We start from the raw sequence: 53,556 nt of genomic DNA on the forward strand, positions 1-53,556 counted from the left end.
GCACAACGGCGAGACCGTGGAGATCCTGACCTCCAAGGCGAGCGACGCCGGCCCCAGCCGCGACTGGCTGCAGCTCGTCAAGAGCGCCCGCGCGCGCAACAAGATCCGCCAGTGGTTCACCAAGGAGCGCCGCGAGCAGGCCATCGAGCAGGGCAAGGACGCCATCGCCCGGGTCATGCGCAAGCAGGAGCTGCCGATAAAGCGGCTGTTCAGCGGCGAGGCGCTGATCGCGCTCGCGCGCGACCTGCGCTACGGCGACGTCGACTCGCTCTACGCCGCCGTCGGCGAGGGGCGCATCGGCCCGCAGAACGTCGTGCAGAAGCTCGTCGAGTCCATGGGCGGCATCGAGAGCGCCGAGGAGGACATCGCCGAGTCCTCACTGCCCACGCGCTCGCGGCCGCGGTCGCGCCCCGCCGGCAACCCCGGCGTCGTGGTCGAGGGCGACTCCGACGTGTGGGTGCGGCTGTCCAAGTGCTGTACGCCGGTCCCGGGCGACAGCATCGTCGGGTTCGTGACCCGCGGAAACGGTGTGTCCGTGCACCGCAGCGACTGCGTCAACACGCGCGCGCTGGACCGCGACCGGATGGTCGACGTCGACTGGCAGCCCACCGAGGACTCCATGTTCCTGGTCGCGTTGCAGGTCGAGGCGCTGGACCGCTCCCGGCTGCTGTCCGACATCACCCGCGTGCTCTCCGACCAGCACGTCAACATCCTCTCGGCCACCGTGCAGACCAGCCGCGACCGGGTCGCACTGAGCCGCTTCACCTTCGAGATGGCCGACCCCACCCACCTCGGACACGTCCTCAAGGCCGTGCGCGGCGTCGACGGCGTCTACGACGTCTACCGGATGAAGAACTGACACCCCCGCCTGCGCGGCGCGCCGCCGGCACCGGGCATGCGCGGCGTTTTGCGGCGTGTGAGCCGCCGTCCAGCGGTCAGACTGCAGTCATGAACAAGTTGTCGCTGGACGCCCTGGCACGCAAGCACATGGAGACCGCCGCGGCGGCTTCAGCCGGCCGCAGCTCCGAGACCTTCTACGGCGGGCACGAGCAGACCCTGCGCCAGACCCTCATCGCGCTGACCAAGGGAAACGCCCTCTCCGAGCATCCCAATCCCGGCGAGGCGACGGTGCTGGTGCTGCGCGGACGCGTGCGGCTCAAGGCCGGCGGCGACACCTGGGAGGGCAGGGCCAACGACCTGCTGGTAATGCCGCGGGAGGAGGCCTCGCTGGAGGCGCTGGAGGACTCCGCGGTGGTGCTCACCGTCGCCAAGCACTGAGCGCGGCCGGCGGCCGCGCCGGGGCGAGCGCGGAGCCCGCCCGGGGCGGCCGCCGGGCGCCCCGGCTCAGCTCATCTCGTCCAGCGCCTTCTCGGCCTCGTCCAGCCAGGACCGGCGGGCGCTGAGCGCCTCCTCGACCTCGCGGATCCGGCGCTCGTTACCGCGCGCCCTGGCGTGCTCGAGGTCGTCCTCCAGCTGGGCGATCGAGTCGCGCAGCCGGCTGGCGGTGGACTCGGCGCGCGCACGCCCCTCGGGGTTGGTGCGCTGCCACTCGTGGTCCTCGGCCCGGCGCACCTCGTCCTCGAGCTTGCGGAAGGCGCCCTCCAGCCGGTCGCGCTGGTCGCGCGGCAGCGGGCCCGCCTCCTCCCAGGCCTCCTGGAAGCCGCGCAGCCGGGCGCGGGCGGCCCGCGGGTCGGAGATCTCGGCCAGCTCGCTGCGTGCGTCCTCCAGAATCCGCTCCTTGGCGTCGGCGTTGACGCGCAGTTCGGCGTCGCGCTCGGCGAAGGCGGCGTTGCGCGCCTGGAAGAACCGGTCCTGGGCCGCCTTGAACCGCCCCCACAGCTTGTCCTCGCTGGCGCGGTCGGCGCGGCCGCTGGCCTTCCACTGCTGCATCAGGTCGCGGTACCGCGCGGCCGTGCCGCCCCAGTCGGTCGAGTCGGCAAGCGACTCGGCCTCGGTGACGATGGCCTCCTTGTCCTGGCGGACCTGCTCGCGCTGCTGGTCCAGCCCGGCGAAGTAGGCCTTGCGGCGCTTGGAGAAGGAGTTGCGCGCGGCCGACATGCGCTTCCACAGCGCCTGCTCGGTGGGCCGGTCGGTGCGCGGCGCGGCCTTCCACTCGTCGATCAGCTGCCGCATCCGCTCGCCGCCGGACTTCCAGTGCGTGGTCTCGGCCGCCACGCGCTCGGCTTCGGCGACGATGCGCTCCTTGACCTCGCGGGCCTCGGTACGGGCCTGCTCCTGGGCCTGCTTCTGCTCGACCCTGCGCTCCTCGGCCTGCCCGGTCAGCGCGTCCAGGCGCCGCGAGAGCACGTCGAGGTCGCCGACGGCGTTCGCCTCGCGCACCGCGGTACGCAGCTTCTCCACGCTCGACAGCGCCTGCGAGGCCGACAGGTCGGTGGTGCGCAGCCGCTTCTCCAGCAGGTCGACCTCGGTCACCAGGGCGTCGTACTTGCGGCGGAAGAACGCGAGGGCCTCCTCGGGCGCGCCCGCCTGCCACGATCCGACGACGCGCTCGCCCTCGCTCGTGCGCACGTAGACCGTGCCGTCGTCGTCAACGCGGCCCCAGGGGTCCGTGGTCACCGTGTCCTCCAGCAGTCATGAGCCCGGCGCATCGCGCCAGGTCCGGGTGGTCCGGCGGCGGCTGGGTGAGAGCCGGTGTGAACCGCCGTGACTAAGCACGATATCCGCACACCCCGCCGGATATCGTCCGCCTCCTGTCAGCGTCGTCGCACATCAACGGCCCAAGCCGTATCGAGGCATGCCGTCCGGACACACCGGACGGGTGCGACGCGACCAATATGACACTGACGGGGCGTTTGGCAAAGAGTCGTGAGTCTGGCGGTGATCGAATGGTGATGTGACGGCGCTATACGTGCGGCGGGGCGGGCACGACCCGGTCGCCGCCGCGCCCGCGCCTCGGTAGGCTCGGTCGGGCGGGGCGCGGTTCGGCGGCCGCCCTCCGCGCCCGCCAGGCAGGACGTTCGAGAGGAAGTCAGCGCTCACCGTGTTCATCTCCGCTTTCCCAGCCGGGCCGCTCGCCGCGAACTGCTACGTGGTCGCCGCGGCCGCGGATCGGGGAGCGGAGTGCGTGGTCGTCGATCCCGGCCAGGACGCCGCCGGGCAGCTCTCCTCCCTTCTGGCCGAGCACGGGCTGGCCCCCGCTGCGGTGCTGCTGACCCACGGCCACTTCGACCACGTCTGGTCGGCGACCGAGGTCGCCCGCGACCAGGGCGTCCCCGTCTACGTGCACGCCGCCGACCGGCCGCTGCTGACCGACCCCGCCAAGGGGCTCGACCCCGCCCTGGCCGTCCAGCTGTCGGCACTGCTGGGCCAGGCCGCGCTGGAGGAGCCCGACGACCTGCGCGAGCTCACCGGAGGCGAGACCCTCGCGCTCGCCGGGCTGGAGCTGAAGGTCGAGCACGTACCCGGCCACACACCCGGATCGGTGTGCTACGGCCTGGCGCCCGACGGCGCGGAGCCCGTCCTGTTCACCGGCGACCTCCTCTTCGCCGGCTCCATCGGCCGCACCGACTTCCCCGGCGGCGACCACGGCGAGATCATGCGCAGCCTGGAGCGGGTCTGCCGCGACTGGGCCGACGGCACCGACGTGCGCCCCGGCCACGGGCCGCAGACCACCATCGCCCGCGAGCGCGCGACCAATCCGTTCCTCGGCGATATCCCGGGGCGCTGACCCTCCCCGCGACCGATGCGCGCCGCGCCGATGGCCCCGGCCTGCGCGCGGGATCAGCCGCCCCCAGCCGCGGGCCGCGAACCGGCGGGCACGCCGGCCACAGACCCCGCCTGCTCCGCACCGACCGCGGCACCGGCCGACCGCCCCGGCGGGCGCCGGCAGCGCCGGTCCCCGCACGGGAACGGACGGCACGCAGGTCAGGCAAGATGAGTAGGTACCTGAGAGACCTGAAGGAGAACTCCGTTGATCCGCACGCATGACGCCGGCGCCCTACGCGCCGAGCATGCAGACGCGACCGTCGTCCTTGCCGGGTGGGTCGCCCGCCGGCGCGACCACGGCGGCGTCGTCTTCCTCGACCTCCGCGAAGCCTCGGGCGTCGTCCAGGTGGTCGTCCGCGAGGACGACCTCGCCCACGACCTGCGCGCCGAGTACTGCATCAAGGTCACCGGCCGGGTCCGGGTGCGCCCCGACGGCAACGAGAACCCCGACATCGCCACCGGCGCGGTCGAGGTCGTCGCCGACGAGATCGAGGTCCTCAGCGAGTCCGCCCCGCTGCCCTTCCCGCTCGACGGCTCCCAGGATGTCTCCGAGGAGGCGCGCCTGCGCTACCGCTACCTGGACATGCGGCGGCCGGAGACGGCCTCGGCGCTGCGGGTGCGCTCGCACGCGGGCTACGTCGTGCACGACGTTATGCGCGACCACGGGTTCGTGAACGTCGAGACCCCCTACCTGACCCGTTCGACCCCCGAGGGCGCGCGCGACTTCCTCGTGCCGGTGCGCCTGCAGCCCGGTCACTGGTACGCGCTGCCGCAGTCGCCGCAGCTGTTCAAGCAGCTGCTGATGGTCGGCGGTATGGAGCGCTATTACCAGATCGCCCGGTGCTTTCGCGACGAGGATTTCCGGGCCGACCGCCAGCCGGAGTTCACCCAGATCGACCTGGAGATGAGCTTTGTCGACCAGGACGACGTCATCGGCGTCGCCGAGGACCTCGTCGTGCGCCTGTGGCGCGAGGTGCTGGGCTACGACGTCCCGACCCCGCTTCCGCGCATGCCCTTCTTCGAGGCGATGGCGCGCTTCGGCTCCGACAAGCCCGACCTGCGCTTCGGTCAGGAGCTGACGGAGCTCACCGCGTTCTTCGCCGATACCTCGTTCCGCGTGTTCCAGGCGCCCTACGTCGGCGCGGTGGTGATGCCGGGCGGCGCCTCGCAGACTCGCAAGGAGCTGGACGGCTGGCAGGACTGGGCCAAGGCCCGCGGCGCCAAGGGCCTGGCCTACGTGCTGATCCAGGAGGACGGGACGCTGGGCGGGCCGGTCGCCAAGAACCTCTCCGAGCAGGAGCGCGCCGGCCTGGCCGCGGCCGCGGGCGCGGGTCCGGGCGACGCCGTGTTCTTCGCCGCCGGCGCGCGGCGGCCGTCCCAGGAGCTGCTGGGCGCGGCCCGGTTGGAGATCGGCAACCGGCTGGGCCTGGTCGACACGTCGCAGTGGTCGTTCCTGTGGGTTGTGGACGCGCCCATGTTCGAGGAGGACGGCGAGGGCGGCTGGACTCCGGTGCACCACCCCTTCACCGCGCCGAAGCCGGAGTGGGCGGACTCCTTCGACCAGGACCCGGCCGGCGCCCTGGCCTACGCCTACGACATGGTCTGCAACGGCAGCGAGATCGGCGGCGGGTCGATCCGTATCCACCGCGGCGAGATGCAGCAGCGCGTGTTCGAGGCGCTGGGTATCAGTAAGGAATCGGCCGAGTCGAAGTTCGGATTCCTGCTGGACGCCTTCCAGTTCGGCCCGCCGCCGCACGGCGGCATCGCCTTCGGCTGGGACCGGATTATCGCGCACCTGACCAGCGCGGAGTCGATCCGCGAGGTCATCGCCTTCCCCAAGACCGCCTCCGGCGGCGACCCGCTCACCGGGGCGCCAACCCGGATCACGCCCGACCAGCGGGAAGAGGCGGGCGTCGACTTCGTCCCCGAGGACGACGGGGCCTGACCGGCGCCCGACTGCGAACAGCCGCCCGGGGAACCCCCGTGTCCCCGGGCGCTTCGCCTCGGGGCCGGGTACGGTTCCGCCGTGCGCATCCGGCTCCGTCGTTCCTGCGTCTTGGTGCCGGGTGGGGCCCTGCGGCGGGAGAGTTCGTTTGAGCGGGGCGCGCAGGGCTACCCGGGGGTGTGCGGGGTGCGCTATGGTGCGCGGCGGCGGGCTACTTCTTCGCGGCGCCGCAGCGCTGGCAGCAGATGTCCTCGCTGTCGGGGTTGCTGTAGGTGCAGAGGCGGCAGGTCCAGTTGCGGACGATGATCGCGTTCCCGAGGGCGGGTCCCGTTCGTGTAGTTGGTTCACACATGACCGAATTTTAGGCCGGTCTTTCCTCGCGCTCCCGTGACGCGATGCGCGGCGCGATCAGTGGTTTAGGCTGTACGCGGCCTTTGCGCAGATATGCGGCGATGGTCACGCGCGCGTAACGATTCCCCGAATGTCACGGGGTGGAACCGTGTGATTCGTTGGTATTCCTGGTGCTCGGGTTGTTTTTTGTATTCCTGTGTGCCGAATGGTGTGCGGTTTCGCAGGGAGTAAAGGGGCTGCGGGGCACGCCTCGGACAAGCCATCCTTCACCTGCACGGACAGGCGGTGATCTGGCTAGACTGAGCCGAATCGGATGTCCCCGGGAGGAGCGCGCAATTGCGCGAAAAGGACGTCTGTGACGATACAGGGATGATCTATTCGTGAACGGTGCAACCGGCTCTACCGACGGCTTCGCCGGTGCTTCGGCGATACCCGGGGGTGAACAGCTCCACCGGGCCGGCGCCGCTTTCGGCACGGCCCCGGCCGCCATGGTCGTGGCCGATCGCGCGGGCGGCGTCACGCTCGCGAACCACGCGTTCACCGAGTTCACCGGGCGGACGCAGGACGAGGTCCTCGGCCGCCCCTGGCCCGAGGTGTGCGACCGGGCCGACCCCGAGTCGGCGTGGAAGCTGCACCGGGCCGCACTCGGCGGCGCACCGGTCCACCAGCGCGCCCTCGTCTCGGCCGACTACGGCGGAGTGTCCCACCGCATCGTCGCCGAGGCCCGCGCCCTGCCCGGGACCGGGCCCGAGGGCAAGCCCGACGGCGTCGTCGTCGTCTTCCGTGAACCGCTGCGCGAGGAGGAGACCCTCCGCGTCATCAGCGAACTGCGCACCGAGAACGCCGACACCGCCCTGTGGACGCTCGACCTGCGCAGCGGCCGCCTGCAGGAACTGTTCGGCCCCTCGCCGCTGGGCCGGCTGCTCGCGGGCGACGCCCGCGGGCTGGACGAGCTTCTGGCCCGCGTCCACCGCGACGACATCGCCCGCGTCCGCGACGCCATCGAGGCCTCTCACCAGGGACGCGACTACGAGCAGCGCTTCCGCATGTTCGACCACGTCGGCGACGAGCGCTCACTGCACGCCCGCGCCCGCTACATCCATGGCGACCACCCCCGCCTCGTCGGCACCATCGACGACGTCACCGAGCACGTCCAGCTCATCCGCCGCCTGGCCGACCGCCGCCGCATCGAGGCCGCCCAGGGGCGCCAGGTCACCGACCTCGCCGCAAAGCTGGTCTCGGCGACCACCGTCGAAGAGGTCACCGGCCTGCTCACCGACGAGTTCGCGCCGATCTTCGGCGGAGCGGGCGCCGCGGTCATGCTCGTCGAGGAGGGCAGCCTGCGCCCGTCGCCCGCCCCGCCGGAGGAGGACGCGGGCCCCATGGGCCTGGCCGAGGAGCACGACGCCTCCGACATCGCCCACCCCGTCGGCGCCGTCGTCTCCGACCGCCAGCCCCGGTTCTTCGAGAGCCGCGGCGAGATCCTGGAGCGCTTCCCCGGAGTCGCCGAGTTCCTGCACCGCACCAGCGCCCAGTCGTGGGCGACCATCCCCATCTTCGGGGACCGCCGTGTGGCACTGGGCGTGTGGCAGGTCTCCTGGGGCGAGCCCCACCACGCCACCCCCGACGAGCGCGCCCTGATGCTCACCCTGGCCGGCCTGGCCGGCCAGGCCCTGCAGCGCGTGCGCCGCCAGCAGGAGGAGCTCCAGCTCGCCGACGCCATCCAGCGCCGCATGCTGCCGCCCCAGATCGCCCGGTTCGACGAGCTCAGCATCGCCGTGCGCTACCTGCCCGCCCGCGCCGGGTGGCGGGTGTGCGGCGACTTCTACGACGTCATCCGCCTGCCCGGGCGCCGCGTCGGCCTGGTCGTGGGCGACGTCCAGGGCCACGGTGTCGAGGCCGCGGCCGCCATGGGCCAGATCCGCGTCGCCTTCCGCGCCTACGCCAGCAATCAGGTCGATCCGGGCGCCGTGGTCGCCGAGACCAACCGACTGCTCTCCGAGACCGGCGAGATCGTCTTCGCCACCTGCGGCTACCTCGTGCTCGACCTCGACAACGGCGAGATGCAGGCCGCCTGGGCCGGCCAGCCGCCCGCCGTCATCGCCACCGCCGACTCCTACGACCTGTGGGAGCCCGAGACCGGCCCGCCGGTGGGCGTCGACTCCGACAGCAAGTACCCGGTGACCACCCGCCGGCTGCGGGCCGGCGACACGCTGCTGATGTGCTCCGACGGGCTCGTGGAGAGCTCGGGGATGCCCATGGACGAGGGGCTGCGCATCGTCGGCGAGAACCTGCGCGGCCGCGCCGAGGACGTCGAAGGCGCCGCGGCCTCCCTCATCGGCCTCACCCCGGCCGGGCGCGGCGACGACATCGCCCTGCTCATCGTGCGGATGAACGGCGGCGGCTGAGCACGTCGCCCCGTTCGCGCGCCGTGCGGCCGCCCGGGGCGCTCGCTTAGGCTGGGAGGCGTGTCCGAAACACTGTTCGACGACGCCGGCGCCGAAGCCCAGCGCGGCCAGGAACCGCTCGCCGTGCGCATGCGCCCGCGCACCCTGGACGAGGTCGCCGGCCAGGCCCACCTGCTGGGCGAGGGCAGCCCGCTGCGCCGCCTGGTCGAGGACGACGCGCCGATGTCGCTCTTCTTGTGGGGCCCGCCCGGAACCGGCAAGACCACCCTGGCCACCGTGGTCAGCCGGGTCACTCAGCGGCGGTTCGTGGAGCTCTCGGCCGTCAGCGCCGGGGTCAAGGACGTGCGCGCCGTCATCGACGACGCCCGCCGCCAGATGGGCATGCGCGGCACCCGCACGCTGCTGTTCGTCGACGAGGTCCACCGCTTCAGCAAGACCCAGCAGGACGCCCTGCTGCCCGCCGTGGAGAACCGCTGGGTCAGCTTCATCGGCGCCACCACCGAGAACCCGTTCTTCTCCGTGATCAGTCCGCTGCTCTCGCGTTCGCTGCTGCTGAGCCTGGAGTCGCTGACCGACGACGAGGTGCGCGGCGTCGTCGACGCCGCGCTGCGGGACGAGCGCGGGCTGGGCGGCCGCTACACGCTGGCCGGCGACGCCGCCGACCACCTCGTGCGCCTCGCCGGCGGTGACGCGCGCCGCTCGCTGACCTACCTGGAGGCCGCCGCGCTGGTCGCCGGCGGCCGCACCGAGATCGGCTCCGCCGACATCGAGCGCGCCGTCGACCGCCACGCCGTGCGCTACGACCGCACCGGCGACCAGCACTACGACGTCATCAGCGCCTTCATCAAGAGCATGCGCGGCAGCGACCCCGACGCCGCCCTGCACTACCTGGCCCGGATGATCGAGGCGGGCGAGGACCCCCGCTTCATCGCCCGCCGCATCGTGGTGCACGCCAGCGAGGACGTGGGCATGGCCGACCCCACGGCGCTGCAGGCCGCGGTCGCCGCCGCCCAGGCGGTCGAGCTCATCGGGCTGCCCGAGGCGCGGATCAACCTCGCCCAGGCGGTGGTGCACATCGCCCTGGCGCCCAAGTCCAACGCCGTGATCAGCGCGATCGACACCGCGATGGCCGACGTGCGCCAAGGGCGCGCCGGCCCCGTGCCCGCGCATCTGCGCGACGCCCACTACAAGGGCGCCCGCGAGCTCGGCCACGGCGTCGGCTACACGTCCGCCCACGACCATCCCGGAGGGGTGGCGGCCCAGCAGTACGCACCCGACGCGCTGGTGGGCCGCGAGTACTACACCCCCACCACTCACGGCGCCGAGCGCCGGTTCGGCGAGGTCCTAAAGCGCATCAGGGGCGTCCTGCGCGGCGAGCCCGGCGAGCCCGGCGAGCGCTGAGACCGGCCGCCGCGGTCAGTCCGGCGGTGTGGGATAGACCTCGACGATGCGGGTGAGCTCGCGCGGGCCGTCGCCGCCCTCGTCCTCGGGTTCGGCGAACTCCACCTCCGCGATCACCGGCTGACCCCAGGCGAGGTAGTCGATGAAGTCCTGGCCCTCCATCGGGAACGTACCGCGGTCGTCCTCGACGTAGCCCGGCCCGGGAACGCAGAACCGGGCGCAGAGCACCTCGGTCTCCTCGGTGATGAGCGCCTTCCGCTCGGCGTCCTCGCCCACCGGCTGCCACTGCTCGCTCCAGGCGTCCGGCGCCAGCGTGGCCGCGGGCGTGGCCGGCGCCGAAGGGCGGCGCTCCACTTGCGTATACACCCACGGCCCGTCGGCCGGGTTCTCCTGCTCGGCCGGATCGAACCGCACGATCGTCGGGCCCTCCGGGCCGCCGGCGGAGGCCGAGGGCGAAGGAGAGGGAGACGCCGTGGGCGCGGCCGGTCCGGGCAGGAGCCCGTTCGCCGCGGCGTAGGCCGCGAGCCCTCCGCCGCCGATCAGCGCCAGCGCCACCACCGAGCCGCCGGCGATCAGCAGGCCGCGCCCGGCGGTGCGGCCGCGGCCGGTGCCCAGCCGCACCAGCCGCGGCAGCCGGTCCGGCTCCACGACGCCCCGCCACTCCCGCAAGAGGACCTGGGTGACCGCCGTGCCCTGCACCGGTGCCGCGTCGGAGCCGCTGATGGCCTCCCACGCGGCGATGGTCGACCCCAGCACCTCGCGCACCGTGGGCCGGTCGCGGGGGTCCTCGGAGAGCGCGCGGCGCACGATCGGGCGCATCTCCGCCGGTACGCCCTCCAGCCACGGGCTCGCCGACGCGGGGGCGCCCTCCTCCGCGACCGGGGGCCTGCCCGTCGCCGCGAACACGGCGATCGCCGCCCAGGAGAAGATGTCGGCGGGCGAGGAGGGCTCGCCGCCCTCCAGCCGCTCGGGAGCGGTCCACGGGGCGGCGTTGCGGCGCAGCAGCTCGCCCTCGCCCGGCAGGGCGCAGTCCAGCACGCGCGGGCCGCGCCCGCTCAGCAGCACGTTGTCGGGCGTGAGGTCGCCGTGGGCGACCTGCTTGCTGTGCAGCGCCGAGAGGACCTCGCCGACAGCCGCTGCCAGCGCGATGAGCCGGCCCCGGCCCAGCGGCCCGTGGTCGTCCACGAAGCCGTCCAGCGGCAGGCCCGCGACATAGGGCATGACCAGCCACGGCTGCCGGGCCTGGACGTCGAACGCGACCGGCGGGACGTAGGTGCGCCCGTCCACGTCCGCCAGCGCCGCGAGGCGCGCCCGCAGGCGCGCGCGGTCGTCCGGCTCCTCGGCCGACCAGGGGTGCAGCACCTTCACGGCCATCAGGTCGCCGCTCGCCTCGTTGGCGTCGATCGCGGCGAAGACCGTTCCGGTGCCGCCGGCGCCGAGGCGGCCGATGAGCACATAGGGTCCGACCGAATCCGGGTCTCCGGGTGCGAGAGGGTCGAGATGCGGCGGTACCAGAACGGTGATCTCGCGCTCGGAAGGGCGGCTCATGGGCATCCTGTCTGCACGGGGGGTCAGGCCATCTCGCGCCGTCGGGCGGGCGTGGCGGGAATCGATGCCCTGATTCTGCGACATCTGCGGAATTTCGTCGACGCCGGGACGTCCGACGCGCACGCGCGCGTCGGACGCCACACACCGGCCGCACGCGGGCACACCGGCCCCGAACGCGGTAGGGTCGGCGTATTCGGATCTCCGCATTCCGTCGGCCCGGTGCCAACCGGAGGCGCCGATGCGGCCTCCGCCGCCGCGGCGGAGCGGGCAGACCCCCAATGCCGCCGATGGAGATTCCGCCACCCCGATTTCCCACGGAGTCCCGCATGCTGACCGCAGGAGACGTAGCAGCGCTCATCGCGGCGGTGGTCTGGACGGTGCTGGTCGCGTTCATGTGCGTGGCCCTCGTCAAGCTCACCCGTCTGCTGTCGGAGACCACCAAGGTCGTCGCGGAGCTCGGCGAGCGCGCCCGGCCCATGCTCGACGACGTCGCCGGCACCGTCGAACGCACGGGGGCGTCCCTCGACCGGGTCGAGGAGATCACCGCCAACGTGGCCACCGCCACCGAGGACGTCTCGACCGTGACCGCGCTGACCCGTTCGGTGGTCGCCGGCCCGCTGGTGAAGGCGGCGTCGTTCTCCTACGGGGTGCGGCGGGTGCTCGGCCAGCGCCGGGCCCTGGCGCTGGTGCGCGGCCGACGCAGGAGGGAGCGCCGATGATCCGCCGCCTGCTTTATCTTGTCGCAGGTGCCGCGCTCGGCGGGTATGTTGTGCACAAGCTCAACCGCACGGCCCGTGCGTGGAGCCCGGCGGGAATCGCCGGCCGCGTCGAGGACCAGGTCGCCGACTACCGCGCCGCCCTCCGCGAGTTCAACGAGGACGTCCACGACGCCGTGCGGCAGCGCGAGGCCGAGCTGCAGAGCCGCTACGACAGCGAACGCGGACGTCCTGCGCTGCCCGGCGCCCCTCCGGGCCGATCCACCCGACCCAGCGGCGCAATCGACGCCCCCGACATGAAGGACGGCACCTGATGGAGACGGCAGAGATCGCCCGCCGCTTCCTCTCTTTCTTCGAGGAGAACGGACACACCGCGGTGCCGTCGGCCAGCCTGGTCGCCGACGACCCCACACTGCTGTTCGTCGCGGCAGGAATGGTGCCGTTCAAGCCGTACTTCCTCGGCCAGCGCACGGCGCCCTACGACCGCGCGGCCAGCGTGCAGAAGTGCATCCGCACCATCGACATCGAAGAGGTCGGCAAGACCTCGCGGCACGCGACCTTCTTCCAGATGCTCGGCAACTTCTCCTTCGGCGACTACTTCAAGGAGAAGGCCATCCCGCTGGCCTGGGAGCTGATGACCAAGCCCGTCGCCGACGGCGGCTTCGGCATCGACCCCGGCCGGCTCTGGGTCACCGTCTACCTCGACGACGACGAGGCCGAGACGATCTGGCGCGAGAAGGTCGGCGTGGCCCCCGAGCGCATCCAGCGCTTCGGCGTCGAGGAGAACTACTGGTCCATGGGCGTTCCCGGCCCCTGCGGACCGTGCTCGGAGATCTTCTACGACCGCGGCCCCGAATACGGCGCCGAAGGCGGCCCGGCCGCCGACGAGGACCGCTACGTCGAGGTCTGGAACCTCGTCTTCATGCAGTACGAGCGCGGCGAGGGCGGCGCCAAGAAGGACTTCCCGATCCTCGGCGACCTGCCCCGCAAGAACATCGACACCGGCATGGGCCTGGAGCGCCTGGCCACCGTGCTGCAGGGCGTCGACAACATCTACGAGACCGACACCCTCGGCCGCATCCTGCGCGACGCCTCGGAGCGCACCGGCGTGGCCTACGGCGCCGACGAGCGCTCCGACGTCATGCTGCGCGTCGTCGCCGACCACGTCCGCAGCGCCACCATGCTCGTCTCCGACGGCGTCCGGCCCGGCAACGAGAAGGCCGGCTACGTCCTGCGCCGCATCCTGCGCCGGTCGATCCGCAACCTGCGCCTGCTCTCCGGCACCGACGCCTCCTACCTGCACGGCCTGACCGAGACCTGCATCGCCGCCATGGAGGGCATCTACCCGGAGCTGCGCGCGAACGCCGAGCGCATCCACGAGGTCATCGAGACCGAGGAGAAGAACTTCTCGGACACGCTGCGGTCGGGCACGGCGCTGTTCGCCCGCGCCGCCGAGCGCACGCGCGGCGGCGGCTCCACGGAGATCTCCGGCGCCGACGCGTTCCAGCTGCACGACACCTACGGCTTCCCCATCGACCTCACCCTGGAGATGGCCGCTGAGCAGGGCCTGGGCGTCGACGAGGAGACCTTCCGAACGCTCATGGCCGAGCAGCGCGAGACCGCCAAGCGCGACGCCAAGGCGAAGAAGCTCGGCAACGCCGACGTCAGCGTCTACGGGCGGCTGCTGGAGAACGCCGGCGCGACCGACTTCCTCGGCTACACCGACCACGAGGCCGAGTCCCGCGTGCTGGGCCTGATCGTGGACGGCGAGTCCGTGGGCGCCGCCTCGGCCGGCGACGCGGTCGAGCTCGTACTGGACCGCACCCCCTTCTACGCCGAGAGCGGCGGCCAGCTCGCCGACAAGGGCACCGTCTCCGCGCCCGGCCGCGGGACCGTCGACGTCGAGGACGTGCAAAAGCCCGTCCCCGGCCTGTTCGTGCACCGCGGCACCGTGCGCGAGGGCACCGTCGCGCTGGACGACCGGGTCGAGGCCGCGATCGACACGGGCCGCCGCGGCTCGGTCTCCCGGTCGCACTCGGCCACGCACCTGATCCACTCCGCGCTGCGCAACGCCCTGGGCCCCTCTGCGGGGCAGGCCGGCTCGGAGAACCAGCCGGGCCGGCTGCGCTTCGACTTCACCGCGAGCAAGCCGCTGGGCACAGCGGAGCTCAGCGAGGTCGAGGACGAGGTCAACACGGTCCTGGCCGGCGATATCCAGGTGCGCGACTTCACGACCTCGCTGGACGAGGCGCTGTCCATGGGCGCGCTGGCGATGTTCGGCGAGAAGTACGGCGACCGCGTCCGCGTGGTCGAGATGAGCGACTACTCCCGCGAGCTGTGCGGCGGCACCCACGTCGCCGCCACCGGCCAGCTGGGCGTCGTCAAGCTGCTGGGGGAGTCCTCGGTCGGCTCGGGCGTGCGCCGCGTCGAGGCCGCCGTCGGCATCGACGCGTTCCGCCGCCTCTCCAGGGAGTCGCTGCTGGTCGGACAGCTCTCCGAGCAGCTCAAGACCCCGCGCGAGGAGCTGCCCGAGCGCATCGACTCCATCGTCACCCGGCTGCGCGGCGCCGAGAGGGAGATCGAGCGCCTGCGCGCCGCCCAGGTGCTCCAGCAGGCGGGCGAACTGGCCGAGAGCGCCCGCCCGCACGGCGACACGCTGCTGGTCGCCCACCGCGCACCCGACGGCACCACCGCCGACGACCTCCGCCGGCTGGCCTCCGACGTGCGCCAGCGCCTCGGCGAGGACCGCCCGGCCGTCGTCGCCCTCGCCGCCGTCCCCGAGGACCGCCCGGTCGTCGTGGTCGCGGTGAACAAGCGCGGCCAGGAGAGCGGCATCAAGGCCGGCGACCTGGTCGGCCCGGCCGCCCGCGCCCTCGGCGGCGGAGGCGGCGGCAAGCCCGACCTGGCGCAGGGAGGCGGAAGCGACCCCTCCGCCGTCGACGACGCCCTGCGCGCCGTCGAGAATCGGGTCGCCGAAACCTCCTGACCCGCCCCCACGGGCAGAAAGGACACCCCGAGTTGAGCAGGACCCTCCCCAGCGCGCCCCCGTGCGCACTGCCCTGTCCCCGCATGGGGGAGCCCGATTCTTGAGGCACGGCGTGCGTATCGCGGTGGATCCCGGTAGTACCCGGATCGGGGTCGCACTCAGCGATCCCAGCGGCATGCTCGCGACCCCCGTCGAGACCGTCCGCCGCGGAGACGGCGACCTCGACCGGATCGCCGAGCTCGTACTCGAACACGGGGCCCGAGAGGTCGTCGTCGGCTACCCCGCCTCGCTCTCCGGCGAGGCGGGGCCCTCCGCGCGGCGGGCGCGCTCGTTCGCCGAAGCGCTGGCGCGCAGGCTCGCGCCCGTGCCGGTGCGTCTGGTGGACGAGCGCATGACCACGGTCACCGCGCAGGAGCAGCTGCGCGCCGGCGCCTCCTACGGTCGGCGCGGCGCCCGCGGCGGCAAGGCGCGGCGCTCGGTCGTCGACCAGGCCGCGGCGGTCGTGCTGCTGCAGAGCGCCCTGGACGCCGAGCGCCAGACCGGGCACCCGCCCGGCGAAACCGTGGGGGGGCGGCGCATGAACGACCGCACCCCCTACGACGACGGCGACCACGACCGGGGCCGGCGCGGCCGCCGCCGGGCACCGGGTCCCGACCCCCTCGACGACGGCCGCGGCGGGCCCCCCGCCGGCGGACCGCAGGGGCCCGACCCCTACGCCGACCCGCGCACCGATCCGAGGCGCTCGGCCCCGGCGCGGGCCGGGCGGGTCGCCGACCCGCTGACCGACCCCTGGCCGCGCGGGCCCGAGGCGCCCGGCGGTCCCGACTACGGCACCGACCGGCGCCCGCCCCGCTGGGAGGACGTGCAGGCCGCCCAACCCCGCGGCCGCCGGCACCGCGACCCGGCCGAGGCGGGACCGGCCACCGGGCCGCACTCCTCCGTGCCGCCCGACGACGGCGCCCCGCACCGCCGCCGCTCCCGCTCCGCGGACGAGGCCGAGGAGCACCTGGCATGGAGCCGGCCCGAGCCCGGCGACTCCGACGACGACTTCCGGCCCGCGCCGCCGCGGACACTGGACTTCGACGCCGTGCCGGTGCGCCGCAAGCGACCGCGCGACGACGCCGCCCGCGACGAGGGGCGCGGCGGACGCCGCCGGCGCACGGGCGACACCGGGGCGTTCCCGGCCGTGCCCGAGCAGGGCCCCGCGGAGGCCGATGACGGCCGACCGGGCCGCCGCCGGCGCTCTCCGGAGTCGGGCGCCTTCCCCGCGGTGGACGAGCCGGGCGAGGGTCCCGGCGACCCCTCCGGCGAGGAACCGCGCGGCGGCCGCAGGCGCCGGAGGGCCGACGCCGGCGCGGCCGCGCCGGCGGACCCCGCCGAAGAGGAGGCGCCCGCGCCCCGCCGCGGCCGCTCCCGGCGCGAGGCCGCCGACCGCCCGAACGACACCCCGGCCGGCGGCGAGCCCTTCGGGGCGCCCTCCGGTCCGGCGCACGACGACGGGGCCGAGGAGGCCGCACCCCGCGGGCCCCGGCGCCGCCGGGCGCGGGAGGCTCCGCCGGAGGAGCCCGGCGGCCGCAGGCGGCGCAGGGGCGCCCCCGCGGACGAGCCGCCCGAACCCTCCGACGGCGAGGACGGCGACCCCGGACGCCGCCCGAGGCGCGGAGCCCGGGCCGACGGGGGGCGCGGCCGCACGCGGCGCCCGGGCAAGCAGCGCAAGCGCCGTTCCCGGAAAGGTCCGGTGATCCTGCTCTGCGTCGTCCTGGTCGCCGTGCTGGGCGCGGGCGGCTACGTCGGACGCGCGTACGTGTTCCCGCCCGACTACGAGGGCAAGGGCAGCGGCTCCGTCCGGATCGAGGTCGCCGAGGGCTCCTCGGGCAGCGCCATCGCCCAGAACCTGGCCGACCAGGGCGTTGTGGCCAGCTCCCAGGCGTTCCTCAACGCGCTGAACGCCGCCGAGGGCAGTGTCGCGCCCGGCACCTACCGCCTCCGCGAGCGGATGAGCGGCGAGGCCGCGGTGGCCATGCTGACGGACCCCTCCACCCGCATCCGGGCCCACATCACCTTCAAGGAGGGCCTGCGCTCGGAGGAGATCCTCACCCTGATCTCCAAGAAGACCGACATCCCGATGAAGGAGTTGCGCTCGGCCTTCGCGGACGGGGACAAGCTGGGCCTGCCCGACTACGCCGAGCAGGGGGCCGAGGGCTACCTGTTCCCGGACACCTACCACATGCCCGCAGACAGCGACGCCTCCGCGCTGCTCAAGCGCATGGTCGACCGCTTCCACACGGTGGCGGGCGAGGTGGAGCTGGAGAAGAGGGCGGAGGCGCTCAACCTGACGCCCAACGAGGCCATGTCGGTGGCGGCCATCGTCCAGGCGGAGTCGGGCTCGGCCGAGGACATGCCCAAGGTCGCGCGCGTCGTCTACAACCGGCTGCAGCAGGGCATGGAGCTGGGCATGGACAGCACCTGCTTCTACGTCCTGGACGAGTACGGGATTGCGCTCACCAGCGCGCAGGTCGCGGAGTGCGAGAGCAGTGGCAGCGAGTACGCCACCTACGGCCGCAAGGGCCTGCCGAAGGGCCCCATCGTCAGCCCCGGCGAGGACGCCATCAAGGCCGCACTGAACCCGGCCGAGGGCGACTGGCGCTACTTCGTTGCCACCGATCCGGAGAACGGCGTGACCGAGTTCGCCGAGACCTACGACGAGTTCCTGCAGCTCAAGCAGGAGTTCCAGCAGAACCGGGGTGACGCGTGATGCGGGCGGCGGTACTGGGCTCGCCGGTGGGCCACTCCCTGTCGCCGGTGCTGCACACGGCCGCCTACAGCGCGCTGGGCCTGGCCGGGGAGTGGTCCTACGAGAGCCGCGAGTGCGCGGAGGCGGAGCTGGCCGGCTTCCTCAAGGGATGCGACGACAGCTGGGCCGGGCTCAGCCTGACGATGCCGCTCAAGCGCGAGGCGCTGCGGCTCGCCGACGAAGCCGAGCGGGTCGCCCGCGAGGTCGGCGGCGCCAACACCCTCGTCCTGGGCGGCGGGCGGCGCAGCGCCTACAACACCGACGTCCACGGGATCGCCGCGGCGCTGCGTGAAGCGGGAGTGGAGCGGGTGTCCTCGGCCGCGGTGCTGGGCGGCGGCGCGACCGCCGCCTCGGCGGTGGCCGCGCTGCGCGACCTCGGCGCGGACGCCGACGGCGGGATCGCCCTGCTCGCACGCGAGCCCGCGCGGGCCGCGGGCACGGTCGAGGCGGCCGAGCGCATAGGCGTGCGGCCGGCGGTCGCGCCGCTGGCCCGGATCGACGGCTTCCTCGGTGTGGACGTAGTCGTCTCCACGCTGCCCAGCGGGGCCGGCGACGCCTACGCCGGGGCGGTCGCCGGGTGCGGCGCGGCCGTGTTCGACGTCGTCTACAGTCCGTGGCCCACGGCGCTGGCCGCGGCCGCGCAGGAGGCCGGGCGCACCGTCGTCGGCGGCTTCGCGATGCTGCTGCACCAGGCGGCGCGCCAGGTGGAGCTGATGACCGGCGCCGAGTCGGCCCCGGTCGAGGCGATGCGCACCGCGGGTCTGGCCGAGCTGGACCGCCGCAACGGCTGAGGCGCCGGGCGGGCGCCTGCACCATGCCGATGGCGCGCGGCGTCGCTTCTCGGGGTGGTGGCGGGTGACGGGTGGGCATGTGGCGCGCGGCGTCGCTTCTCGGGGTGGTGGCGGGTGACGGGCGGGAATAGCCGCACACGCCGCGGATGTTGAACGCAGCAGTCGAGTGCAGACTGCAGGTGTCACCCGGCGCTCGTGACCGAGCGCAGCGGAACTGCTGGTATGATTGTGGCCTGACCTGATCCGGTGCCCATCGCACCGGACACACGTAAGCGGAGGCGGATCCTCCCACCCGTCGGGGCACACCCGTCCGGGTCCCGGTCGGCGGCGCACTGGGTGCGCCGTTCGGCGCCGCCGGTTTCGGCGGCGGCGCGTCGCGGCGACGGTCGAACCGCTCGTCGGCGGACGCGCTTCGGTGGATCACCCCGCTTGCACACCGCCGGCGGGGTTCTCGCTTTTCGGTTCCGTTCAGGGCCGGGTGACCCCCCACAAGATTCACGACAATGCTAGGGAGGGGTCCCATCAGCGCTGAGCCCCGCATCAATGACCGCATCAGGGTGGCCGAGGTCCGACTCGTCGGTCCGAACGGCGAACAGGTCGGCATCGTGCCGGTCCAGGACGCGTTGCGCCTCGCCGAAGAAGCCCAGCTCGACCTCGTCGAGGTAGCGCCCACGGCCCGCCCGCCGGTCGCGAAGCTGATGGACTACGGCAAGTACAAGTACGAGTCCGCGGTCAAGGCGCGCGAGTCGCGCAAGAACCAGTCGAACACGATCATCAAGGAGATCAAGCTCCGTCCGAAGATCGACCCGCACGACTACGAGACCAAGAAGGGTCACGTCGAGCGGTTCCTCAAGGGCGGGGACAAGGTCAAGGTGACGATCATGTTCCGCGGCCGCGAGCAGTCGCGGCCGGAGCTGGGGCGCCGGCTCCTTGCGCGGCTGGCCGACGACGTCGCGGATCTCGGGGCGGTCGAGTCGCAGCCCAAGCAGGACGGCCGCAACATGGTCATGGTGCTCGGACCGCACAAGCGCCGCTCCGAGCACAAGGCCGAAGCGCGCGCCGGCGCCGCCAAGCCGCGGCGCGAGCAGCGCCAGGAGGAGCAGGCCGGCCAGGGGACCTGAGCCCCGGCGGACCAGGCCGGGCGCACAGCGCCCCGGTACGTTGATGCAGCGCGGTGTGCCGCCGCCGAACCCGCGGGGGAGAGGCGGGGGCGCACCGCGGTGTGCGGAACGCCGTGCGCACCCGTGCCGCCAAAGGACCGGCGGCACGGGTGGGTACCGAGAACTGAGTAGGAGACGACGGCGACTATGCCGAAGAACAAATCCCACAGCGGAGCCGCCAAGCGCTTCCGGGTGACCGGCTCGGGCAAGATCATGCGCCGCCGTGCCAACAAGAACCACCTGCTCGAGCACAAGCCGAGCAAGCGCACCCGCCGCATCAGCGGCGAGATCGAGCTCGCCCCCGCCGACACGAAGAAGATCAAGAAGCTGCTCGGCTAGCGGCTGAGTTCCATTCCGTCCGATCCGCCCGGCCGGATCCGTCCGGCGGGGGCACCGCGCGCCCGCGCCGACCGGGGCCGCGCGGCGGATACCGACGCCAACCCATTAGGGAGTCACTGTGGCACGCGTGAAGCGGGCTCTCAACGCCAAGAAGAAGCGCCGGGTCGTTCTCGAGCGGGCCAGCGGCTACCGCGGGCAGCGTTCGCGCCTGTACCGCAAGGCCAAGGAGCAGATGCTCCACTCGATGACCTACTCCTACCGCGACCGCAAGGACCGCAAGGGGCAGTTCCGCAAGCTGTGGATCCAGCGCATCAACGCCGGCGCCCGCGCCAACGGCCTCACCTACAACCGGTTCATGCAGGGTCTCAAGCTCGCCGGCATCGAGGTCGACCGCCGCATGCTCGCCGAGATGGCCGTGAACGACGAAGCGGCCTTCGTCTCCCTCGTCGAGACCGCGAAGAGCGCGCTGCCCGGCGACGTGCAGCAGAAGACCGCGGCCTGACCGGGCCCACAGCACGACGCGATGGCGAGCCACGAGTTCACAAGCGCCAGGTCTCCCCGCATCAAGGGGGCTCGTCGGCTCGCCAAGCGCGCGTTCCGTCGCCGTGAGCGGCGGTTCCTGGCCGAAGGCCCGCAGGCGGTACGCGAGGCGCTGGCCGCGCCGGGGCGGGTGCACGAGCTGTTCGCCACCGCCGAGGCCGCGCAGCGCCACCCCGAGCTGATCGAGGCCGCCGACGCGCGCGGTGCCGCCGTCCACCGGGTCACCCTCGAGGTGATGACCGAGCTGGCGCAGACGGTGACCCCCCAGGGTCTGTTGGCGGTGTGCGACTTCGTCGACGTCCCGCTGAGCGGGATCGGCCCGGCCCGGCTGGTCGTCGTGCTCTCGCACGTGCGCGACCCCGGCAACGCCGGGACCGTGGTGCGCACCGCCGACGCCGCCGGCGCCGACGCGGTCGTGTTCACCGACGCCTCGGTCGACCCCTACAACGGCAAGTGCGTGCGCGCGTCGGCCGGCAGCCTGTTCCACCTGCCCGTCGTCGTGGACGTGTCGGCCGCCGACGTGCTGGGCCGCCTGCGCGGCGCCGGCTCCCGCGTGTTCGCGGCTGACGGCGGCGGTCGGCGCGACCTGCACGAGGCCGCCGACGCCGGCGAACTCGACGGCCCGGTGTGCTGGGTGTTCGGCAACGAGGCCTGGGGCCTGCCCGAGGAGACCGTCGGTCTCACCGACGGCGCGGTCGCGGTACCCATTTACGGCGCTGCAGAAAGCCTGAATCTGGCTACCGCCGCGGCGGTGTGCCTGTACACCACTGCGCGCCAGCAGCGCGCCAACCCCGCAGCTCCGGCCACCGCACAGCGTTATGCGGCAGAGGCGTAGCAACCCGCGACGCGGGTAGTCCGGTGTTTCGGGCCCAAGGCCCCTGGTGAGACGTCCCCGCGCCGGTGTTTCCGGCGTATGCCCAGGTTTTCCCGCGTTCGGCGGGTTGCCCGCATCCCCCTTGTTGCCGATACGCTCAAGCTCTCATCTACGGGTCGCCGGCACAGCGCGGCGGAACCGCTCGGCCGTCGTGGGCCACGGGTCACAAGGCCCCGGAGCGTAGCGGGCGGAGACTGCGGGTAATGATCCCCGGCGGGCAGTCACATCAGGGCGTGGGGAGGCGGTCGTGGGCGGCGACCAACCAGGGGAGCTCGGCGGCTCGGACGCGCCGTGCGCGGTGTCCGGGCTCTCGGCCGAGGACCTTCCCGACGGCCTCGTCGTCGCCGACGGCGAGGGCCGCGTGGTCACGTTCAACCGCATGGCCCAGCGCCTCTCCCGCATCGCGCGCCAGGACGCCCTCGGCCGCGACTTCCGCGACGTCCTCCCCCTGCACGACGCCGACGGCCGCGACTGGTGGAAGTGCAGCGACCCCTTCGGCGGCCTGCGCACCCGCACCCGCCAACCCGAGCGCCCGCTGTTCCTGGTCGACGGGCGCGAGATCCTGGTGGCCGCGCGCTACGTGCGCGGCACCCCCGGCGGCGACCTCACGCGGCTGGTCGTCACGCTGCGCGACGCCTCGCACCGCGCCCGCGGCGAACGCAGCCGCGCCGACCTGGTCTCCACTGTCGCCCACGAGCTGCGCTCGCCGCTGACCAGCGTGAAGGGTTTCACCGCCACGCTGCTGGGCAAGTGGGACCGGCTCACCGACAAGCAGAAGATGTTCATGCTGGAGACGGTCAACGCCGACGCCGACCGCGTCACCCGGCTGATCACCGAGCTGCTGAGCGTCTCGCGCATCGAGTCCGGGCGGGTGGAGATCCGCAAGCAGGTCGTCGACCTCCCCGAGCTCGCTCGCACACTGATCGCCGGCCGGGTGACCGCCGGCGAGCCGGCCGACCGCTACCGCCTGGAGGTCCGCGCGCCGCTTCCCGAGCTCTGGCTCGACGCCGACAAGATCGGCCAGATCATGGCCAACCTGCTGGAAAACGGGGTACGGCACGGCGCTGGTACTGTCACCATTGTGATCGAGCCGTACGAGGATGGAGCCGTTGTGTCGGTGCGCGACGAAGGCAAGGGGATCGCACCCGACGCCGTTCCGCGTGTCTTCCGGCGGTTCTGGCGCACGCGGCGCCGCGGCGGCACCGGTCTGGGGCTGTTCATAGTCAAGGGCCTCATCGAGGCCCACGGCGGCGAGATCACGGTCGGCCGCGCGCCCAGCGGCGGTGCCGAGTTCCGATTTACCGTGCCCGCCGGCACCCCCGAGTTCGCTTAGGCGCACCCGGAGCGGCCGCGGCGGGCGGTCTTCCACCCAGGTCCCTGTCGGCTTGAGCCCATGCGAAGCGCTGGGCCGTGACGGCCGCCCCGCCCACGCGGGCGCGGGCGGCGAGGCGAACATCCATGTCTGCACCCAATAACCAGTACGATCCGGTCGAAGTGACCCCCCTGCATCCCGACGAGGTCGCCCGGATGCGCGACGAGGCGCTGGAAGCCGTCGCGGCGGCCGCCACGCTTGAGGAGCTCAAGCAGGCGCGCCTGGCCCACGTCGGCGACCGCTCCCCGCTGGCCCTGGCCAACCGCGAGATCGGCGCGCTGCCGCCTTCGGGCCGCGCCGAGGCCGGCAAGCGGGTCGGCGGCGCCCGGCGCGACGTCGGCGAGGCGCTGAAGAAGCGCCAGGCGGAGCTGGAGGAGGAGCGCGACGCCCGCGTCCTCGTCGAGGAGGCGGTCGACGTCACCCTGCCCACCGGCCGGCTGCCGCAGGGCGGGCGCCACCCGGTGGCCACCGTCGCCGAGCGCATGGCCGACATCTTCGTCGGCATGGGCTTCGAGATGGTCGAGGGCCCCGAGGTCGAGGCGGAGTGGTTCAACTTCGACGCGCTCAACTTCCTGCCCGACCACCCGGCCCGCACGATGCAGGACACCTTCTTCGTGGAGTCGCCCGCCGGCGGCGAGTCCGGCCTGGTGCTGCGCACCCACACCTCGCCGGTGCAGGTGCGCGCGCTGCTGGAGCGGGAGCCTCCGGTCTATGTGGTCGCCCCCGGCAAGACGTTCCGCACCGACGAGCTGGACGCCACCCACACACCCGTCTTCCACCAGCTGGAGGGCCTGGTCGTGGACGAGGGCATCACGATGGGCCACCTGCGCGGGGCCATCGACGCCTTCGTGGAGAACATGTTCGGCAGCGGCCTGGGCACCCGGTTCCGGCCCTCCTACTTCCCCTTCACCGAGCCCTCCGCCGAGGTCGACATGGAGTGCTTCGTGTGCCGGGGGGCGTCGGTGGGCGACCCCGCCAACCCCTGCCGCACCTGCTCCTCCGAGGGCTGGATCGAAGTCGGCGGCTGCGGCGTGGTCAACCCGCGCGTGCTGACGGCGGCGGGTGTGGACACCGACCGCTACAGCGGCTGGGCCTTCGGCCTGGGCGTGGAGCGGACCCTGATGTTCGCCCGCGGAGTGGAGGACATGCGAGACATGGTCGAGGGCGACGTCCGGTTCACCTCGGCGTTCGGGATGGAGATCTGATGCGCGTCCCCGTTTCCTGGCTCAGGGACTACACCGACCTGCCCGAGGGCGTCACCGCCCGGGACCTCGCGGCCGCGCTCGTGGGCCTGGGGCTGGAGGTCGAGACCGTCGACAGCGTCGGCGCCGACATCAGCGGGCCCATCGCGGTCGGACGCGTGCTGTCGATCGAGGAGCTCACCGGGTTCAAGAAGCCCATCCGGCACTGCCGGGTCGACGTCGGCGGGGCCAACGGCACCGGCGAGCCGCAGAACATCGTCTGCGGCGCGCGCAACTTCGGCGAGGGCGACCTGGTCGTGGTCGCCCTGCCCGGCGCCGAGCTGCCCGGCGGGTTCGCCATCAGCTCGCGCAAGACCTACGGCCGGGTCTCCGAGGGCATGATCTGCTCGGCCGCGGAGCTGGAGCTGTGGGAGGACCACACCGGCATCGTCGTGCTGCCCGCCGGCAGCGCCGAGCCCGGCGAGGACGCCTACGGCCTGCTGGGCCTGCGCGAGGACGTGCTCGACATCGCGGTAACGCCCGACCGCGGCTACGCCCTGTCGATGCGCGGCGTGGCCCGCGAGGCCGCCACCGCCTACGGCGCGGCCTTTCGCGACCCGGCCGACGCCGCGCCGGCCGGGACCCCCGGCGGCGGGTACCCGGCCGCCGTGGCCGACCCGGCGATCTGCTCGCGCTACGTGCTGCACGGGGTCACCGGCTTCGACCCCGAGGCGCCCACACCGGCGTGGATGAAGCGCCGCCTGGCGCTGGCGGGCGTGCGGTCGATCTCGCTGGCCGTGGACATCACCAACTACGTGATGCTGGAGCTGGGCCAGCCGCTGCACGCCTGGGACCGCTCCGCGCTGAGCGGCCCCGTCGAGGTCCGCCTCGCCCGCTCGGGCGAGAAGCTGGAGACCCTCGACCACGTGACGCGCGCGCTGGACTCCGACGACATCCTCATCACCGACGACTCCGGGCCGATCAACCTGGCCGGCGTCATGGGCGGGGCGGCCACCGAGATCGGCCTGTCCTCCACCGACGTGCTGGTCGAGGCCGCGCACTTCGCCGAGACCCACATCGCCCGCGCCTCGCGCCGCCACCAGCTCTCCTCGGAGTCCTCGCGGCGCTTCGAGCGCGGCGTCGACTCCGCGCTGCAGCCCGCGGCCGCCGCCCGCGCGGTCCGGCTGCTGGCCGAACTGGGCGGAGGGGAGATCGACCGGGGCTACACCCACATCGCCGACGAGTCCGCCGCCGGTCCGCGGCCCATCGCGGTCGCGGCCGACCTCCCCGACCGCGTCGCCGGGGTGTCCTACGGGACCGGGCGCGTGCGGGCGGCGCTGGAGCGGGTCGGCTGCACCGTCGAGGAGGACGCGGGCGGCCTGCGCGTCACCCCGCCGACCTGGCGGCCCGATCTGACCGACCCCAACGACCTCGCCGAAGAGGTCGTCCGCATCGAGGGATACGACAACATCCCGTCCATCCCGCCGCGCGCTCCGGCGGGGCGGGGACTGACCGCGGGCCAGCGGCTGCGCCGCTCCGTGTGCCGGCGGCTGGCCGCCACGGGCTTCACCGAGGTACTCACCTACCCGTTCATGGGCGAGCGCGACCTCGATGGCCTGCAGGTCGGCGCCGACGATCCGCGCCGCAACGCGCTGCGGCTGTCCAACCCGCTCAGCGAGGACGAGCCGCTGCTGCGCACGACGCTGCTGCCGGGGCTGCTGAAGACCCTGGTGCGCAACGTGGGCCGCGGTTTCAACGACGTCGCCCTCTTCGAGACCGCGCTGGTCTACATCCCGCGGCCCGGCGCGCCCGACAGCGCGCCCATGCTGCGTGTCGACCGCGGCCCCACGCCCGAGGAGCGGGAGTCGCTGGCCGGCGCCCTGCCCGACCAGCCGCGCCGCGTGGGCGCGGTCCTGGCGGGCGACCGCGAGCCCGGTGGCTGGCAGGGCCCGGGCAGCCCGGCGACCTGGGCCGATGCGATCGAGACGGCACGCGAGGTGGCCCGCTCGGCCAACGCGGAGCTGGTCGTGCGGGCGGCGCAGTTCGCGCCCTGGCACCCCGGCCGCTGTGCGGCGCTTTACGTGCGCATCGGCGGCGAGGAGCGCCTCGTCGGCCATGCCGGCGAGCTGCACCCCCGTACCGTGGCGGCCTACGGGCTGCCGGAGCGCACCGCCGCCGCCGAGATCGACCTCGACGCCGTCGAGGAGGCCGGGGGACCGGCGACCGCCCCGCACGTCTCGGGCTATCCGGTGGCACTGCAGGACGTCGCACTCGTGGTGGAGGAGGGCGTCCCGGCGGCCGACGTCGAGGGCGCGCTGCGCGCGGGCGCCGGCGACCTGCTGGAGGACGTGCGGCTGTTCGACGTCTACACCGGCGAGCAGGTGGGCGAGGGCCGCCGCTCGCTGGCCTACTCGCTGCGCTTCCGCGCCCCCGACCGCACGCTCGCGGCCGAGGAGATCGCCGGTGCGCGCGACGCGGCGGTGGCCGCGGCCGCCGAGCGCACCGGAGCGGTGCTGCGCGGCTGATCGGCCGCGGCCCGGCGCCGCTGGCTCTGCGTGTCGGCCCCGCCCCCTGTCAAACATCGGAGGGGCGGGGCCGAAGACGTTTTCTCAGAAGAATTTTCCCCCCGTCATCGCAGGTCAAAGGGTATTCAATGCCGTGAGGTCAAAGGTAGGATGAATGCTGTCGGTTAATGCGGGGATTATTCTTTGTTTCGTCTCTTGAACCGGGCCGCTCCCAGAACTTAACCTGCAGTCACCTGCCGCGATCCGGGGTCCCGGGCACTCGCGGAACAGCTGTTTCAATCGGCGTTGCGTGTCTGCACGCACAGCTCGGCTCGGAGGTCGCTCTATGACCGAAACAGTGGTTTCGTATGCGCGCACACCGATGGAGCGGCTGGAGCCCAGCCGCTTCTGGCACACCTTCAGCGATATGAACAAGGTCTCCCAGGGGCCCAAGTTCGTCGTCGAGCGGGCTGAAGGGGCCTGGCTCTGGGACGACAACGGCGACCGGTTCCTCGACGGCACCGCGAGCCTGTGGTACAGCAACGTCGGTCACGGTCGCCGCGAGATCGCCGACGCCGTCCACCGGCAGCTCACCACCCTCGACGCGTTCACCGTCTACGGCGACTTCGCCAACCGGCCCGCGCTGGAGCTGAGTGAGCGCCTGGCCTCCCACGCCCCCGTGATCGACCCGCGGGTGATTTTGACCTGCGGCGGCGGCGAGTCCATCGAGACCGCCGCCAAGCTGGCCCGCCGCTACTGGGCCACCCAGGACCGTTCGGCCAAGCGGCACCTGATCAGCCGGACCGGCGGCTACCACGGCCTGCACGGCATCGGCACCGGGATCATCGGCATGGACCGCTTCCGCACCGGCTTCGGTCCCATGGTCGAGGACGCCTCGGTGGTGCCCCACGACTCCGTGCGCGCGCTGGAGGAGGAGATCCTGCGGGTGGGCCCGGAGAACGTCGCCGCGTTCTTCGCCGAGCCCGTCATCGGCGCGGGCGGGGTCTACGCCGTCGACGCCGCGTACTTCACCGGGGTCTCCGAGGTCTGCCGCCGCCACGGCGTGCTCTTCATCGTCGACAGCGTCATCTGCGCCTTCGCGCGCATGGGCGACTGGTTCGGGATCGAGCGCTACGGTGTGCGCCCCGACATGATCGTCTTCGCCAAGGGCGTCACCAGCGGGTACCAGCCCCTGGGCGGCGTGATCACCAGCGGCGAGGTCGCCGAGCCGTTCTGGAACCGCTCGGGCAACCCGTTCCACCACGGCACCACCTACGCCGGCCACCCGGCCTGCAGCGCGGCCGCCTCGGCCAACCTGGACATCCTGGAGCGCGAGGACCTGTTCACCGTCGCCATGGAGCTCGAGACCCAGCTCGACGGCGCGGTGCGCACGCTGGCCGACCACCCGCTTGTGGCCGAGGTGCGCTCGGGCACCGGGGTCATGGCCGCGGTGCAGCTCACCGAGGAGGCGCTGGGCGAGCGCGGAATCACCACGGCCGCGGTCTTCGCCGAGGCGCGGGCCCGCGGCGTGATCCTGCGGGCCATTCCGCACTCGCTGCTGATCTCGCCGCCGCTGGTCACCACCTGGGAGCAGATCGACCACCTCGTCTCCACGCTCCGCTCCGCACTGGACGCCGTGGCAGAGCGGCACCAGTGACCCACCCGGCCGGGCAGGGCGCCGCATCCGCCGCGGCGCCCCCGCCGCTGTGCGGTCCCGGCGCCGCGCAGGGGCTCGGTGCATTCGTCTGACGAGCAAGATACTTCTCTTGGATAATGTTGGTACCGCAGGGTCGCTAGGAGGTCGATGAAAGCGGGGGCCGGACACGTGAGCGGGGACGCGGACTCTCCCACCGGCGGCGCCATGAGCGACGACGAGGTCATCACGGCGTGGGGGCTGCTGGTCGAGGCGCAGAGCGAGACCTCGCCGCTGCTGCTCCGCGGCGTCGACCCCAGCGGCGGCGACATGTCCGGCCCCTGGTTCGAGGTCCTGATCCGGCTGCAGCGCTCACCGGGCAACCGGCTGCCGATGAGTGCGCTGGCCCGCGAGGTCAGCCTCAGCAGCGGCGGGTTCACCAAGCTGGCCGACCGCCTGGAGCGTCAGGGCTACCTGGCGCGCACCTCGTGCCCCGATGACCGGCGCGTCGTCTACGCCGAGCTCACCCCCGCCGGCCGCGAGTTCGCCGACAAGGCACGCGCCCAGCACGTCGTGCTGCTGCGCGAGCACGTCCTCGGCCCCCTCGGCGAGGACGGCCTGCGCCGCCTCGGCGAGCTCGCCCGCATCCTGCGCGACAGCTCCCGCAAGGGCTGAGCACGACCCGCAGCGAGGGGAGGGCGGCCGCCGCGGGGCCGATCCCAGGTCCGGGGCCCGAGCGCGCGTCCGGGCCCCGGTAGTCTGGTCGGCCCTTACCGCAGCACGACCCGACCAGCCGGGGGCCGCACAATGACACCGTTCGCCACCGCCGCCGAGATGCGCGCCGTGCCCCGTTCATCGGGCTTCCGCAACGGCGGGGTCTCCTACTGGTTCCGCGACGTCGGCATGCCCGAGCGCCGCACCGCCCTGCCCGGCGGCGCCGACTACGACGTGTGCATCGTGGGCGCCGGGTACACGGGGCTGTGGACCGCCTACTACCTCAAGAAGGCCCGCCCGGACCTGCGCGTGGCCGTGCTGGAGCGCGATTTCGCCGGCTTCGGCGCCTCGGGCCGCAACGGCGGCTGGCTCTCGGCCGAGTTCGCCGGGTCCAAGCGGCGCTACGCCGCCACCCACGGCAAGGGCGCGGTGGTCGCCCTCCAGCGCGCCATGATGGCCTCGGTCGACGAGGTGATCTCGGTGGCCGAGCAGGAGGGCGTCGACGCCGACATCGCCAAGGGCGGCATGCGCCTGGTGGCGACCAACCCGGCGCAGAAGGCGCGCCTGCAGGAGGAGGTCGCCGACCTGCACGAGTGGGGCTACTGGCCCGAGGACCTCCACCTGCTCGACCCAAGGGGCGAACCGCGGCTGCAGGTCGACGGCGCGGTGGCGGCGGCCTACAGCCCGCACGCCGCGCGCGTGCATCCGGCCAAGCTGGTGACCGGCCTGGCCGCGGCCGCCGAGGCGCTGGGCGCGGACATCTTCGAGGACACCGCGGTCTCCGAGATCCGCCCGCGCACCGGCGGAGAGCGGCCGTGCGCCGTCACCCCCGCCGGGACCGTGCGCGCCGACCACGTCATCCGCGCCACCGAGGGCTTCACCTCCGGCCTGCACGGGCAGCGCCGCCAGTGGCTGCCCATGAACAGCTCGATGATCGCGACCGAGCCGCTCTCCGATGTGATGTGGCGCCACATCGGCTGGGAGCGCCCGGAGGTCCTGGGCGACACGGCCCACGCCTACTGCTACGCCCAGCGCACCGCCGACGGCCGCATCGCCATCGGCGGCCGCGGGGTCCCCTACCGGTTCGGCTCGGCCCGCGACTCCAACGGCGCCACCCCGCCCCAGACCATCGCCGAGCTGTGGCGCGTGCTGGCGCGGCTGTTCCCCGTCGCGGCGGAGGTGCCCATCGCCCACGCCTGGTCGGGCGTGCTGGGTGTGCCCCGCGACTGGTGCCCCACCGTCGACCTCGACCCCGAGACCGGCCTGGGCTGGGCCGGCGGGTACGTCGGCAGCGGCGTGACCACGAGCAACCTGGCCGGGCGCACGCTGCGCGACCTGGTGCTGGGGGAGCGCACCGACCTAACACAGCTTCCCTGGGTCGGCCGGCGCGTGCGCGGCTGGGAGCCCGAGCCGGTGCGCTGGGCCGGCACCCGCCTGGTCTACGGCCTCTACCGCGGCGCCGACCGCCGCGAGTCCGACCGGGTTTCGCGCACCTCCCGCCTGGCCGGAATCGCCGGCCGGCTCGCGGGCCGGGACTAGCCCGGCCGGAACGGCGGAATGCGGCGCCGACCGCCCGGCGCGGCGGCCCCGGCCGCCTGCCCCCGAGTAGCCGCCGCTTGCATAATTTTGCACGGTGCTGCATCATGGTTCAAGAAATGCGGAGGGTGCACCACGGGGGGCGAGCATGGGATACACGGCGGCCGTCGCCGGAGCCAGCGGCTACGCCGGCGGGGAGCTGCTGCGCCTGCTGCTGGCCCACCCCCGGATGGAGATCGGGACGCTCACGGCCGGGGGCAGCGCCGGCAGCCGGCTCGGTGAGCACCAGCCGCACCTGGTACCGCTGGCCGACCGGGTGCTGGCCGAGACGACGGCCGACACCCTCTCCGGCCACGACGTCGTCTACCTGGCGCTGCCGCACGGCCAGTCCGCCGCGATCGCCGAGCAGCTGGGCCCCGAGGTCCTCGTGGTCGACTGCGGCGCCGACTTCCGCCTGACCGACGCGCAGGACTGGAAGCGCTACTACGGCACCCCGCACGCCGGCACCTGGCCCTACGGGCTGCCCGAGCTGCCCGGCGCGCGCGAGGCGCTGGCCGGCACCCGCCGCATCGCCGTTCCCGGCTGCCACGTCACCACCGCCACCCTGGCCCTCTTCCCGGCGCTGGCCGCGGACCTGGTCGAGCCCGAGGCGGTCGTCGTCTCGGTCACCGGGACCTCCGGGGCCGGCAAGGCGCCCAAGCCGCACCTGGTCGGCAGCGAGGTCATGGGATCGGCCAGCCCGTACGGCGTCGGCGGCACGCACCGCCACACACCCGAGATCGTGCAGAACCTGACGCAGGCGGCCGGCTCCCCGGTGCGCGTCTCCTTCACGCCGGTGCTCGCGCCCATGGCGCGCGGCATCCTGGCCACCTGCACGGCACCGCTGCGCCCCGGCGCCACCGCCGAGGGGATCGCCGCCGCCTACCGCGAGCGCTACGCCGACGAGCCCTTCGTGCACCTGCTGCCCGAGGGCACCTGGCCCGCGACCGCCATGACGCTGGGCGCCAACACCGCGCTCGTCCAGGTCGCCGTCGACCCCGGCGCCGAGCGCATGGTCGCCGTCGCCGCTCTGGACAACCTCACCAAGGGCACCGCCGGCGGCGCCCTGCAAAGCGCCAACATCGCCCTGGGACTGCCCGAGGCCGGCGGACTCCCGGTCACCGGCGTCGCGCCCTAGGACACCGCCTTCGAATCGTGAAAGGCCCACTGTGAGCGTCACCGCACCCAACGGGTTCCGCGCCGCCGGCGTCAGCGCCGGGCTCAAGCCGGACGGCGCACGCGACGTCGCCGTCGTCGTCAACGACGGGCCCTCACGCGCCGCCGCGGCGGTCTTCACGCGCAACCGCGTCAAGGCCGCCCCCGTCCTGTGGTCGCAGCAGGTCGCCGCGGGCGGGCGGGTGCGCGCGGTCGTGCTCAACGCCGGCGGAGCCAACGCCTGCACCGGCCCTGCCGGGTTCCAGGACGCCCACGCGACCGCCGAGCACGTCGCGGCCGCCATGGAGGACTCCGCGGGCGAGATCCTCGTCTGCTCCACCGGCCTCATCGGCGAGCGGCTGCCCATGCCCGCGCTGCTCGACGGCGCCGGGCGGGCCGTCGAGTCGGCCGCGCGCGACGGCGGGCCCGACGCCGCCGACGCCATCCGCACCACCGACACCGTGGCCAAGATCTCGTTCAAGCGCGGCAGCGGCTACACCATCGGCGGCATGGCCAAGGGCGCCGGCATGCTCGCGCCCGAGCTGGCGACCATGCTCTGCGTCGTCACCACCGACGCCGACCTCACCGCCGCCCAGTGCGACAGCCTGCTGCGCGCCGCCACCCGCCGCACCTTCGACCGGGTCGACAGCGACGGCTGCGCCTCCACCAACGACACCGTCGTGCTCATGGCCAGCGGGGCCTCGGGCACCGCACCCGAGGAGGCCGAGTTCGGCGCGCTGCTCACCGAGGTCTGCGACGACCTGGCCCGCCAGCTCGTCGCCGACGCCGAGGGCTCCACCAAGTCCATCGCGGTCGAGGTCGTGGGGGCGGCGAGCGAGGACGACGCCGTCGAGGCCGCCCGCGCCGTGGCCCGCAGCACCCTGTTCAAGTGCGCCGTCTACGGCGAGGACCCCAACTGGGGCCGGGCGCTGGCCGCCGTGGGCACCACCCGGGCGGTCTTCGAACCCGACGAGGTCAACCTCGCCGTCAACGGGGTCTGGGTGTGCCGCCGCGGCGCCGTCGGCGACGACCGCAGCAAGGTCGACCTCAGCGGGCGCGACGTCACCGTCACCGTCGACCTGGCGGCCGGCAGCGAGGCCGCAACGGTGTGGACCAACGACCTGACCACCGCCTACGTCCACGAGAACTCCGCCTACAGCTCCTGACAGCACCCGTCCGGCCGCCGGGCGGCCGCTCCAGGCGAACACGTTGGAAAGGGAGGGAAGAACGGTGCATCCGGGCCCCGCCGACAGGGCGGCGGCCGCACCGCGAATCCGATGAACTCTCGCAAACAGGCCCTGGACAAGGCCAACACGCTGATCGAAGCCCTTCCCTGGCTGAGCCGGTTCCACGGCAAGACCGTCGTGGTCAAGTACGGCGGCAACGCCATGACCGACCCCGCGCTGCGCGAGCGCTTCGCCGAGAACATCGTGTTCCTGCGCTACGCCGGGCTGCGCCCCGTGGTGGTGCACGGCGGCGGCCCGCAGATCAGCGCGCACCTGGACCGCCTCGGCGTCACCAGCACCTTCGCCGCCGGCCTGCGCGTCACCACGCCCGAGACCATGGACGTCGTCCGCATGGTGCTGGTCGGCCAGGTCAACCGCGACATCGTCGGGCTCGTCAACGCGCACGGGCCCTTCGCGGTCGGCATCTCCGGCGAGGACGCCCACCTGTTCACCGCCGAGCGCAAGGCCGCCTGGATCGACGGCGCCCCGGTCGACCTCGGCCAGGTCGGCGAGGTCGTCGACGTCCAGCCGGGCGTCGTGCGCACGCTGCTCGACGACGGGCGGATCCCGATCGTCTCCAGCGTCGCCCGCGCCGACGAGGGCGTCTTCAACGTCAACGCCGACACCGCCGCCGCGGCGCTCGCCGTGGAGCTCGACGCCGCCAAGCTCGTCGTCCTCACCGACGTCGAGGGCCTCTACGCCGACTACCCGACCTGTGAGGAGCTGATCAGCAGGCTCACCGCCGGCGAGCTGGAGGCCATGCTGCCCGAGCTGGCCTCGGGCATGGTGCCCAAGATGGAGGCGTGCCTGAAGGCCGTGCGCGGCGGCGTGCCCCAGGCCCACGTCCTCGACGGACGCACCCCCGACTCCATGCTGCTGGAGATCTTCACCAACGAGGGCATCGGCACCATGGTCGTCGCCGAGGCCGCGGAGCCCACCGAACCCGTGGACATCTTCGAGGGCAGTGACGAATGAGCGCCACGACCGACCTCCAGGCCCGCTTCGACGCGGTGCTGATGCCCAACTACGGCACCCCGCCCGTGGCGATCGCCCGCGGCGAGGGCTGCCGCGTCTACGACGCCGACGGCAAGGCCTACCTCGACCTCATCGCCGGCATCGCCGTCTCCGCGCTCGGCCACGGCCACCCGGCGCTGGTGGCGGCGGTGGCCGACCAGGCCGCCGCCGTCGCCCACACCAGCAACCTGTTCCTGCACGAGCGCGAGGTCGAGCTCGCCGAGCGCCTCGTCGGCCTCCTCGGCAGCGAGGGCGACGGCGACGTGCGCGTGTTCTTCGCCAACTCCGGCACCGAGGCGAACGAGGCGGCGCTCAAGCTCGTCAAGCGCGCCGCGGACGAGGGCCGCCCCCGGATCGTGGCCGCGGACAACGGCTTCCACGGCCGGACCCTCGGTGCGCTCTCGCTCACCGGCAAGGCCGCCATCCGCGACCCCTTCGGCCCCTACGGCACCGACGTGGTCTTCGTGCCCTACGGCGACGCCGACGCCCTGCGCAAGGCCGTCGACGCGACCTGCGCCGCCGTCTTCGTCGAACCGGTCCAGGGCGAGGCCGGCGTGGTGCCCGCGCCCGAGGGCTACCTCGCCGAGGTCCGCCGCGCCTGCGACGAGGCGGGCGCCGCCTTCGTCCTCGACGAGATCCAGAGCGGCATCGGCCGCACCGGCCGCTGGTTCGCCCACCAGGCCCACGGCGTCACACCCGACGTGCTCACCCTCGCCAAGGGGCTCGGCGGCGGGCTGCCCATCGGCGCGTGCGTGGGCTTCGGGCGCTACGCCACCGCCTTCGCCAAGGGCGACCACGGCTCCACCTTCGGCGGCAACCCCGTCGCCTGCGCCGCCGCCCTGGCGGTGCTCGACACGGTCGAGAACGAGAACCTGCTGGCCTCCGCCGCCGAGCTCGGCACCCTGCTGGAGCGCGAGGCCGCGGCGATCGACCACCCGCTGCTCGCGGGCGTGCGGGGCAGCGGGCTGTGGCGCGCGCTCGTGCTGAGCGCGCCCGCCTCTGCCGCCGTCCAGGCCTCCGCCGCCGCACACGGCTTCCTCGTCAACGCCCTCACACCCGACGCGGTGCGGATCGCGCCCCCGCTGACGATCTCGCGCGACGAGGTCCTGGAGTTCACCGCTGCCCTGCCCGCCATCCTCGAGGAGGCACGTTGACCACCCCGTCCCCCCGGCAGGTACGGCACTTCCTGCGCGACGACGACCTCACCTCCGCCGAGCAGGCCGCCGTCCTCGACCTGGCCGACGCCATGAAGAGGGACCCCTACGCCTACCGGCCGCTGGAGGGCCCGCGCACCGTCGCCCTGCTGTTCGACAAGCCCTCCACCCGAACGCGGGTGTCCTTCGCGGTCGGCGTGTCCGAGCTGGGCGGCCACCCGCTGGTGATCGACGCCCAGGGCAGCCAGCTCGGCCGCGGCGAGCCGGTCGAGGACACCGCCCGCGTCCTGGAGCGCCAGGTCGCGGCGGTCGTGTGGCGCACCTTCGCCCAGGCGCGGCTGGAGACCATGGCCGCCGCCGGCGGCGTGCCCGTCGTCAACGCCCTCACCGACACCTACCACCCCTGCCAGGTCCTCGCCGACCTGCAGACCGTGCGCGAGCGCAAGGGCAGCCTCGCCGGGACCACGCTGACCTACTTCGGCGACGGCGCCAACAACATGGCCCACTCCTACCTGCTGGGATGCGCGCTCGCGGGCATGCACGTGCGCATCGCCGCACCCGACGGCTACCGGCCCGACGCCGGCGTGCTCTCCCGCGCCGAGGACATCGCCCGCGGGACCGGCGCCTCGATCACCGTCACCGGCGACGCCGCCGCGGCCGCCGACGGAGCCGACGTGCTGGCCACCGACGTGTGGACGTCGATGGGGCAGGAGGACCAGGCCGATCAGCGCGCCGCCCCCTTCCGCGACTACGCCGTCGACGAGCGGGCCTTCGCCGCCGCCGCGCCCGGCGCGATCGTGCTGCACTGCCTGCCCGCCCACCGCGGCGAGGAGATCGCGGCCTCGGTCATCGACGGTCCCAACAGCGCCGTGTGGGATCAGGCCGAGAACCGCCGCCACGCCCAGAAGGCGCTCCTGCACTTCCTGCTCGCCGGGGGCACCGCGCCTGCAGCGGGCAGAGAGGGCGACCGACGATGACCGTCGACGGCGCCGGCTCCGCACCCATGACCAAGACCGCCCGCCACGCCCGCATCAGCGAGGTCCTGACCCGCCACGACGTCCGCTCCCAGGCGGACCTGGCGAGGCTGCTGGCCGAGAGCGGCGTGCAGGTCACCCAGGCCACGCTCTCGCGCGACCTGGACGAGCTCGGAGCGGTCAAGCTGCGCACCGTCGACGGGGAACTCATCTACGTCCTGCCCGGGGAAGGCGGCGAGCGGCTGCAGCGGGCCCGGCCCGACGCACTCGACCTGGAGCACGCCTCCAACGCCCGCCTGACCCGCCTGGCCGAGGACCTCCTGGTCTCGGCCGAGGCCTCGGCCAACATGGTCGTCGTCCGCACACCGCCGGGCGCCGCCCAGTACCTGGCCTCGGCCATCGACCACACCGACTTCCACGCCATCCTCGGCACCATCGCCGGAGACGACACCATCCTGGTGATCTCCCGCGACCCCGAAGGCGGCGGGGAACTGGCATCAGCGCTGCTGCGGCTGGCCGACCGGCGCCCCTGAGGGCACCGGCCGACCGGGGGCGGCCGCGGCCGCGACGCAACCGGGACCGTACAAGCAACAAGCAGGGAGAAGGACATGACCGAGCGGGTCGTACTCGCGTACTCGGGGGGCCTGGACACCTCCGTCGCCATCGGCTGGATCGCTGAAGAGACCGGTGCCGAGGTGGTCGCCGTGGCCATCGACTGCGGCCAGGGCGGCGAGGACCTGGACGTGGTCCGCCAGCGGGCCCTCGACTGCGGTGCGGTCGAAGCCGTCGTCGCCGACGCCAAGGACGAGTTCGCCGGGGAGTACTGCGTCCCCGCCCTGCAGGCCAACGCGCTCTACATGGACCGCTATCCGCTGGTCTCGGCGCTGTCGCGGCCGCTGATCGTCAAGCACCTGGCCGAGGCCGCGCGCTACCACAACGCCACCATGGTCTCCCACGGCTGCACGGGCAAGGGCAACGACCAGGTGCGCTTCGAGGCCGGTCTCGCGGCGCTGTTCCCCGAGCTGAAGGTGGTCGCGCCCGTGCGCGACTCCGGCATGACCCGGGACAAGGCCATCGCCTTCGCGGAGGAGAAGGGCCTGCCCATCGACGTCTCCAAGAAGTCGCCCTACTCCATCGACCAGAACCTCTTCGGCCGCGCTGTGGAGACCGGCTTCCTGGAGGACATCTGGAACGGTCCCATCGAGGACGTCTACGCCTACACCGACAACCCCGCCGAGCAGCGCGAGCCCGACGAGCTGGTCATCACCTTCACCGCCGGTGTGCCCACCGCCATCGACGGCAAGGAGCTCTCCCCGCTGCAGGTCATCGAGGAGATGAACCGGCGCGCCGGCGCCCAGGGCGTGGGCCGCATCGACATGGTCGAGGACCGCCTCGTGGGCATCAAGAGCCGCGAGGTCTACGAGGCGCCGGGTGCCGTCGCGCTCATCGCCGCCCACCAGGAGCTGGAGAGCGTCACCGTCGAGCGCGAGCTTGCCCGGTTCAAGCGCGGCGTCGACCAGCGCTGGGGCGAGCTGGTCTACGACGGCCTGTGGTTCTCGCCGCTCAAGGAGGCCCTCGACGGGTTCATCGCCCAGGCCAACCGGCAGGTCACCGGCGACATCCGGATGGTCCTGCACGGCGGCCGGGCCGTAGTCACCGGGCGGCGCAGCGACTCCTCGCTCTACGACTACGACCTCGCCACCTACGACACGGGCGACACCTACGACCAGTCGATGGCGCGCGGCTTCATCGACGTCTGGAGCATGCCCGCCAAGATCGCCAACCTGCGGGACCGCCGCCAGGGCTGAGGCCCGCGGGAGTCCGCCGCGGGCCGCTTCCGGACCCCCGACCTCCTCCGCACCCCGGGCCCGCCCCGGTGCGGGCGCGCGCCCGCACCGGGGCGGGCCCGGCGACCGAACGACAGAACGCAAAGGACCCCGACCGTGGCCAACGAGAGCGACACCGAGGTCACCCGCCTGTGGGGCGGCCGCTTCGCCGGCGGCCCCTCCGAGGCGCTCGCCCGCCTCTCCCTCAGCACCCACTTCGACTGGCGCCTCGCCCGCCACGACATCGCCGGCTCGCGCGCGCACGCACGTGTGCTGCACACCGCGGGGCTGCTCACCGGCGACGAGCTGGCGGCGATGCTGGAGGGCCTGGACCGGCTGGAGGCCGACGTGGCCTCGGGCTCCTTCACCCCGGTGCTCGCCGACGAGGACGTGCACACCGCCCTGGAGCGCGGCTTCATCGAACGCGTGGGCCCCGAGCTGGGCGGGCGGCTGCGCGCCGGGCGCTCGCGCAACGACCAGATCGCCACCATGGTGCGCATGTACCTGCGCGAGCAGGCGCGGGCCATCGCCGGTGAGCTGCTCGACCTCGCCTCGGCGCTGGCCGACCAGGCCGAGGCCAACATCGCCGTGCCCATGCCCGGCCGCACGCATCTGCAGCACGCCCAGCCGGTGCTGCTGGCCCACCACCTGCTCGCGCACGCCTGGCCGCTGCTGCGCGACGTGGAGCGCCTGCGCGACTGGGACGGCCGCGCCGCCGTCTCGGCCTACGGGTCGGGCGCGCTGGCGGGCTCGTCGCTGGGCCTGGACCCCGAGGCGGTTGCCGCCGAGCTGGGCTTCCCCGACTCGGCCGAGAACTCCATCGACGGCACCGCCGCGCGCGACGTCGTGGCGGAGTTCGCGTTCGTCGGGGCGATGACCGGCGTCGACCTGTCCCGGCTGGCCGAGGAGATCATCCTGTGGGCCACCAAGGAGTTCTCCTTCGCGGTCCTGGACGACGCGTTCTCCACCGGCTCCTCGATCATGCCGCAGAAGAAGAACCCCGACGTCGCCGAACTGGCCCGCGGCAAGTCCGGCCGCCTCATCGGCGACCTGGCCGGCCTGCTGGGCACCCTCAAGGGGCTTCCGCTGGCCTACAACCGCGACCTGCAGGAGGACAAGGAGCCCGTCTTCGACACGGTCGACACCCTGACCCTGCTGCTGCCGGCGTTCACCGGCATGGTCGCCACCCTGCGGTTCAACGGAGAGCGCATGGCGGAACTGGCCCCGCAGGGGTTCTCCCTGGCCACCGACATCGCCGAGTGGCTGGTGCGCAAGCGGGTCCCCTTCCGCGAGGCGCACGAGATCGCGGGAGCCTGCGTCCGCGTGTGCGAGGAGCGGGGCATCGACCTTCCCGACCTCACCGACGCCGACCTCGCCGGCGTCTCTCCGCACCTCGACTCCGGAGTCCGCGGTGTCCTGACCGTCGCCGGGTCGCTGGAGTCGCGTTCGGCCAAGGGCGGCACCGCGCCGGCGCGCGTGGCCGAGCAGCTGGAGCGCCTCCGCTCCCGGATCGCCGGCCACCGCGCGTTCGCGGAGGCGAAGCCGGAGTAGCCGCGCTCGAACCGCGCCGGACCCCGACCGGCGGACGGGGACGCGGGGACCGGAGCGGCCGTGCGGGCCGCGCCGGTCCCCGTCGCCGTCCGCGCGGCGCCTCGCACGGCGTCCGCAACCGCGGTCGCGGCCGCCCCGTCCTTCCCCGCTGCCTGCGCCACCCCGGTTCACCCGGGACTTCGCGCAAACCCCCGGCACGGCCGAAGCCGGTGATGTAGCGTCCTGGACAGTGGGCACCACGGGTATTCGCTCCTACGCACGTTGTGACTGAGGGGCGTCATGGCAGGGGAGGCGCCGGCCCGTCGGGGGGACCGAGTCCGCGGCCGGCAATGGGAGCGCTCGCCGCGTGGATCCGAATCCGGTGCCCGCGTCCGCGTACGCGTCGTGGGGGGAACTCGATGAGCGAGCACAGCGGCTCCGATCGCGGTATCAGAGCCCAGCTCAACAGGATCGTGCTGATTCCCAGCATCACGTTCCTTGCGCTGTTCGCCGTGCTGAGCACGGCCACGCTCACCCAGGCGGTCTCGCTGCGCGTGGCCACCGGCGACGGGCGCACGGGCGTCCACCTCTACCACTCGGTCGTGGAGCTCCAGCGCGAGCGCCGGCTCGCCACCGAGTACGCCAGCGCACCCTCGCAGGACGCCGTCGAGGCGCTGCGCCGCCAGACCTCCGTCACTGACGAGGCGCTGCAGAAGGTCGAGTCCCGCGCCGGAGGGCTGCGCGGCCACTCCGAGGCCGACACCGCCCGCATCGCCGACGAATACCTCGCCCGCATCGACGGGCGCACCGGGGTCCGCGACTCCGTGATGGCCGGCGAGACCGGCCCGGAGGCCGCCCTTACCGCCTACGACGGCATGATCGCCGAGGCCGTCCGCCTCTACGACTCCATCGCCCACAACCTCGACGACGGCCCCTCCGCCTCCGCCGGCGCCGACGCCGTGGGCCTCATCCGCGCCCAGGAGTCCTTCACCCGGGCCGACGCGCTGCTCAGCGGCGCGCTCGCCGCCGACAGCCTCCGGATCCGCCGGCAGACCGAGTTCGCCGCCCGGATCGAGGGCGCCCGCAGCCGCCTCTCCGGCCTCTCCCACGCCCTGGAGGGCGAGACCGAGCGGGCGCACGGGCGCATGGTCGCCGGCCCCGCGTGGGAGCGGATGAACGACCTGGCCGACACCGTCATCGGCTACGAGCCCGAGATCGAGGTCGACCCCGTCACCGGCTCCGGAGCCGTCGACCGGAGCGCCCCCGACGGCCTGGACGGCTGGCGCTCCACCGCCGACGATGTCAACGCCGACCTGGTCGACCTCGCCGACGCCCAGGTCCACTCCGTCATGGCCGCCACCGACGCCGCCAGCACCTGGATGTTCAACCTCGCGCTCGGCGGCGGGATCCTCTCCCTGTTCGCCGGGACCGTCGCCTACGGCGTGGCTTCCCGCTCCGCGGCCCGGCTGACCGCGCGGCTGAGCCGCCTGCGTGCCGACACCCTCAGCCTCGCCCGCGACGAGCTGCCCCGCATCGTGCGGCGGCTCTCCGACGCCGAACCGGTCGACCTCGACACCGAGCTGCGCCGCCTCGACCACGGAACCGACGAGGTCGGCCAGGTCGCCGACGCCTTCAACACCGCCCAGCGCACCGCCGTCAGCGCGGCCGTCAAGGAGGCCGAGACCCGCGCCGGCGCAAACCGGGTGTTCCTCGCCATCGCCCACCGCAACCAGTCGCTGGTGCAGCGCCAACTCCAGCTGCTGGACCGCGTGGAGCGCGAGGAGGACGATCCCGACCTGCTCGAAGACCTCTTCCACCTGGACCATTTGGCCACCCGCGGGCGCCGCAACGCCGAGAACCTCATCATCCTCGGCGGCGGGCGCCCCGGCCGCCGCTGGCGCAACCCCATCCCGCTCGTGGACATCCTGCGCGGCGCCATCTCCGAGACCGACGAGTACACCCGGGTGAAACTGCGCGGCGTACCCGAGCTCTCCCTGTCGGGCTCGGTCGTCGCCGACGTCATCCACCTGCTGGCCGAGCTCGTCGAGAACGCCACCGCCTTCTCGCCGCCGCACACCGTGGTGCACATCCACAGCGAGGTGGTGCCCAAGGGCGTCGCCGTGGAGATCGAGGACCGCGGCCTGGGCATGAGCGCCTCCGTGCTGGAGGCGGCCAACGTCACCCTGGAGCAGGTGCCGGAGTTCGACGTCATGGCGCTGAACCAGGACTCCCGACTCGGCCTGTTCGTGGTGGCCCGGCTCGCGGCCAAGCACGACATCAGGGTGCGGCTGTGCCCCTCGCCCTACGGCGGCACGCGCGCGGTCGTCCTCGTCCCCGCCGCGCTGATCTCGCAGGCCGAGATCCCGGGGCCGGAGCGTCCCGGCGGCGCGCCCGCGCCGACCGGTCCGGTCCGTACCGACGGCGACCCGCTCACCGCGGTGCGCGCCGCCGGACGCAGCCCCGCCGACGAGCCGTCCGGCGCCCGGCAGGTGCAGCCGGGCGGGCTGCACGGGCCCGCCCAGCCCGCCCTGCCGATGCGCCGGGAGAGCTCGGCACGGCACGGACTTCCCGACAACGGCGTCTCGGCAGCGGGAGGCGGACACCCCGAGGCCGGCGAAAGCCCCGCCCAGCGGGAGCCGGCCGATCGACACGACGCACCGGGCCAGGCCGGCGCCGCCGCTCCGCCGCCGGCCGAGGGCGGCGACGGCGGGCGCCCGTCCCTGCCCCGCCGCCGCCGGCAGGCCAACCTCGCGCCGCAGCTGCGCCGGGAGCCCGATCCGGGGGACACCGACGATCCGGGCTCCGGCGCGCCCGTGCGCGCCCGCGCGCCCGAGGACGCCCGCCGGATGATGAGCGCCTTCCAGATCGGTACCCGCAGGGGGCGCGAGGAGTCCGACGACGCGGACGGGCCGGAGGGGGCCGCGGCCGGAGAACGGGCCGAACCCGCCGAGGCGGTCGACGGGCACCGCCCCGACCCGCGCGCGGCGGAGGGACCGGCAGGAGCACATCGCCCCGACGGTCCGGGCGATGACACGGGGGGAGCCCGACGGCCGCCCGCGCCGGTCGGCGCGGCAGGGGAGCGCCCCGCAGGGCGGTCGGCGGGCCTACACACGGGAGAGAGCGAATGATGATGCAGAACAACCACGCCGCAGGCGATCTGAACTGGCTGCTCGACGACCTCGTCGACCGCGTCGTCGGCGCCGAGCACGCGATCGTGCTGTCCGCCGACGGCCTGCTCATCGGGCGGTCCCGCGGACTCACCCCCGAGGACGCCGAGCACCTCTCCGCGGTCGCCTCCGCCTTCCAGAGCCTGGCCCGCGGTACCGGCCGGCAGTTCGGGGGCGGAGCCGTGCGCCAGACGGTCGTCGAGATGGAGCGCGCCTACCTGTTCGTGACCGCGGCGGGCGAGGGCGCCTGCCTGGCGGTGCTCGCCGACGAGACCGCCGACGTCGGCCTGATCGCCTACGAGATGAACATGCGCATCAAGCGGGTCGGGCAGTTCCTCAGCTCGGCACCGCGGTTCCCCGAGTCCATGGCGGCGGGGAGCTCCGGATCATGAGGGGAGCGGGCGAGCACCGCCGCGGTGGACAGCGCCCCGCGCACGTCCGCGAACCCGCGGCCGAGCGCGAGCCCCCTCCAGCCGCCCCGGCACCCCTCGGCGGCTGGGACGCCGCTCCCGGCGCCGAGGCGGTGTGGGGCGCCTCCGCCCCGGCCGGCGGCGCCCGCGACGCGGCCGAGGAGCTCCTGCGGCACCGGCGCCAGCGCGGCGGCCACGACGGGTCGCTCCCGCGCCACGGCGCCGCCGGACCGCTGGTCCGGCCCTACACCGTGACCGGCGGCCGCACCCGCCCGGCCGAGGCCGGGCTGGACATGATCAGCATCGTGGTGGCCACCCGGGAGCGGGTGGACTGGGGCCCCTTGGAGCCCGAGCACGCCGCGATCCTGCGGCTGTGCGGCCGCCCGGTGTCCGTCGCCGAGCTCTCGGCCCAACTCGACCTTCCGATGACCGTGGTAAAGGTGCTGCTGGGCGACCTGATCGCCAACGGCGACGTCCTCGCCCGCGCGCCGATGCCCGCGTCGGACCCACCCCACATGAGCGTCCTGCAGGCGGTACTCGATGGCATCCGCAGACTCTGACAACGGCACGGCCCCCGGCGCAGACCCCGGCGGCGAGCCCGGCGGGCACATTCCGCTGGCCGTCAAGATCCTGGTGGCCGGCGGCTTCGGCGTCGGCAAGACGACCCTCGTCGGCTCGGTCAGCGAGATCGAGCCGCTGAGCACCGAGGAGGTGATGACCGAGGCCAGCATGGGCGTCGATGACCTCGGCGGCGTCGAGGAGAAGACCACCACCACCGTCGCCCTCGATTTCGGGCGCATCACCGTGAATCAGCAGGTCGTCCTTTACCTGTTCGGTACGCCCGGCCAGGGCCGATTCTGGTTCATGTGGGACGAGCTCGCCGAGGGGGCCCTCGGCGCGGTGGTGCTCGCCGACACCCGGCGGCTCGACACCTGCTTTCCGGCGGTGGACTTCTTCGAGCGGCGCCGGATCCCCTTCGTCGTCGCCGTCAACCTCTTCGACGGCGCCTACGACTACGGCACCCAGGAGGTCCGCGAAGCGGTCGACGTAGGCGCGGACGTCCCCATCGTGCTCAGCGACGCCCGCGACCGGGAGTCGAGCAAGGCCGTCCTCCTCGCACTCGTGGAGCACGTGATGCGCCGACGCAGCCCGGCGACGACCGGCAGACCGCTACCATAGGCCCACGTTCCTGCCCGCGATCCCCCCGCAGTCCGAGGTCCGGCGCCGTTTCGGGCGACGAAGACCGGGCTTCGGGCGAGATCATCACTCACTAGTCGTTAGCATTCTTCGCGTGAACCCTGACAGTATGCATAACCCGGACAGACTGCCCCCTCGGGATCTTCCGCGGCGCCGCTCCGGCCGCCACCGCAACCCGCTGTCCTTCGACAGCTGGGTGGGGACCCCGACCCTCGTCCTCGCCGTCCCCGCCGCCGCCGACACCGGGGCCGAGGGATCCGACGGCGCCGGCATCGGCGAGCAGATGGCCGACCTCGTCCGCTCGTACCGGCCCGAGGTCACCATCAAGCACGGCCGCGCCGGAAGCGGCGACCTCGTCGAAGCCCTCGCCGACCTGGAGGAGCGCGACGATCACCCGCTGCGGGGTGTCGTCGTCCCCCTGGTCACCGGACCCCACCGGGCCACCGCGGAGGCCGTGGCCGCCGCCGTCGAGGAGGCCGGCGCCGACGCGCGCGTCACCGAGGCGCTGGGCCCGCACCCGATGCTCGCCGAGACGCTGCACCTGCGGCTGGCCGAGGCCGGCTTCGTGCGCGCCGACCGGATGCGCCTGATCAGCGTGGTGGCGCCCGGAACCCAGATGACCGACGGCGTCGTGGTGGGCGCGGTCGGCGGCCCCGAGGCCGTCAACGCGGCGGGGGTCACCGCGGTGCTGCTGGCGGCCCGGCTCGGCATCACCGTGCTGCCCGCCGACATCGAGGACCGGGCGAGCATGGACGACGCCTTCCACCAGCTGTCGACCGCCGGCTGCGCGCGCCCGGTGATCGCGCCCAGCGTGGTGGGCCCGGAGGTCCCCGCCGCACGCCTGGAGCAGCTCGCACAGCACTACGGCGCCCGTGCGAGCGCTCCTCTGGGCGCGGGCAGCACCCTCGCCAAGATCGCCGCGCTGCGCTACGCCGAGGTGCTGAACACCCTGGGCGCCGAGACCCCGCCGACGGCCGAGGACATCCCCGCGCCGGTGGGCTCGCGCCACCGCCCGGAGAGCTGACCGGCGCCCCGCTGCCCTCGGTGGCGCGAGCACGCGCGCCGCCGAGGACGGCGGGGTCCGCTGTATTCCTGTCACCGAATGTGATCGTTCTGCAACACGGCGGGGCCGATCTTCGGTAGCGTCTGTGGTTCCAGGTTGGGGGGACCATGGACGAACATCGACCGACCATACGCAGGCAGCTCACCCGTATCGTGCTGATACCCGGCGTCAGCTTCCTGGTGCTGTGGGCGGCCACGGCGGCCGTCGAGACCTACCAGGCGGGCTCGCTGCTGCTGTCCGTCGCCCACGGACGCGACGGCATCGCCGCTTTCGACCGCCTCGCCGACGACCTGCGGAGCGAGCGCCGCCTCACCCAGGTCCACCTCGGCGATCCCGACGACGCGCGGGTGCGCCGCGCCCTGGAGGACCAGCGCGAGCGCACCGACGCCGCCGCCCAGCGCGCACACGGGTTCGCCGCCGGCCTCGGCTCCGCTCCGCAGAGCGAACCGCTGCCCGGCACCCGCGCCTTCGCGCCGGACAACGCCCGCCTCGACGACGTGCGCGCCGCGGTCGACGACGGCGGAGCCGGCCGCAGCACCGCGCTGAACTCCTACAGCGACCTCGTCGACGCGACCGCCGCGGCCACCGGCGCCCTGCTGCGCCCGCTGGAGCGGGGCGCGAGCCTGCCCGAGGCCGAGCTGGCCCGACGGCTGGCCACCGCACACGAGCAGTTCGCCCGCTCCGACGCCCTGCTCGCCGGCTCGATCGCGGCCGGCGGCATGGGTTACCAGGAGACCGCGCACTTCACCTTCCTCACCGCCTCCTACCGCGACACCCTCGCCGACGCCTCCGACGACATGAGCGGCGCGACCCTGCGCCGCCACGAGTCGCTTGTGGCCTCCAACGCCTGGAGCGCCGCCGAGCGGCTCAGCCGCTCCGTGGTCACGCGTCCCCCGGTGGCCGACGGCGGCGAGGCCGCCTGGAACTCCGAGGTCGGCGTGGGCGCCCGCGAGTGGGACCGAGCGGCCGGCGCGGCCGAACCCGGGCTGGGCGCGATGGCCTCCGCCCAGACCGACCGGGCCGTGGACTCCGCGTGGAACGCCGCGGTGCGCCGCCTGGCCGCGGGCGCCGCCGGCGGAGCGCTCACCCTCGCTGCCGGAGCCGCCGCCATCTACGCGGCCATCCGCTCCTCGCGCAGGCTCACCGCCCGGCTGCGCCGCCTGCGCGACGACGCCCTCGCCCTGGCCGAGACCCGCCTGCCCGCCATCACCTCCCGCGCCCGCTCCGGTCGCAGCGTCGACGTCTCCGCGGAGCTGCCGCGGCTGGACTACGGCGGCGATGAGCTCGGCCAGGTCGCCGAGGCCTTCGACACCGCCCAGCGCACGGCGGTCGGCGCCGCCGTGAAGGAGGCCGAGATCCGCCGCGGCGCCAACCGCGTCTTCCTGGGCATCGCCTACCGCAACCAGACCCTCGTCCAGCGCCAGCTGCGCATGCTGGACGAGATCGAGGCCGACGAGGAGGATCCCCGCTCCCTGCGCCGCCTGTTCGCCCTCGACCACCTCGCCACCAGGGCGCGCCGCTACGCCGACAACCTGATCATCCTCGGCGGCGCCGGCTCCGCCCGCCGCTGGCGCGAACCCCTGCCGCTGGCCGATGTGCTGCGCGGCGCCATCACCGAGACCGAGGACTACGACCGGGTCCGGCTGACCTCCGCTCCGCGCGCCCGGCTCAGCGGCGCCGCGGTCGCCGACGTGGTGCACCTGCTGGCGGAGCTGATCGAGAACGCCACCCAGTTCTCGCCCCGCAGCAGCACGGTCGACGTCAACTGCGGCCGCGTGAGCGGCGGCGTCGCCGTCGAGGTCGAGGACCGCGGCCTGGGCCTGACCGACCAGGGCTACGCCGAGGCCGCCCGCGTGCTGGGCGAGCCGCCGGAGTTCGACGTCATGGCCCTGCCCGAGGAGCCCCGCCTCGGCCTGTTCGTCGTGGCGCGGCTGGCCGCGCGCCACGGCGTGGCGGTACGGCTGCGCCCTTCGCCCTACGGCGGCACGAGTGCCACGGCGGTCATCCCCGACCACCTGCTGGAGTGGGCCCCGGCCGGGGTCGAGCCGCCGCCTGCCGCACCGGCCGACCTGGCCGAGCACCGCTCGGGCGTCGGCAACGGCCACGGAGAGCGCGATGGACGCGGGTAGACGCGCGCCCGATGCCGACCCCGGGCGCCTGGTCCGCCCCTTCGCGATCGGCATCGACGGAGCACCCGCCACCAGTGGGCTGGACCTGCTCACACGCGTCACGGCGCAGCGGCCGCCCGGCTCCGACGACCACCTGCGCCCCGAACGCGAGTCGCTGCTGCGGCTGGCCGCGTCGCCGCAGACCGTCGCCGAGCTCGCCGCCCTGGTCGGGCTGCCGCTGAGCGTGGCCAAGATGCTGATCGCCGACATGGTCGAGGCCGGCGACCTGACGTTGTGCGCCAACGCCCAGTCCGTTCCGGGCGAGGACGTCCTGCACATGCTCCTGGAGGGACTTCGCGCCCTGTGACACCGCCGTGCGGGCGCGCGCCGCCCGCCGGGGCGGCCCCCGGGCAGCGCGCGCGGCCTTGCTACGTTTCGCGGATGAGCATCGAACGCATCGGGATCATCGGTGGCGGGATCATCGGACTCGCTCTGGCCAGGTGGGTCACGCAGAACCGGCCCGGCGCCCGCGTCACCGTCCTGGAGAAGGAGGACGCGGTCGCCCGGCACCAGACCGGGCACAACAGCGGAGTCGTGCACGCCGGCCTGTACTACCGCCCGGGTTCGCTCAAGGCCCTGCTGTGCAGGCGGGGAACGTCGCTGCTGCGCGAGTACTGCGCCGAGCGCGGCCTGCCCTACGAGGAGGTCGGCAAGGTTCTGGTCGCCCACGACGACGAGGACGCGGCCCGGCTGGACGGCATCGAGCGCCGCGCCGGGGCCAACGGGGTGCCGGGCGTCACCCGGCTCGGTCCTGAAGGGCTGCGCGAGATCGAGCCGCACGTCAGCGGCGTGGCCGGCCTGCACTCGCCCACCACCGCGACCACCGACTTCATCGCGGTCGCCGAGGCGCTGGCCGACGACGTGCGCAGGGCCGGCGGCCGCATCGTGCTGGGCGCCCCCGTGATCGCGCTGCGCCAGGACACCGACAAGGCGGAGGTACTCACCGGCGACCCGCGGGGCGAGCGGGTCCGGCGCTCCTTCGACCGGGTGATCATCTGCGGCGGCCTGCACAGCGACCGCCTCGCCCGCATGGCGGGCGCGCCCGCCGAACCCCGCATCGTGCCCTTCCGCGGCCAGTACCACGAACTGGCGCGCGGCAGCCGCTATCTGGTGCGGGGCCTGGTCTACCCGGTGCCCGACCCGCGCTACCCGTTCCTGGGCGTGCACCTGACGCGGCACGTCCACGGTGAGGTGATGGCCGGACCCAACGCGATCCTGGCCGCCGCGCGCGAGGGCTACCGGCTGCGCGACGTGCTGCCGCGCGACCTCGCCGACGTCGCGGCGGCGCCGGGGTTCTGGCGGCTGGCCCGCCGCCATTGGACCATGGGCGTGCGCGAGATGGCGGTCTCGGCCTCCTCCGCCGTGTTCGCCCGCCAGGCCCGCCGCCTCATACCGGCGATCACCGCCGCCGACCTGCGCCCGGCGCCCTCGGGGGTGCGCGCCCAGGCGCTCACCCGCCGGGGCGAGCTGCTCGACGACTTCGCGGTCGACGCCCACGGGCGGTTCTCCTGTGTGCGCAACGCGCCGTCCCCGGCGGCGACGTCGTCGCTGGCCATCGCCGAGCACCTGGGCGAGAACGTGCTCTTCGGCTGAACAGCGGCGCGGCGGCGGTGCGCGCCCGAGCGCGCACCCCCGCCGCGGAGTGGGGCGGTGAAAGCTCAGCAGGCGGAGTCGAGCAGGTCCTCCAGCGCTGCGACCTCGGCGGAGTCGGCGCTGAGGTCCCACTCGTACTTGACGTTGATCCAGCTCTTGGCGTAGTCGCAGTGCACGGCGGTGCGCTCGGGCATCCACTCCGCGGGGTCGTCGGCGCCCTTGGAGCTGTTGCTGGAGATGCTGACGGCCCACAGCTGCGGCGTGGACAAGTCGTTGGCGAAGGACTCGCGGCGCGACGTGGACCAGGTGTCGGCGCCGGAGTACCAGGCCTCGGCCAGCGCCACCATGTGGTCGACGCTGACCTCGGAGGGGTCGGAGGTGGTGAAGCCGTCGTAGGGGCTGGTCCAGCTGCCGGAGTCGGGGTAGCAGTCGGCGCCGACCTGGACGCCGGATCCGTCCCGGCGCAGCACCGTCTCGCGTGCGTTGCAGTTGCCCTCGACCGCCGACCAGTGCGGGAACAGGTCGCGGTCGTAGTCGGAGGAGGAGCCCTCCGGCTCGGTCCGCAGCTGTGCGAGCTGGTCCCGGGCCTCAGCGAGCCCGGGCGGCGGTGGGGGCGCCGCCTGGGCGGGAGCGGCCGCGGACAGGAGCAGGGCGAGGGCGGCGAGCACGGCCGCGGCCGCGGACGCGGCGGGACGCAGGGGGCCTGGCATTCGGCTCTCCAAAACCTGAGCGGGGGTTTTCGGACACCACGAGGCTGCCCCGCGGTCGGTGATCGGCGAAACACGCGGGGTGTGAACAATCCCTTACTCCGGATGACCGTAATCCGACACGGCAGGCCGGGCGGCCCTCGCGCCGGCGGCCCCTGCCCCGAATCGGCGCGGCGGTCGCCTGCTCAGCCGGGTTCGGCCGCCCCACCCGGTCCCTGCTCGAAACCTCCAGCGTGCGGCCACTCCCGCAGCGACCGCACCAGCGCCTCCACAACGACCTCGAAACTGCCGTCCACGCTCTGCGGGAGACCGAAACCTCCGCGCAGCTCCAGGTCGACGAAGCCGTGCAGCGTACCGCGGAGCCAGCGGATGACATCGATCAGCGCTTCGTCGGGCAGACCGAAACCCGCGAGAATTGAGGCCAGGACCTCGACCGAGCGGTAGAAGACGGCCGCGGCCTCCTCGTCCTCCTCGGGCCGCGGCGCCTGCTGCAGCGCCGCGTACCGCCCCGGACGCGTGCGGGCGTAGTCGCGGTAGGCCCGGGCCACCGCCCGCAGCGCGTCGGCGCCGGAGCGGCCGATCGCGGCGTCGCCGAGCACGCGGGCGAACTCCGCGGCCGCCGCCGTCGCGACCTCGCGGCGCAGCGCCTCCAGCCCGCCGACGTGCTTGTACAGGCTGGGCACCGCGACACCGCAGCGCTTGGCCACAGCGGCAAGGGACAGCCGGTCGAACCCCTCTTCGTCGCAGACCCGCGCGGCCTCCTCGGTCACCGCCGCGGGGCTCAGCCCGGCCCTAGCCACGGGGGTGGGGGAGCCCGGGCTCGCCCCGGTCCGCGGGCGCAAAGGCGAGGACGGCGCTGGCGACGGTCTCGGCCTGCTGCGCCTGCGGATAGTGGCCGGACTCGGGGACCATCAGCACCTCCGCGCCCAGCCGCTCGCCCATCCAGGCGGCCTCGGCGGCCGGGTCGGGCCAGTCGGAGTCCAGCTCGCCCATCACCACCAGGGCGGGTGCGCGCACGTCGTCGAGGCGGGCGGGCACGGGCCGGTAGGAGTTGGCGATGACGGATCGGACGGCACGGTAGCGCTGCGGCGGCGAGAGCTGTGCGCGGATGGCGGCGAGGTGGTCCGCGTGGTCGTCGGCGGTGCGTCCGGCGAAGAGGCCGGAGAGGTACTTGTGCACGAGTCCGGGGCCCCACGGGCGAAGGAACATCGCCCGCATGGACTGCTCCTTGAGCCGGCCGGCGCCGTCGCCGCGCAGGAACGCCCCGATCAGGACCAGGCCCTGGACCAGCTCCGGGCGGGTCGCGGCGAGCCAGGCCGCGGCGGTGCCGCCCAGGGAGTTGCCGACGAGCAGAGCAGGGCCGCCGCCCAGCTCCTCCACGAGGGCGGCCGCGTCTCCGGCGATCGCCAGGGTGGAGTAGTCGGTGAACGAGATGTCGCTGTCCCCGTGGCCGCGCAGGTCCATCGCGGCCACGCGGTAGCCGGCCGCGGCCAGCTCCGGCGCGAGGTGGCGGTAGGTGCCGCGGACGTCGGCCATCCCGGGGATGCACACGACCAGCGGGCCGGTGCCGTCCGCGCCGTGGAGGTCGTAGGCGATCCGGCCCTCGGGGCGCTGCAGGTACCTCATGTCGGTCTCCCTTGTTCGGCTCGGCGATCGTGGCTAATACCTATAGCCAATAAGCTAATGGTATTAGAGAAGCCTGTCAACGCTCCAGGTGAACCTCGTGGGGCGACATCCGCGGGCGCAGTCCGGACGCAGCGGATACGGTGGACGGAGTTCGACCGCAACCACGACGGCCCCGCGCCGCCCCGGCGCGGAGGGCCCTACGACGGAAAGACGACCGTGACCGACATCATCGACGAACTCGAATGGCGCGGACTCCTCGCGCAGACCACCGACCTTGACGAACTCCGCAAGGCGCTCGCCGATGGCCCGGTCACCGTCTATTGCGGCTTCGATCCCACAGCGGGCAGTCTGCACGTCGGCCACCTCACCCAGATCCTCTCCCTGGCCCGGTTCCAGCGGGCAGGACACCGGCCGATCGCGCTCGTCGGCGGCGGCACGGGGCTGATCGGCGACCCCAAGCCCAGCGCCGAGCGCGCCCTGAACTCGGTCGAGACCGTCGAGGAGTGGGTCGGCACCCTCGGCCGCCAGCTCTCGGCGTTCCTGCGCTTCGCCCCCGAGGGCGCCGGCGCGGCCACCGACGCCCTGATGGTGGACAACGGCGAATGGCTGCGCGCCATGAGCGCAGTCGACCTGCTCCGGGACGTGGGCAAGCACTTCAGTGTCAACCAGATGCTGGCCCGCGAGACGGTGCGCAGCCGCCTCGACGGTGAGGGCATGAGCTACACCGAGTTCAGCTACGTGCTGCTGCAGTCCTACGACTACGTCGAGCTCTACCGCCGCCACGGCACCACGCTGCAGATCGGCGGCAGCGACCAGTGGGGCAACATCACCGCGGGCCTCGACCTGATCCGCCGCATGGAGGGCAACGAGCCGCACGGGCCGGCCCACGGGCTGACCACTAACCTGCTCACCAAGGCGGACGGCAGCAAGTTCGGCAAGACCGAGTCCGGGACGGTGTGGCTGGACCCCGGCCTCACCAGCCCCTACGCCTTCTACCAGTTCTGGTTCAACGCCGACGACCGCGACGTCGCGCGCTACCTGCGGGTGTTCAGCTCCCGCTCCCGCGAGGAGATCGAGGACCTGGAGCACCATACGGAGGAGCGCCCGGCCGCCCGCGCTGCGCAGCGCGCCCTGGCCGAGGAGCTGACCACCCTGGTGCACGGCGAGGAGGAGTGCCGCAAGGTGATCGATGCGAGCCGCGCGCTCTTCGGGCAGGGCGACCTCGCGGCCCTTGACGCCCGGACCCTGGGTGCCGCGCTTGCCGAGGTGCCCCACACCACCGCGACCGGTCCGGTGGAGGACGGCCCCGCGGTGGTCGACCTGCTCGCGGAGACCGGCCTGGTGCCGAGCAAGTCGGGGGCCCGGCGCACGATCCAGGAGGGCGGGGCCTATCTGAACAACACCAAGGTCGCCGACATCGACGCCCGTATCGGCCCGGACGACCTGCTGCACGGGCGCTACCTGGTGCTGCGCCGGGGCAAGCGAAGCGTCGGCGGGGTGATCCTCGACCGGGGCTGAGCGCGACCGGGGCCCGCGGCGCGATCACAGGCGCGGCGGCCGGCGGCGGGGGAGCGGGGCGACCGAGGGCTCCCGCCCGCCGCCGCCGAGGTTCCGGTCCGCGGGCCAGGCGAGCGGTACCGGCGGGAACAACGGCTCGGGCGGATGTGTTTAGCCCGTGTGACCGAGGGGCAGGACCCTCGGTGGAACAGAACGACTTGACCTACCGCGCGGCGAGCGCCGACCTGCCGAAGGCCGACCCCCACCGCGTGAGCGCGGGACCGGAGCCCGATCCGCCCTCCGACCGCCCCCCTGGACGGTCTGCGGAGCAGGATGATCGGCCTGATTTGACGTCTCCGCGCGCGGAACCTATCGTATGTAGGCCGATGCGGGCCGGTGGACAGCCGTCGAAGGCGTCCGAGCCGAACCGCAGTCGAGACCCAGGAAATCAAGGCATGCGCGATCAGTGTGCCTGGTAACCTCGAATGAAGAAACCGGCCGCCGCAATCGGTGCGCCGGCGACTTCGGAGAACGAGTCGGAGCCAACGGCGGCCAATTTGGCCGTTTCGCGGCGGACTGGTAAATTCGAAGAAGTCAGAGCGAATCCGCCGAAACGAACGAATCGGTTCCCGGATTCGCCGGGAGATTCCGTCTCTTGGGAAGAGCCTGAGCGGGCCCGCAGGGTTGCGGG

Annotated in this window: 45 protein-coding genes and 1 pseudogene (1 of these 46 running past the window's edge); 39 read left to right on the plus strand and 7 right to left on the minus strand. The window is 73.7% G+C overall.

Annotation, left to right across the window (positions count from 1 at the left end):
* Together ABEA15_RS17355 and ABEA15_RS17360 are read left to right on the plus strand one after the other, a co-directional pair.
* Nucleotides 1–859: the end of a RelA/SpoT family protein gene (locus ABEA15_RS17355; protein WP_345557559.1), read on the plus strand. It extends 1,319 nt beyond the left edge of the window; 859 of the gene's 2,178 nt are visible here — the last part of the coding sequence; its start codon lies off the left edge, out of view; the stop codon is at nt 857–859.
* Nucleotides 860–948: 89 nt separating this feature from the next.
* Complete coding sequence (locus tag ABEA15_RS17360; protein ID WP_345557560.1) at nt 949–1,278, plus strand: cupin domain-containing protein; 330 nt, start codon at nt 949–951, stop codon at nt 1,276–1,278.
* Nucleotides 1,279–1,344: 66 nt separating this feature from the next.
* Here ABEA15_RS17360 and ABEA15_RS17365 read toward each other — a convergent pair whose 3' ends face one another.
* A complete protein-coding gene (locus ABEA15_RS17365; protein WP_345557562.1) occupies nt 1,345–2,577 on the minus strand; it encodes a DUF349 domain-containing protein in 1,233 nt (410 codons plus the stop codon).
* Between the two features lie 424 nt (nt 2,578–3,001).
* Here ABEA15_RS17365 and ABEA15_RS17370 point away from each other — a divergent pair, with 424 nt between their 5' ends.
* Together ABEA15_RS17370 and aspS are read left to right on the plus strand one after the other, a co-directional pair.
* The gene (locus ABEA15_RS17370; protein WP_345557563.1) at nt 3,002–3,688 is read left to right on the plus strand and encodes an MBL fold metallo-hydrolase; all 687 of its coding nucleotides are present in this window, start codon (nt 3,002–3,004) and stop codon (nt 3,686–3,688) included.
* Nucleotides 3,689–3,931: 243 nt separating this feature from the next.
* Nucleotides 3,932–5,671, plus strand: a complete 1,740-nt coding sequence (gene aspS, locus ABEA15_RS17375) for an aspartate--tRNA ligase (protein WP_345557565.1) — start codon at nt 3,932–3,934, stop codon at nt 5,669–5,671.
* A 211-nt stretch (nt 5,672–5,882) separates the two neighbouring features.
* Here aspS and ABEA15_RS17380 read toward each other — a convergent pair whose 3' ends face one another.
* The gene (locus tag ABEA15_RS17380; protein WP_344145269.1) at nt 5,883–6,023 is read right to left on the minus strand and encodes a hypothetical protein; all 141 of its coding nucleotides are present in this window, start codon (nt 6,021–6,023) and stop codon (nt 5,883–5,885) included.
* A 379-nt stretch (nt 6,024–6,402) separates the two neighbouring features.
* Between ABEA15_RS17380 and ABEA15_RS17385 the strand changes: the two genes are divergently transcribed.
* Nucleotides 6,403–8,430, plus strand: a complete 2,028-nt coding sequence (locus tag ABEA15_RS17385; protein WP_345557567.1) for a SpoIIE family protein phosphatase — start codon at nt 6,403–6,405, stop codon at nt 8,428–8,430.
* Nucleotides 8,431–8,490: 60 nt separating this feature from the next.
* Entirely contained in the window at nt 8,491–9,831 is a 1,341-nt protein-coding gene (locus tag ABEA15_RS17390; protein ID WP_344145265.1) for a replication-associated recombination protein A, read from the plus strand.
* 15 nt (nt 9,832–9,846) lie between these two features.
* Here ABEA15_RS17390 and ABEA15_RS17395 read toward each other — a convergent pair whose 3' ends face one another.
* The gene (locus ABEA15_RS17395; protein ID WP_345557569.1) at nt 9,847–11,379 is read right to left on the minus strand and encodes a serine/threonine protein kinase; all 1,533 of its coding nucleotides are present in this window, start codon (nt 11,377–11,379) and stop codon (nt 9,847–9,849) included.
* 326 nt (nt 11,380–11,705) lie between these two features.
* Here ABEA15_RS17395 and ABEA15_RS17400 point away from each other — a divergent pair, with 326 nt between their 5' ends.
* The 32 genes and pseudogenes from ABEA15_RS17400 (at nt 11,706) to lhgO (ending at nt 49,035) form a co-directional block, all read left to right on the plus strand.
* Nucleotides 11,706–12,098: a DUF948 domain-containing protein gene (locus ABEA15_RS17400; protein ID WP_344145261.1), complete on the plus strand. Its 393-nt coding sequence runs from the start codon at nt 11,706–11,708 to the stop codon at nt 12,096–12,098.
* Nucleotides 12,095–12,409, plus strand: coding sequence for a hypothetical protein (locus tag ABEA15_RS17405; RefSeq protein ID WP_344145259.1), 315 nt, complete (start codon nt 12,095–12,097; stop codon nt 12,407–12,409). The genes ABEA15_RS17400 and ABEA15_RS17405 overlap by 4 nt, the downstream gene beginning before the upstream one ends.
* Nucleotides 12,409–15,081, plus strand: coding sequence for an alanine--tRNA ligase (gene alaS, locus ABEA15_RS17410; protein WP_345557572.1), 2,673 nt, complete (start codon nt 12,409–12,411; stop codon nt 15,079–15,081). The genes ABEA15_RS17405 and alaS overlap by 1 nt, the downstream gene beginning before the upstream one ends.
* Nucleotides 15,082–15,181: 100 nt before the next feature.
* Nucleotides 15,182–15,646: pseudogene (gene ruvX / locus ABEA15_RS17415) on the plus strand (Holliday junction resolvase RuvX); the annotation flags it as partial.
* Nucleotides 15,647–15,658: 12 nt separating this feature from the next.
* Nucleotides 15,659–17,836, plus strand: a complete 2,178-nt coding sequence (gene mltG / locus ABEA15_RS17420; protein WP_345557615.1) for an endolytic transglycosylase MltG — start codon at nt 15,659–15,661, stop codon at nt 17,834–17,836.
* Nucleotides 17,836–18,666, plus strand: a complete 831-nt coding sequence (locus ABEA15_RS17425) for a shikimate dehydrogenase (RefSeq protein ID WP_345557574.1) — start codon at nt 17,836–17,838, stop codon at nt 18,664–18,666. Before mltG ends, ABEA15_RS17425 begins: the two co-directional genes overlap by 1 nt.
* A gap of 503 nt (nt 18,667–19,169) precedes the next feature.
* Nucleotides 19,170–19,787, plus strand: coding sequence for a translation initiation factor IF-3 (gene infC, locus ABEA15_RS17430; protein ID WP_344145249.1), 618 nt, complete (start codon nt 19,170–19,172; stop codon nt 19,785–19,787).
* 186 nt (nt 19,788–19,973) lie between these two features.
* Entirely contained in the window at nt 19,974–20,165 is a 192-nt protein-coding gene (rpmI, locus tag ABEA15_RS17435; protein ID WP_344145247.1) for a 50S ribosomal protein L35, read from the plus strand.
* A 118-nt stretch (nt 20,166–20,283) separates the two neighbouring features.
* The gene (gene rplT / locus ABEA15_RS17440; RefSeq protein WP_344145245.1) at nt 20,284–20,667 is read left to right on the plus strand and encodes a 50S ribosomal protein L20; all 384 of its coding nucleotides are present in this window, start codon (nt 20,284–20,286) and stop codon (nt 20,665–20,667) included.
* A 21-nt stretch (nt 20,668–20,688) separates the two neighbouring features.
* Complete coding sequence (locus ABEA15_RS17445; RefSeq protein WP_345557576.1) at nt 20,689–21,540, plus strand: TrmH family RNA methyltransferase; 852 nt, start codon at nt 20,689–20,691, stop codon at nt 21,538–21,540.
* Nucleotides 21,541–21,826: 286 nt separating this feature from the next.
* On the plus strand, nt 21,827–22,912 hold the full coding sequence (locus tag ABEA15_RS17450) for a sensor histidine kinase (protein ID WP_345557578.1): 1,086 nt from the start codon (nt 21,827–21,829) through the stop codon (nt 22,910–22,912).
* Between the two features lie 125 nt (nt 22,913–23,037).
* A complete protein-coding gene (gene pheS / locus ABEA15_RS17455; RefSeq protein WP_344145239.1) occupies nt 23,038–24,156 on the plus strand; it encodes a phenylalanine--tRNA ligase subunit alpha in 1,119 nt (372 codons plus the stop codon).
* Nucleotides 24,156–26,657 (plus strand): phenylalanine--tRNA ligase subunit beta, encoded by a 2,502-nt coding sequence (pheT, locus tag ABEA15_RS17460; protein ID WP_345557581.1) that lies wholly within the window; start codon nt 24,156–24,158, stop codon nt 26,655–26,657. Before pheS ends, pheT begins: the two co-directional genes overlap by 1 nt.
* Nucleotides 26,658–27,063: 406 nt before the next feature.
* Complete coding sequence (locus tag ABEA15_RS17465; RefSeq protein ID WP_345557617.1) at nt 27,064–28,293, plus strand: aminotransferase family protein; 1,230 nt, start codon at nt 27,064–27,066, stop codon at nt 28,291–28,293.
* Between the two features lie 204 nt (nt 28,294–28,497).
* Entirely contained in the window at nt 28,498–28,944 is a 447-nt protein-coding gene (locus ABEA15_RS17470) for a MarR family winged helix-turn-helix transcriptional regulator (RefSeq protein WP_344145235.1), read from the plus strand.
* 132 nt (nt 28,945–29,076) lie between these two features.
* Nucleotides 29,077–30,522: an NAD(P)/FAD-dependent oxidoreductase gene (locus tag ABEA15_RS17475; RefSeq protein ID WP_345557583.1), complete on the plus strand. Its 1,446-nt coding sequence runs from the start codon at nt 29,077–29,079 to the stop codon at nt 30,520–30,522.
* 145 nt (nt 30,523–30,667) lie between these two features.
* Entirely contained in the window at nt 30,668–31,696 is a 1,029-nt protein-coding gene (argC, locus tag ABEA15_RS17480) for an N-acetyl-gamma-glutamyl-phosphate reductase (RefSeq protein WP_345557585.1), read from the plus strand.
* Nucleotides 31,697–31,727: 31 nt separating this feature from the next.
* Complete coding sequence (argJ, locus tag ABEA15_RS17485) at nt 31,728–32,879, plus strand: bifunctional glutamate N-acetyltransferase/amino-acid acetyltransferase ArgJ (protein WP_345557587.1); 1,152 nt, start codon at nt 31,728–31,730, stop codon at nt 32,877–32,879.
* Nucleotides 32,880–32,990: 111 nt separating this feature from the next.
* On the plus strand, nt 32,991–33,914 hold the full coding sequence (gene argB / locus ABEA15_RS17490) for an acetylglutamate kinase (protein WP_344145226.1): 924 nt from the start codon (nt 32,991–32,993) through the stop codon (nt 33,912–33,914).
* Nucleotides 33,911–35,107, plus strand: coding sequence for an acetylornithine transaminase (locus ABEA15_RS17495; RefSeq protein WP_345557589.1), 1,197 nt, complete (start codon nt 33,911–33,913; stop codon nt 35,105–35,107). The genes argB and ABEA15_RS17495 overlap by 4 nt, the downstream gene beginning before the upstream one ends.
* Nucleotides 35,104–36,084 carry an ornithine carbamoyltransferase gene (gene argF, locus ABEA15_RS17500; RefSeq protein ID WP_345557591.1) on the plus strand — a complete coding sequence of 327 codons (981 nt, stop codon included), beginning with the start codon at nt 35,104–35,106 and terminating at the stop codon, nt 36,082–36,084. Before ABEA15_RS17495 ends, argF begins: the two co-directional genes overlap by 4 nt.
* A complete protein-coding gene (locus ABEA15_RS17505) occupies nt 36,081–36,614 on the plus strand; it encodes an arginine repressor (protein WP_344145220.1) in 534 nt (177 codons plus the stop codon). The genes argF and ABEA15_RS17505 overlap by 4 nt, the downstream gene beginning before the upstream one ends.
* Before the next feature lie 75 nt (nt 36,615–36,689).
* On the plus strand, nt 36,690–37,889 hold the full coding sequence (locus ABEA15_RS17510) for an argininosuccinate synthase (RefSeq protein ID WP_345557593.1): 1,200 nt from the start codon (nt 36,690–36,692) through the stop codon (nt 37,887–37,889).
* Between the two features lie 135 nt (nt 37,890–38,024).
* Nucleotides 38,025–39,458 (plus strand): argininosuccinate lyase, encoded by a 1,434-nt coding sequence (argH, locus tag ABEA15_RS17515; RefSeq protein WP_345557595.1) that lies wholly within the window; start codon nt 38,025–38,027, stop codon nt 39,456–39,458.
* A 398-nt stretch (nt 39,459–39,856) separates the two neighbouring features.
* The gene (locus tag ABEA15_RS17520) at nt 39,857–42,565 is read left to right on the plus strand and encodes a sensor histidine kinase (RefSeq protein WP_345557597.1); all 2,709 of its coding nucleotides are present in this window, start codon (nt 39,857–39,859) and stop codon (nt 42,563–42,565) included.
* On the plus strand, nt 42,565–42,996 hold the full coding sequence (locus ABEA15_RS17525) for a roadblock/LC7 domain-containing protein (RefSeq protein ID WP_311547774.1): 432 nt from the start codon (nt 42,565–42,567) through the stop codon (nt 42,994–42,996). The genes ABEA15_RS17520 and ABEA15_RS17525 overlap by 1 nt, the downstream gene beginning before the upstream one ends.
* A gap of 185 nt (nt 42,997–43,181) precedes the next feature.
* On the plus strand, nt 43,182–43,574 hold the full coding sequence (locus tag ABEA15_RS17530; RefSeq protein ID WP_344145439.1) for a DUF742 domain-containing protein: 393 nt from the start codon (nt 43,182–43,184) through the stop codon (nt 43,572–43,574).
* Nucleotides 43,555–44,193, plus strand: a complete 639-nt coding sequence (locus ABEA15_RS17535; protein WP_345557599.1) for a GTP-binding protein — start codon at nt 43,555–43,557, stop codon at nt 44,191–44,193. Before ABEA15_RS17530 ends, ABEA15_RS17535 begins: the two co-directional genes overlap by 20 nt.
* Before the next feature lie 127 nt (nt 44,194–44,320).
* Nucleotides 44,321–45,235, plus strand: a complete 915-nt coding sequence (locus tag ABEA15_RS17540) for a sirohydrochlorin chelatase (RefSeq protein WP_344145210.1) — start codon at nt 44,321–44,323, stop codon at nt 45,233–45,235.
* 146 nt (nt 45,236–45,381) lie between these two features.
* Nucleotides 45,382–47,403: a sensor histidine kinase gene (locus ABEA15_RS17545; RefSeq protein ID WP_344145208.1), complete on the plus strand. Its 2,022-nt coding sequence runs from the start codon at nt 45,382–45,384 to the stop codon at nt 47,401–47,403.
* The gene (locus ABEA15_RS17550; protein ID WP_344145206.1) at nt 47,390–47,749 is read left to right on the plus strand and encodes a DUF742 domain-containing protein; all 360 of its coding nucleotides are present in this window, start codon (nt 47,390–47,392) and stop codon (nt 47,747–47,749) included. The genes ABEA15_RS17545 and ABEA15_RS17550 overlap by 14 nt, the downstream gene beginning before the upstream one ends.
* Before the next feature lie 74 nt (nt 47,750–47,823).
* Nucleotides 47,824–49,035, plus strand: a complete 1,212-nt coding sequence (gene lhgO, locus ABEA15_RS17555) for an L-2-hydroxyglutarate oxidase (RefSeq protein ID WP_345557601.1) — start codon at nt 47,824–47,826, stop codon at nt 49,033–49,035.
* 65 nt (nt 49,036–49,100) lie between these two features.
* On the opposite strand, the gene ABEA15_RS17560 is transcribed toward lhgO, so the two are convergent.
* The 3 genes from ABEA15_RS17560 to ABEA15_RS17570 form a co-directional block, all read right to left on the minus strand.
* Complete coding sequence (locus ABEA15_RS17560) at nt 49,101–49,745, minus strand: GmrSD restriction endonuclease domain-containing protein (protein WP_344145202.1); 645 nt, start codon at nt 49,743–49,745, stop codon at nt 49,101–49,103.
* 182 nt (nt 49,746–49,927) lie between these two features.
* Nucleotides 49,928–50,542 carry a TetR/AcrR family transcriptional regulator gene (locus ABEA15_RS17565; RefSeq protein ID WP_345557603.1) on the minus strand — a complete coding sequence of 205 codons (615 nt, stop codon included), beginning with the start codon at nt 50,540–50,542 and terminating at the stop codon, nt 49,928–49,930.
* Nucleotides 50,535–51,368, minus strand: coding sequence for an alpha/beta fold hydrolase (locus ABEA15_RS17570; RefSeq protein WP_345557605.1), 834 nt, complete (start codon nt 51,366–51,368; stop codon nt 50,535–50,537). The genes ABEA15_RS17565 and ABEA15_RS17570 overlap by 8 nt, the downstream gene beginning before the upstream one ends.
* 216 nt (nt 51,369–51,584) lie before the next feature.
* Between ABEA15_RS17570 and tyrS the strand changes: the two genes are divergently transcribed.
* Entirely contained in the window at nt 51,585–52,886 is a 1,302-nt protein-coding gene (tyrS, locus tag ABEA15_RS17575; protein WP_345557607.1) for a tyrosine--tRNA ligase, read from the plus strand.
* A gap of 442 nt (nt 52,887–53,328) precedes the next feature.
* Here tyrS and ABEA15_RS17580 read toward each other — a convergent pair.
* The coding region (locus ABEA15_RS17580; protein WP_345557609.1) for a hypothetical protein at nt 53,329–53,556 on the minus strand (228 nt) is incomplete at its 5' end.

The sequence above is a fragment of the Streptomonospora halophila genome (assembly GCF_039542725.1).
Classification (GTDB): Bacteria; Actinomycetota; Actinomycetes; order Streptosporangiales; family Streptosporangiaceae; genus Streptomonospora; species Streptomonospora halophila.

Excerpts from the sequence above, each read along its gene's own strand:
- ABEA15_RS17360 (WP_345557560.1), top strand. The coding sequence starts at position 949 with ATGAACAAGTTGTCGCTGGACGCCCTGGCACGCAAGCACATGGAGACC.
- ABEA15_RS17380 (WP_344145269.1), bottom strand. The coding sequence starts at position 6,023 with ATGTGTGAACCAACTACACGAACGGGACCCGCCCTCGGGAACGCGATC.
- ABEA15_RS17395 (WP_345557569.1), bottom strand. The coding sequence starts at position 11,379 with ATGAGCCGCCCTTCCGAGCGCGAGATCACCGTTCTGGTACCGCCGCAT.
- ABEA15_RS17400 (WP_344145261.1), top strand. The coding sequence starts at position 11,706 with ATGCTGACCGCAGGAGACGTAGCAGCGCTCATCGCGGCGGTGGTCTGG.
- ABEA15_RS17405 (WP_344145259.1), top strand. The coding sequence starts at position 12,095 with ATGATCCGCCGCCTGCTTTATCTTGTCGCAGGTGCCGCGCTCGGCGGG.
- alaS (WP_345557572.1), top strand. The coding sequence starts at position 12,409 with ATGGAGACGGCAGAGATCGCCCGCCGCTTCCTCTCTTTCTTCGAGGAG.
- mltG (WP_345557615.1), top strand. The coding sequence starts at position 15,659 with ATGAACGACCGCACCCCCTACGACGACGGCGACCACGACCGGGGCCGG.
- ABEA15_RS17425 (WP_345557574.1), top strand. The coding sequence starts at position 17,836 with ATGCGGGCGGCGGTACTGGGCTCGCCGGTGGGCCACTCCCTGTCGCCG.
- infC (WP_344145249.1), top strand. The coding sequence starts at position 19,170 with ATGCTAGGGAGGGGTCCCATCAGCGCTGAGCCCCGCATCAATGACCGC.
- rpmI (WP_344145247.1), top strand. The coding sequence starts at position 19,974 with ATGCCGAAGAACAAATCCCACAGCGGAGCCGCCAAGCGCTTCCGGGTG.
- ABEA15_RS17445 (WP_345557576.1), top strand. The coding sequence starts at position 20,689 with ATGGCGAGCCACGAGTTCACAAGCGCCAGGTCTCCCCGCATCAAGGGG.
- pheS (WP_344145239.1), top strand. The coding sequence starts at position 23,038 with ATGTCTGCACCCAATAACCAGTACGATCCGGTCGAAGTGACCCCCCTG.
- pheT (WP_345557581.1), top strand. The coding sequence starts at position 24,156 with ATGCGCGTCCCCGTTTCCTGGCTCAGGGACTACACCGACCTGCCCGAG.
- ABEA15_RS17465 (WP_345557617.1), top strand. The coding sequence starts at position 27,064 with ATGAACAAGGTCTCCCAGGGGCCCAAGTTCGTCGTCGAGCGGGCTGAA.
- ABEA15_RS17470 (WP_344145235.1), top strand. The coding sequence starts at position 28,498 with ATGAGCGACGACGAGGTCATCACGGCGTGGGGGCTGCTGGTCGAGGCG.
- ABEA15_RS17475 (WP_345557583.1), top strand. The coding sequence starts at position 29,077 with ATGACACCGTTCGCCACCGCCGCCGAGATGCGCGCCGTGCCCCGTTCA.
- argC (WP_345557585.1), top strand. The coding sequence starts at position 30,668 with ATGGGATACACGGCGGCCGTCGCCGGAGCCAGCGGCTACGCCGGCGGG.
- argB (WP_344145226.1), top strand. The coding sequence starts at position 32,991 with ATGAACTCTCGCAAACAGGCCCTGGACAAGGCCAACACGCTGATCGAA.
- ABEA15_RS17495 (WP_345557589.1), top strand. The coding sequence starts at position 33,911 with ATGAGCGCCACGACCGACCTCCAGGCCCGCTTCGACGCGGTGCTGATG.
- ABEA15_RS17505 (WP_344145220.1), top strand. The coding sequence starts at position 36,081 with ATGACCGTCGACGGCGCCGGCTCCGCACCCATGACCAAGACCGCCCGC.
- ABEA15_RS17510 (WP_345557593.1), top strand. The coding sequence starts at position 36,690 with ATGACCGAGCGGGTCGTACTCGCGTACTCGGGGGGCCTGGACACCTCC.
- ABEA15_RS17520 (WP_345557597.1), top strand. The coding sequence starts at position 39,857 with ATGAGCGAGCACAGCGGCTCCGATCGCGGTATCAGAGCCCAGCTCAAC.
- ABEA15_RS17525 (WP_311547774.1), top strand. The coding sequence starts at position 42,565 with ATGATGCAGAACAACCACGCCGCAGGCGATCTGAACTGGCTGCTCGAC.
- ABEA15_RS17535 (WP_345557599.1), top strand. The coding sequence starts at position 43,555 with ATGGCATCCGCAGACTCTGACAACGGCACGGCCCCCGGCGCAGACCCC.
- ABEA15_RS17540 (WP_344145210.1), top strand. The coding sequence starts at position 44,321 with ATGCATAACCCGGACAGACTGCCCCCTCGGGATCTTCCGCGGCGCCGC.
- ABEA15_RS17545 (WP_344145208.1), top strand. The coding sequence starts at position 45,382 with ATGGACGAACATCGACCGACCATACGCAGGCAGCTCACCCGTATCGTG.
- ABEA15_RS17550 (WP_344145206.1), top strand. The coding sequence starts at position 47,390 with ATGGACGCGGGTAGACGCGCGCCCGATGCCGACCCCGGGCGCCTGGTC.
- lhgO (WP_345557601.1), top strand. The coding sequence starts at position 47,824 with ATGAGCATCGAACGCATCGGGATCATCGGTGGCGGGATCATCGGACTC.
- ABEA15_RS17560 (WP_344145202.1), bottom strand. The coding sequence starts at position 49,745 with ATGCCAGGCCCCCTGCGTCCCGCCGCGTCCGCGGCCGCGGCCGTGCTC.
- ABEA15_RS17570 (WP_345557605.1), bottom strand. The coding sequence starts at position 51,368 with ATGAGGTACCTGCAGCGCCCCGAGGGCCGGATCGCCTACGACCTCCAC.